The organism is Streptomyces sp. NPDC041135 (assembly GCF_055592085.1).
In genome coordinates this window covers 111,809-167,538 of the sequence record NZ_JBVIYZ010000010.1, presented here as the reverse complement: position 1 = coordinate 167,538, position 55,730 = coordinate 111,809, and the positions used below count along the sequence as shown (strand labels likewise).

The 55,730-nt window shown below is 72.3% G+C and carries 53 protein-coding genes and 1 tRNA gene (2 of these 54 running past the window's edge); 21 read left to right on the top strand and 33 right to left on the bottom strand.

The genetic code is table 11. From position 1 onward, the window contains the following. The 6 genes from ACZ6CZ_RS23485 to ACZ6CZ_RS23460 form a co-directional block, all read right to left on the bottom strand. Nucleotides 1–418, bottom strand: the start of a protein-coding gene (locus tag ACZ6CZ_RS23485; protein WP_469024405.1) for a helix-turn-helix transcriptional regulator. 614 nt of this gene lie to the left of the window's left edge; the window shows 418 of its 1,032 coding nt (coding positions 1–418); it begins with the start codon at nt 416–418; its stop codon lies off the left edge, out of view. Between the two features lie 19 nt (nt 419–437). After that, nucleotides 438–1,439 carry a helix-turn-helix transcriptional regulator gene (locus tag ACZ6CZ_RS23480; RefSeq protein WP_469024403.1) on the bottom strand — a complete coding sequence of 334 codons (1,002 nt, stop codon included), beginning with the start codon at nt 1,437–1,439 and terminating at the stop codon, nt 438–440. A 128-nt stretch (nt 1,440–1,567) separates the two neighbouring features. Continuing rightward, nucleotides 1,568–1,948 (bottom strand): FKBP-type peptidyl-prolyl cis-trans isomerase, encoded by a 381-nt coding sequence (locus tag ACZ6CZ_RS23475; protein WP_469024401.1) that lies wholly within the window; start codon nt 1,946–1,948, stop codon nt 1,568–1,570. Between the two features lie 95 nt (nt 1,949–2,043). After that, a complete protein-coding gene (locus ACZ6CZ_RS23470; RefSeq protein ID WP_469024398.1) occupies nt 2,044–3,048 on the bottom strand; it encodes an FKBP-type peptidyl-prolyl cis-trans isomerase in 1,005 nt (334 codons plus the stop codon). A gap of 145 nt (nt 3,049–3,193) precedes the next feature. Next, a complete protein-coding gene (gene pafA / locus ACZ6CZ_RS23465; protein ID WP_469024396.1) occupies nt 3,194–4,555 on the bottom strand; it encodes a Pup--protein ligase in 1,362 nt (453 codons plus the stop codon). A 9-nt stretch (nt 4,556–4,564) separates the two neighbouring features. Continuing rightward, entirely contained in the window at nt 4,565–5,824 is a 1,260-nt protein-coding gene (locus ACZ6CZ_RS23460) for an MFS transporter (RefSeq protein ID WP_469024394.1), read from the bottom strand. 107 nt (nt 5,825–5,931) lie between these two features. Here ACZ6CZ_RS23460 and ACZ6CZ_RS23455 point away from each other — a divergent pair, with 107 nt between their 5' ends. Continuing rightward, nucleotides 5,932–6,948, top strand: coding sequence for a LacI family DNA-binding transcriptional regulator (locus ACZ6CZ_RS23455; protein ID WP_469024392.1), 1,017 nt, complete (start codon nt 5,932–5,934; stop codon nt 6,946–6,948). Nucleotides 6,949–7,027: 79 nt separating this feature from the next. On the opposite strand, the gene prcA is transcribed toward ACZ6CZ_RS23455, so the two are convergent. The 6 genes from prcA to arc all read right to left on the bottom strand — a co-directional run bounded on the left by prcA (nt 7,028) and on the right by arc (nt 13,208). Further along, nucleotides 7,028–7,789, bottom strand: a complete 762-nt coding sequence (gene prcA / locus ACZ6CZ_RS23450) for a proteasome subunit alpha (protein ID WP_469024389.1) — start codon at nt 7,787–7,789, stop codon at nt 7,028–7,030. Nucleotides 7,790–7,850: 61 nt separating this feature from the next. After that, nucleotides 7,851–8,696 (bottom strand): proteasome subunit beta, encoded by an 846-nt coding sequence (gene prcB, locus ACZ6CZ_RS23445; protein ID WP_469024387.1) that lies wholly within the window; start codon nt 8,694–8,696, stop codon nt 7,851–7,853. Continuing rightward, complete coding sequence (locus tag ACZ6CZ_RS23440) at nt 8,648–9,241, bottom strand: endonuclease VII domain-containing protein (protein ID WP_469024385.1); 594 nt, start codon at nt 9,239–9,241, stop codon at nt 8,648–8,650. Before ACZ6CZ_RS23440 ends, prcB begins: the two co-directional genes overlap by 49 nt. A gap of 39 nt (nt 9,242–9,280) precedes the next feature. Then, nucleotides 9,281–9,499 carry a ubiquitin-like protein Pup gene (locus tag ACZ6CZ_RS23435; protein ID WP_469024383.1) on the bottom strand — a complete coding sequence of 73 codons (219 nt, stop codon included), beginning with the start codon at nt 9,497–9,499 and terminating at the stop codon, nt 9,281–9,283. A 198-nt stretch (nt 9,500–9,697) separates the two neighbouring features. Then, entirely contained in the window at nt 9,698–11,209 is a 1,512-nt protein-coding gene (dop, locus tag ACZ6CZ_RS23430; protein ID WP_469024380.1) for a depupylase/deamidase Dop, read from the bottom strand. A 232-nt stretch (nt 11,210–11,441) separates the two neighbouring features. After that, nucleotides 11,442–13,208 carry a proteasome ATPase gene (arc, locus tag ACZ6CZ_RS23425; protein ID WP_469024377.1) on the bottom strand — a complete coding sequence of 589 codons (1,767 nt, stop codon included), beginning with the start codon at nt 13,206–13,208 and terminating at the stop codon, nt 11,442–11,444. Between the two features lie 508 nt (nt 13,209–13,716). Between arc and ACZ6CZ_RS23420 the strand changes: the two genes are divergently transcribed. Beyond that, complete coding sequence (locus ACZ6CZ_RS23420) at nt 13,717–14,022, top strand: ferredoxin (protein WP_469024375.1); 306 nt, start codon at nt 13,717–13,719, stop codon at nt 14,020–14,022. Between the two features lie 19 nt (nt 14,023–14,041). Here the strand turns inward: ACZ6CZ_RS23420 and ACZ6CZ_RS23415 are convergent, their stop codons facing one another. From ACZ6CZ_RS23415 to ACZ6CZ_RS23405, 3 genes are all read right to left on the bottom strand, one after another. Next, nucleotides 14,042–14,620: a hypothetical protein gene (locus ACZ6CZ_RS23415; RefSeq protein ID WP_469024373.1), complete on the bottom strand. Its 579-nt coding sequence runs from the start codon at nt 14,618–14,620 to the stop codon at nt 14,042–14,044. A gap of 272 nt (nt 14,621–14,892) precedes the next feature. Beyond that, entirely contained in the window at nt 14,893–15,792 is a 900-nt protein-coding gene (locus ACZ6CZ_RS23410) for a tRNA (adenine-N1)-methyltransferase (protein WP_469024370.1), read from the bottom strand. Nucleotides 15,793–15,841: 49 nt separating this feature from the next. Beyond that, nucleotides 15,842–17,257, bottom strand: a complete 1,416-nt coding sequence (locus tag ACZ6CZ_RS23405; protein ID WP_469024368.1) for a site-2 protease family protein — start codon at nt 17,255–17,257, stop codon at nt 15,842–15,844. Between the two features lie 176 nt (nt 17,258–17,433). On the opposite strand from ACZ6CZ_RS23405, the gene ACZ6CZ_RS23400 reads away from it, so the two are divergent. Both ACZ6CZ_RS23400 and ACZ6CZ_RS23395 read left to right on the top strand, forming a co-directional pair. Further along, a complete protein-coding gene (locus ACZ6CZ_RS23400) occupies nt 17,434–18,480 on the top strand; it encodes a RecB family exonuclease (protein ID WP_469024366.1) in 1,047 nt (348 codons plus the stop codon). A gap of 68 nt (nt 18,481–18,548) precedes the next feature. Next, complete coding sequence (locus tag ACZ6CZ_RS23395; RefSeq protein ID WP_469024363.1) at nt 18,549–19,220, top strand: response regulator; 672 nt, start codon at nt 18,549–18,551, stop codon at nt 19,218–19,220. A 94-nt stretch (nt 19,221–19,314) separates the two neighbouring features. Here the strand turns inward: ACZ6CZ_RS23395 and ACZ6CZ_RS23390 are convergent, their stop codons facing one another. The 3 genes from ACZ6CZ_RS23390 to metH all read right to left on the bottom strand — a co-directional run bounded on the left by ACZ6CZ_RS23390 (nt 19,315) and on the right by metH (nt 25,789). Beyond that, nucleotides 19,315–20,919 carry an ABC transporter substrate-binding protein gene (locus ACZ6CZ_RS23390; RefSeq protein WP_469024361.1) on the bottom strand — a complete coding sequence of 535 codons (1,605 nt, stop codon included), beginning with the start codon at nt 20,917–20,919 and terminating at the stop codon, nt 19,315–19,317. 445 nt (nt 20,920–21,364) lie between these two features. Beyond that, nucleotides 21,365–22,108: an HAD family hydrolase gene (locus ACZ6CZ_RS23385; RefSeq protein WP_469024358.1), complete on the bottom strand. Its 744-nt coding sequence runs from the start codon at nt 22,106–22,108 to the stop codon at nt 21,365–21,367. A gap of 165 nt (nt 22,109–22,273) precedes the next feature. Further along, nucleotides 22,274–25,789: a methionine synthase gene (gene metH / locus ACZ6CZ_RS23380; protein ID WP_469024356.1), complete on the bottom strand. Its 3,516-nt coding sequence runs from the start codon at nt 25,787–25,789 to the stop codon at nt 22,274–22,276. 340 nt (nt 25,790–26,129) lie between these two features. Here metH and ACZ6CZ_RS23375 point away from each other — a divergent pair, with 340 nt between their 5' ends. The 5 genes from ACZ6CZ_RS23375 to ACZ6CZ_RS23355 all read left to right on the top strand — a co-directional run bounded on the left by ACZ6CZ_RS23375 (nt 26,130) and on the right by ACZ6CZ_RS23355 (nt 32,664). After that, nucleotides 26,130–26,894 (top strand): IclR family transcriptional regulator, encoded by a 765-nt coding sequence (locus ACZ6CZ_RS23375; RefSeq protein WP_469024354.1) that lies wholly within the window; start codon nt 26,130–26,132, stop codon nt 26,892–26,894. 353 nt (nt 26,895–27,247) lie between these two features. Beyond that, complete coding sequence (locus tag ACZ6CZ_RS23370; RefSeq protein WP_469024351.1) at nt 27,248–28,042, top strand: MIP/aquaporin family protein; 795 nt, start codon at nt 27,248–27,250, stop codon at nt 28,040–28,042. Nucleotides 28,043–28,121: 79 nt separating this feature from the next. Beyond that, nucleotides 28,122–29,660, top strand: a complete 1,539-nt coding sequence (glpK, locus tag ACZ6CZ_RS23365) for a glycerol kinase GlpK (protein WP_469024349.1) — start codon at nt 28,122–28,124, stop codon at nt 29,658–29,660. A 42-nt stretch (nt 29,661–29,702) separates the two neighbouring features. Then, entirely contained in the window at nt 29,703–31,319 is a 1,617-nt protein-coding gene (locus ACZ6CZ_RS23360; protein ID WP_469024347.1) for a glycerol-3-phosphate dehydrogenase/oxidase, read from the top strand. Between the two features lie 274 nt (nt 31,320–31,593). Further along, a complete protein-coding gene (locus tag ACZ6CZ_RS23355) occupies nt 31,594–32,664 on the top strand; it encodes a PAC2 family protein (RefSeq protein WP_469024345.1) in 1,071 nt (356 codons plus the stop codon). 78 nt (nt 32,665–32,742) lie between these two features. Here the strand turns inward: ACZ6CZ_RS23355 and mshC are convergent, their stop codons facing one another. The 4 genes from mshC to ACZ6CZ_RS23335 all read right to left on the bottom strand — a co-directional run bounded on the left by mshC (nt 32,743) and on the right by ACZ6CZ_RS23335 (nt 36,286). Beyond that, on the bottom strand, nt 32,743–33,972 hold the full coding sequence (mshC, locus tag ACZ6CZ_RS23350) for a cysteine--1-D-myo-inosityl 2-amino-2-deoxy-alpha-D-glucopyranoside ligase (RefSeq protein WP_469024342.1): 1,230 nt from the start codon (nt 33,970–33,972) through the stop codon (nt 32,743–32,745). Nucleotides 33,973–34,115: 143 nt separating this feature from the next. Next, nucleotides 34,116–34,946, bottom strand: coding sequence for an SCO1664 family protein (locus tag ACZ6CZ_RS23345; protein WP_469024340.1), 831 nt, complete (start codon nt 34,944–34,946; stop codon nt 34,116–34,118). Continuing rightward, nucleotides 34,910–35,500: a DUF3090 domain-containing protein gene (locus tag ACZ6CZ_RS23340; protein ID WP_469024338.1), complete on the bottom strand. Its 591-nt coding sequence runs from the start codon at nt 35,498–35,500 to the stop codon at nt 34,910–34,912. The genes ACZ6CZ_RS23345 and ACZ6CZ_RS23340 overlap by 37 nt, the downstream gene beginning before the upstream one ends. Before the next feature lie 99 nt (nt 35,501–35,599). Then, the gene (locus ACZ6CZ_RS23335; RefSeq protein ID WP_469024335.1) at nt 35,600–36,286 is read right to left on the bottom strand and encodes a histidine phosphatase family protein; all 687 of its coding nucleotides are present in this window, start codon (nt 36,284–36,286) and stop codon (nt 35,600–35,602) included. 61 nt (nt 36,287–36,347) lie between these two features. Between ACZ6CZ_RS23335 and corA the strand changes: the two genes are divergently transcribed. Next, nucleotides 36,348–37,349 carry a magnesium/cobalt transporter CorA gene (corA, locus tag ACZ6CZ_RS23330; RefSeq protein WP_469024333.1) on the top strand — a complete coding sequence of 334 codons (1,002 nt, stop codon included), beginning with the start codon at nt 36,348–36,350 and terminating at the stop codon, nt 37,347–37,349. An 18-nt stretch (nt 37,350–37,367) separates the two neighbouring features. Here the strand turns inward: corA and ACZ6CZ_RS23325 are convergent, their stop codons facing one another. Continuing rightward, the gene (locus ACZ6CZ_RS23325) at nt 37,368–38,156 is read right to left on the bottom strand and encodes a ferritin-like domain-containing protein (protein ID WP_469024330.1); all 789 of its coding nucleotides are present in this window, start codon (nt 38,154–38,156) and stop codon (nt 37,368–37,370) included. Between the two features lie 235 nt (nt 38,157–38,391). After that, on the bottom strand, nt 38,392–39,447 hold the full coding sequence (locus ACZ6CZ_RS23320) for an LLM class F420-dependent oxidoreductase (RefSeq protein ID WP_469024328.1): 1,056 nt from the start codon (nt 39,445–39,447) through the stop codon (nt 38,392–38,394). A gap of 163 nt (nt 39,448–39,610) precedes the next feature. Between ACZ6CZ_RS23320 and ACZ6CZ_RS23315 the strand changes: the two genes are divergently transcribed. Further along, nucleotides 39,611–40,594: an aldo/keto reductase gene (locus tag ACZ6CZ_RS23315; protein ID WP_469024325.1), complete on the top strand. Its 984-nt coding sequence runs from the start codon at nt 39,611–39,613 to the stop codon at nt 40,592–40,594. Beyond that, nucleotides 40,591–42,921: a helix-hairpin-helix domain-containing protein gene (locus ACZ6CZ_RS23310; protein ID WP_469024322.1), complete on the top strand. Its 2,331-nt coding sequence runs from the start codon at nt 40,591–40,593 to the stop codon at nt 42,919–42,921. The genes ACZ6CZ_RS23315 and ACZ6CZ_RS23310 overlap by 4 nt, the downstream gene beginning before the upstream one ends. Nucleotides 42,922–43,005: 84 nt before the next feature. Here the strand turns inward: ACZ6CZ_RS23310 and ACZ6CZ_RS23305 are convergent, their stop codons facing one another. Then, on the bottom strand, nt 43,006–43,767 hold the full coding sequence (locus ACZ6CZ_RS23305) for a hypothetical protein (protein ID WP_469024319.1): 762 nt from the start codon (nt 43,765–43,767) through the stop codon (nt 43,006–43,008). A 47-nt stretch (nt 43,768–43,814) separates the two neighbouring features. Between ACZ6CZ_RS23305 and ACZ6CZ_RS23300 the strand changes: the two genes are divergently transcribed. Next, entirely contained in the window at nt 43,815–44,003 is a 189-nt protein-coding gene (locus tag ACZ6CZ_RS23300; protein ID WP_005485166.1) for a DUF5703 family protein, read from the top strand. A 68-nt stretch (nt 44,004–44,071) separates the two neighbouring features. Here ACZ6CZ_RS23300 and ACZ6CZ_RS23295 read toward each other — a convergent pair whose 3' ends face one another. From ACZ6CZ_RS23295 to ACZ6CZ_RS23285, 3 genes are all read right to left on the bottom strand, one after another. Further along, nucleotides 44,072–44,848 (bottom strand): chaplin, encoded by a 777-nt coding sequence (locus tag ACZ6CZ_RS23295; protein WP_469024314.1) that lies wholly within the window; start codon nt 44,846–44,848, stop codon nt 44,072–44,074. A gap of 114 nt (nt 44,849–44,962) precedes the next feature. Further along, nucleotides 44,963–45,196 carry a chaplin ChpH gene (chpH, locus tag ACZ6CZ_RS23290; protein ID WP_469024311.1) on the bottom strand — a complete coding sequence of 78 codons (234 nt, stop codon included), beginning with the start codon at nt 45,194–45,196 and terminating at the stop codon, nt 44,963–44,965. A gap of 146 nt (nt 45,197–45,342) precedes the next feature. Further along, nucleotides 45,343–46,668, bottom strand: a complete 1,326-nt coding sequence (locus tag ACZ6CZ_RS23285) for a M20/M25/M40 family metallo-hydrolase (protein ID WP_469024309.1) — start codon at nt 46,666–46,668, stop codon at nt 45,343–45,345. A gap of 261 nt (nt 46,669–46,929) precedes the next feature. Here ACZ6CZ_RS23285 and ACZ6CZ_RS23280 point away from each other — a divergent pair. Then, nucleotides 46,930–47,014 (top strand) — tRNA-Leu (locus ACZ6CZ_RS23280). 115 nt (nt 47,015–47,129) lie between these two features. Further along, nucleotides 47,130–47,504 (top strand): YchJ family protein, encoded by a 375-nt coding sequence (locus ACZ6CZ_RS23275; RefSeq protein WP_469024306.1) that lies wholly within the window; start codon nt 47,130–47,132, stop codon nt 47,502–47,504. A 29-nt stretch (nt 47,505–47,533) separates the two neighbouring features. Here ACZ6CZ_RS23275 and ACZ6CZ_RS23270 read toward each other — a convergent pair whose 3' ends face one another. After that, the gene (locus ACZ6CZ_RS23270) at nt 47,534–48,235 is read right to left on the bottom strand and encodes a FadR/GntR family transcriptional regulator (protein ID WP_469024303.1); all 702 of its coding nucleotides are present in this window, start codon (nt 48,233–48,235) and stop codon (nt 47,534–47,536) included. A 140-nt stretch (nt 48,236–48,375) separates the two neighbouring features. Here ACZ6CZ_RS23270 and ACZ6CZ_RS23265 point away from each other — a divergent pair, with 140 nt between their 5' ends. Both ACZ6CZ_RS23265 and ACZ6CZ_RS23260 read left to right on the top strand, forming a co-directional pair. After that, nucleotides 48,376–48,894, top strand: coding sequence for a gluconokinase (locus ACZ6CZ_RS23265; protein WP_469024301.1), 519 nt, complete (start codon nt 48,376–48,378; stop codon nt 48,892–48,894). Between the two features lie 39 nt (nt 48,895–48,933). After that, on the top strand, nt 48,934–50,331 hold the full coding sequence (locus ACZ6CZ_RS23260; protein WP_469024298.1) for a GntP family permease: 1,398 nt from the start codon (nt 48,934–48,936) through the stop codon (nt 50,329–50,331). Between the two features lie 95 nt (nt 50,332–50,426). Here ACZ6CZ_RS23260 and ACZ6CZ_RS23255 read toward each other — a convergent pair whose 3' ends face one another. The 3 genes from ACZ6CZ_RS23255 to ACZ6CZ_RS23245 form a co-directional block, all read right to left on the bottom strand. Next, the gene (locus tag ACZ6CZ_RS23255; protein WP_469024296.1) at nt 50,427–51,053 is read right to left on the bottom strand and encodes a cytochrome b/b6 domain-containing protein; all 627 of its coding nucleotides are present in this window, start codon (nt 51,051–51,053) and stop codon (nt 50,427–50,429) included. Then, nucleotides 51,037–51,771, bottom strand: a complete 735-nt coding sequence (locus ACZ6CZ_RS23250; protein ID WP_469024294.1) for a molybdopterin-dependent oxidoreductase — start codon at nt 51,769–51,771, stop codon at nt 51,037–51,039. Before ACZ6CZ_RS23250 ends, ACZ6CZ_RS23255 begins: the two co-directional genes overlap by 17 nt. An 83-nt stretch (nt 51,772–51,854) precedes the next feature. Continuing rightward, complete coding sequence (locus ACZ6CZ_RS23245) at nt 51,855–52,964, bottom strand: hypothetical protein (RefSeq protein ID WP_469024291.1); 1,110 nt, start codon at nt 52,962–52,964, stop codon at nt 51,855–51,857. A 404-nt stretch (nt 52,965–53,368) separates the two neighbouring features. Here ACZ6CZ_RS23245 and ACZ6CZ_RS23240 point away from each other — a divergent pair, with 404 nt between their 5' ends. The 4 genes from ACZ6CZ_RS23240 to ACZ6CZ_RS23225 all read left to right on the top strand — a co-directional run bounded on the left by ACZ6CZ_RS23240 (nt 53,369) and on the right by ACZ6CZ_RS23225 (nt 55,629). Next, a complete protein-coding gene (locus ACZ6CZ_RS23240; RefSeq protein ID WP_469024289.1) occupies nt 53,369–54,262 on the top strand; it encodes a DMT family transporter in 894 nt (297 codons plus the stop codon). 50 nt (nt 54,263–54,312) lie between these two features. Further along, nucleotides 54,313–54,828: an NUDIX hydrolase gene (locus ACZ6CZ_RS23235; protein ID WP_469024287.1), complete on the top strand. Its 516-nt coding sequence runs from the start codon at nt 54,313–54,315 to the stop codon at nt 54,826–54,828. Nucleotides 54,829–54,904: 76 nt separating this feature from the next. Beyond that, a complete protein-coding gene (locus ACZ6CZ_RS23230; RefSeq protein ID WP_469024284.1) occupies nt 54,905–55,297 on the top strand; it encodes a YidH family protein in 393 nt (130 codons plus the stop codon). Continuing rightward, on the top strand, nt 55,294–55,629 hold the full coding sequence (locus tag ACZ6CZ_RS23225) for a DUF202 domain-containing protein (RefSeq protein ID WP_469024282.1): 336 nt from the start codon (nt 55,294–55,296) through the stop codon (nt 55,627–55,629). The genes ACZ6CZ_RS23230 and ACZ6CZ_RS23225 overlap by 4 nt, the downstream gene beginning before the upstream one ends. Nucleotides 55,630–55,659: 30 nt before the next feature. Here ACZ6CZ_RS23225 and ACZ6CZ_RS23220 read toward each other — a convergent pair whose 3' ends face one another. Further along, nucleotides 55,660–55,730 carry the 3' end of an NADP-dependent oxidoreductase gene (locus tag ACZ6CZ_RS23220; RefSeq protein WP_469024280.1) on the bottom strand. It continues 856 nt past the right edge of the window, so 71 of the gene's 927 nt are visible here — the last part of the coding sequence; the start codon falls outside the window, past its right edge; the stop codon is at nt 55,660–55,662.

Sequence of the window (55,730 nt, the reverse complement as noted above, 5' to 3'; positions counted from 1 at the left end):
CGCCCGCCGCCTCCCCGGCCGCCGCCTCCACCTTGGCCGTCGCCCGCAGCAGCGCCTGCCGGTCGCCCTCCCGCAGCCCCGGCAGGGTGGACACCGCGCGGGCCGCCACCAGCAGCGCCGTCGCCTCGTCCGCGGCCAGCCGCAGCGGCTCGGCCGCCTCCTCGCCGAGCGCGGCCGGGTTGTGCCACCAGATGCGCTCGCCGTCGGTGTCGATGTCCAGCAGATCGCCGCCGCGGAAGCTGGTGCCGCACATGGGCAGCACGTCGAGGTCGGAGACCAGCTCGTCCTCGGTGATGCCGAAGGCGCGCGCGACGTCCGCGACCCGGGCACCCGGGCGCTCCCTGAGATACGTCACCAGGGAGAGCATCCGCCGGGTCTGGTCGATGGCGTTCACGGGCCTGACCGGTTTGCCTGCCACTGTCCTGCTCCGCTCCCCCTCAGCCCTTGGCCACGGCACGCAGCCGGTCCACCACGTCGGCGCGCAGCTCCGCCGGCTCCAGCACCACCACGTCCGGCCCGAACTCCACCAGCCAGGCGTCCAGCCCGTGCCCGTACGGAATCTCCAACTCGTCCCACCCGTCGCCGAGTTCCCGGACCTTCGCGGCCTTCGCCCGAAGGGGGTAGCCGGCGCCGGAGCGCAGCCGGATCAGCGCCGTACGGTCGGCGATCTCACCGGCCCAGCCCGCGACCGTCTCCCGCACCGTGACCACGTCCGGGACCGCCGCGGTGAAGCCGCTGCCGCGCGAGCGCACCTTGCCGGTGATCCGCGACAGCCGGAACACCCGCTCGGCACCCCGGTCGCGGTCGTAGCCCGCCAGGTACCAGTGCCCGCGCCAGCACTCCAGCGCCCACGGCTCGACGTGCCGGGGCTCGGGGCGGGCGGCGCTGGCCTTGCGGTAGTCGAAGAGCACCGGGCGGCGGTCGCGGCAGGCCAGCATCAGCGGCTCGAAGGCGGCCTCGTGCACCGGGATGCGCGGCTCCAGGGCGCCATGGGCCTCGTACGGGTCGACGTCCTCGGGCAGCCCGGCCGCGCGCAGCTTCTGCAGGGCGCCGCTGGCCGCGCCGGCCAGCCGGGCCTGCTGCCAGACCTTCGCGGCCAGACCCAGCGCGGCCGCCTCCTCCGCGTCGAGGGTGATGGGCGGCAGGCGGTTGCTGTCCCGCCGGGCGAGATAGCCGACCTCGCCGTCCAGGTTCTCCACCGTCTCGATGACCAGGCCCAGCTCGCGCAGGTCGTCCTTGTCCCGCTCGAACATCCGGTTGAAGGAGTCGTCGCTGCCCGCCGCGCCGCTCCCCGGCCTGGAGGCGGCACCGCTCCCCGGCCTCGAGGCCTCGACGTAGGCCTCGATGGAGTCGCGCAGCTCGCGCTTGCTGAGCGGCCGCCGCGTCCCCAGCAGGCACAGCGCCAGGTTCATCAGCCGCTCGGCCTTGGCAATGGCCATCGACGCCCTTCGCCTTTCCTATGGTGCTTCCGACCGATGACCGTACCGCTCCGCGGTGTCAGGACAAAGCCGGAACGACAACCGGGGGCCCATGCGAACAGCACGGGCCCCCGGTCGACCAGGAACGGTCAGCGCTTGGCAACGCCCACCAGGTCACAGACAAAGATCAGCGTCTCGCCCGGCGCGATCGCACGGCCGGCGCCGCGGTCGCCGTACGCCAGGCGCGCGGGGATGATCAGCTGGCGGCGGCCGCCGACCTTCATGCCCTGCACGCCCTTGTCCCAGCCCTGGATGACCTGGCCGACACCGAGCTGGAAGTCCAGCGGGGCGCCGCGGTTCCAGGAGGCGTCGAACTCCTCGCCCGTGGAGAACGCGACGCCCACGTAGTGGACCTTGACGAAGTCGCCGGCGCCGGCGATCTCGCCGTCGCCCTCCCAGATGTCCTTGATCTCGAGGTCCGCCGGGGGCTCGCCGCCCGGGAAGTCGATCTCGGGCTTGTCGATGCTCACGTCTTTGACTCCTGCTTCGTGTACGTCACGGAACCCGCACAGTCTTTCATCCCCCCGCCCCGCCGCCCGCCACGGCGGGCCGCACGCGGGCGCCGCTACATCGCCGCCAGGATGTCCACCGAGAACACCAGCGTGGAGCCCTTCTTGATGACACCGCCGCTCGGCGGGGTGTCGCCGTAACCCAGGTCCGGCGGTACGACGACCAGGACCCGGCTGCCCACCTTCTTGCCCGTGATGCCCTGCGCCAGGCCCTTGACGACGTCCTGCATCTGCTGGACCGCGAACTGGCTCAGCCGCCCCGAGCCGTAGGTCTGCTCGAACGTCTTGCCGCCGTCCCAGACCACGCCCTTGAACTGGCACAGGACGGTCTGGTCGGCCTTCAGCTCGGCGCCGTCGCCCTCCAGCACGTAGGCCGACACAAGCTTCTTCGGCGGGTCCGTCTTCGGCACGTCGATCGAAGGCGCGTTGCCGTCGGTGTTGGTGCCCACCTTCGGCAGCGCCGCGTCGCTCTGCGCGACCTCGGTGCCCTTGGCGGAACTCTTGGAGTTGAAGGAGTCCAGCAGATCCACCACGAACACCAGTGTGTCGGTGCCCCCGATGCCCGCCTGCGCATTGCCCGACGCGCCGTAACCCCAGGTCGGCGGCACCGCCATCTCGATCCGGCTGCCGACCTTCTTGCCCGCCAGGGCGTAGCGCCAGCCGTCGATGATGCTGCTCTTGGCGAGCTGCATCAGCAGCGGCCGGTGGCGGTCGTAGGAGTTGTCGAAGACCTTGGCCGTCGCCCAGATCTGGCCCAGGTAGTTCGCCTGGATGAAGTCGTTCTCCGCGATCGTCCGGCCACTGCCCGCGATCACCGTCTTGACCGCCAGGTTCTTCGACGGCTCCCCCGGCCCCTTGGCCACCGTCGGCTTCTCGTCGAACTTCGTGCCGGCCGTGATCGCCGGCAGCGGCCCGTCCACGATCTTCGGCGGCGGCGCGGACGACGCCGAGGCCGACGGCGACGGGCTGGCCTTGCTGGAGGAGGACGAGTCGTCGCCGCACGCGGCGAGCGTGACCAGTCCCGCGGGAACGGCGGCGAGGAGGAGGGAGCGTCGGCGCACGGGAGAAGCCTCGTAATCGGTCGATCTTGTGGTTGGCGTGCGCGCAACTCTACGACGTGCCACGGGCGCCGTACGGAAAACGTACGGCGCCCGTGTGGCGTTCCGGCATTTCAGCGCCGAGCCGCTTGACTTCCCCGCATTCCGGTCACATTCCGGCGATCAGCTTCTCCACCCGGTCGTCCACCGAACGGAACGGGTCCTTGCACAACACCGTGCGCTGCGCCTGGTCGTTCAGCTTCAGGTGCACCCAGTCGACCGTGAAGTCCCGGCGCTGTTCCTGCGCGCGGCGGATGAAGTCACCGCGCAGCCGGGCACGCGTGGTCTGCGGCGGAACCGACTTGCCCTCGAAGATCTTCAAATCGTTGCAGATCCGGGTGGCTTGCCCCTTCTTCTCCAGCAGGTAGTACAGCCCCCGGCGGCGGTGGATGTCGTGGTAGGCGAGGTCTATCTGAGCGACCCGCGGATGCGACATGGTCATGTTGTGCTTGGCCCGGTACCGCTCGATGAGCTGGTACTTCATCACCCAGTCGATCTCGGTGCCGATGCGGTCGAGTTCCTCGCTCTCGATCGCCTCCAGCGTGCGGCCCCACAGCTCCAGCACCTGCGCGACCGTACCCGTGCGGATGCCGCGGCGGTCGCAGAAGTCCACCGCCTTGTCGAAGTACTCACGCTGCACCTCCAGCGCGGACGCCTCCCGGCCGCTGGCCAGCCGCACCTTGCGCCGACCGGTGATGTCGTGGCTGACCTCACGGATCGCCCGGATCGGGTTCTCCAGGGTCAGGTCCCGCATCACCGTCCCCGCCTCGATCATCCGCAGCACCAGGTCGGTGGCACCCACCTTGAGCAGCATCGTCGTCTCGGACATGTTCGAGTCACCCACGATGACATGCAGCCGCCGGTAGCGCTCGGCGTCCGCGTGCGGCTCGTCGCGGGTGTTGATGATCGGCCGGGACCGGGTCGTCGCCGAGGAGACGCCCTCCCAGATGTGCTCCGCGCGCTGGCTGACGCAGTAGACCGCACCGCGCGGCGTCTGCAGCACCTTGCCCGCGCCGCACAGCAGCTGCCGGGTCACCAGGAACGGGATCAGGATGTCCGCGAGCCGGGAAAACTCCCCGTGCCGCGCCACCAGGTAGTTCTCGTGGCAACCGTAGGAGTTGCCCGCCGAGTCGGTGTTGTTCTTGAAGAGGTAGACGTCGCCCGCGATTCCCTCCTCGTGCAGGCGTCGTTCCGCGTCCACCAGGAGTCCCTCGAGAATGCGCTCGCCGGCCTTGTCGTGGGTGACCAGTTCGGTCACGTTGTCACATTCGGGTGTCGCGTATTCCGGATGTGATCCCACGTCGAGATAGAGCCGGGCGCCGTTTCGCAGAAACACATTGCTGCTGCGGCCCCATGACACGACACGGCGGAAGAGGTACCGCGCCACCTCGTCAGGCGACAGGCGGCGCTGTCCCCTGAACGTGCACGTGACGCCGTACTCGTTCTCCAGCCCGAAAATGCGGCGGTCCATGACTGAACATTACGCCCGATCCCCCGAGCTGAAACGGGGTTCGGCAGCACGATTTGGATCAGTTTCCGATGAAGCCGCAACCACCCCGCCCCCGGCGGGAGCTGCGAGGACCCCGCCGGTGGCCAGCAGGACCAGCAGCGACACGGCCCCCGCCACACCCGGCAGCGCGAATCCCCACGACGCGCCGCCCGCCTCTACCACCGGCCCCGCCAGGCCCGTTCCCACCGACGCGCCCACCGTGAACGTCGTCACCAGCCAGGAGAACGCCTCCGTCACCGTCCCGCCCGGCGCGTGCCGGTCCACGATGACGAAGGCACACGCGATGCACGGCGCCAGGAACACCCCGGAGACTACGCTGAGCAACACCATGGCCACTGCTCCCGGCATCAGCAGCAACGGCAGATAACACACCGCCAGAAGCGCCACCAGCACCCGCAGTCGCCGCTCCGGCGTCCCACCCCACTCCCGCGCCCCGTACACGGTGCCGCCCACCAGCGCCCCGAGCCCCAGCCCCGCCATCAGCCAGCCGTACACCGCGTCACCCCCGTGCGCGTCCGCGTACGGCACCGACGCCACCGTGATCGACCCCAGCGCGATCCCCACGAACAGGAACGCCCCCAGCAGCGCCAGCAGCCCCGGCGAGCGCAACGCCCCCAGCCAGTGCGCCGCACGCGGCGCCGAACGCCACGCGCGCGAGGGCGGCGACACCACCACCGACAGCGCCCCCAGCACCCCCAGCCCGTTCAGCACCAGCAGCGCCACCCGCTCCGACCACAGCGACACGCACACGGTCACCAGCAACGGCCCCACCGTGAACATGACTTCCTGCGCCACCGCGTCCATGGCGTACGCCGTGTGCAACTGCCCCGGACGGCGCAGCACCGACGGCCACAGCGCCCGCAGACCGCCCTCCAGCGGCGGGGTGAACAGCCCGGCGGCCGCCACCGCCGTGTACGCCCACCCCAGCGGACCGGTCCCGCGGAACGCGAACACCGCCATCGCGGCCGCCGACAGCACCGCGGCCGGCAGCTGCACCCGCGGCTGCCCGTACAGATCCACCAGACGGCCCAGCACCGGCTGGCCCACCGCGTTCGCCACCCCGTACACCGCCGCCAGGGCGCCCGCCAGGCTGTACGTGCCGCCCTCCGCACGGACGAACAGCACCAGCGCGATCGCCGCCGTCGCGTTCGGCAACCGCCCCACCAGCGTGCCGGTCAGCAACCGGGCCGCGTGCCTCGCCCTGAGGATCTCCAGGTACCCCGCGGCCATCTCCGGCCCTCCAGCCTGACGTTTTACGTATAACCTCGCCCGACATACGTACCATGTGCGCTGTTCACGCGTCCAGACGACGGACCACACGAAGGAGCACACCCCCGGTGGCACGCAGCAGCACGCGCCCCACGAGCCGCGACGTCGCCCAGGCCGCCGGGGTCTCCCAGGCCGCCGTCTCCCTCGTCCTCGGCGACAAATGGCGCGGCCGCGTCTCCGAGACCACCGCAGCCCGCGTCCGCCAAGCCGCCCACGACCTCGGCTACCGGCCCAACCTCGCCGCCCGCAACCTCCGCCTCGGCCACACCCGCACCGTCCTCCTCGTCGTCCCCGCCCTCACCACCGAATTCTTCGCCGGCGTCTACACCGGCGCCGCACGCGTCGCCGCCCAGCACGGCTTCGGCGTCGTCCTCTACCCCTCCCCCGAAGGCATCGGCCCCGCCCGCGACCCCTTCGCCTCCGCCCAGGCCGCCCTCGACGGCGTCATCGCCTCCTCCATGGCCGCCGACGCCCTCACCGCCATCCGCGGCGACCAGCTCCCCCTCGTCATGCTCGACAGCGACCCCACCGGCAGCCTCGGCGCCGCCACCGTCAACCTCGACATCACCGACGGCGTGCACCAGGTCGCCGACCACCTGCTCACCCTCGGCCACCGGCACTACCTCCACCTCGCCGCCGACGTCCCCTCCTGGACCTTCGACATCCGCGCCCGCGCCCTCGCCGACCGCCTCGCCACCACACCCGGCACCACGCTGCGCACCACCCGCGCCGCCATCACCATCGACGACGCCCGCACCGCCACCGAGATCGCCCTGCGCGAGCCCGGCCCCCGCCCGACCGCCCTCGTCTGCGACGACGACAAACTCGCCGCCGGCGCCTACAAAGCCCTGCGCCGCCTCGGACTCGACATCCCCGGCGACATCTCCGTCACCGGACTCGACGACCTCGCCCTCGCCACCGCCATCGACCCCGAACTCACCACCGTCCGGCTCGACGCCGAACTCTTCGGCGAACACGGCATGCACGCCCTCCTCGCCGTCCTGGACGGCCGCACACCCCCACCGGGCGACATCCCCGTCACCCTCGTCGTCCGCGGCTCCACGGCGCCCCCCAGACCCGCCTGAACGACACCCCCCCACGAACGCCGAGATGCCCCGGCCGTCACCACGACCGGGGCACCCCGACACCATCACGAGCGGACCCTCACTCCTCGCCGGACTCCGCCCCGTCCGCATCCGCCTCCGCGTCCGAAGCGACGTCCTCCTGGCCGCCCTCCAGCAGACGCACCAGCTGCCGGCCCACGATCCGCCGGAACTTGCGCTTCTGCGGACGCGTCCGGTCCAGCACCGCCACCTCCAGCCGCTCCGCCGGAATCTCCCGCTCAGTGCCGTTGGTGTCACGCGACAACGCCTGCACCGCCAGCTTCAGCGCCTCCGCCAGCGTCATCCCGTCACGATGACGCTGATCCAGATACCCGCTGATCTGCTCCGCGTTGCCACCCACCGCCACCGAACCGTGCTCGTCCACGATCGACCCGTCGTGCGGCAACCGGTAGATCTGATCACCCTCCGGCGTCTCACCGACCTCCGCGACGACCAGCTCCACCTCGTACGGCTTCTCCGCCGCACTCGAGAAGATCGTGCCCAGCGTCTGCGCGTAGACGTTGGCCAGACCACGAGCGGTCACATCGTCCCGGTCATAGGTGTAACCCCGCAGATCGGCGTAGCGCACACCACCGATCCGCAGATTCTCGTACTCGTTGTACTTGCCGGCGGCCGCGAAACCGATCCGGTCGTAGATCTCGCTGAACTTGTGCAGCGCACGGGACGGGTTCTCACCGACGAACACGATGCCGTCGGCGTACTGCAGCACGACCAGGCTGCGGCCGCGGGCGATGCCCTTGCGGGCGTACTCCGCCCGGTCGGCCATGGCCTGCTGGGGTGAGACATAGAACGGCGTCGACACCGGTTACCCGTCCCTTTCTGTCATGGTCACTGGATCACCTCGAAAACAACCCCGCCCGCCCTCAGAGCAGAGCGGCCTTCGGACCGTCCGGCTCCTCCAGCCGACGCTGGAGCACCGCACGCGACAACTCCGAGGCCTCGCCCTCGGTGAGCCGGCGGAAACCGTCCTCGGTGATCACCGTGATGATCGGATAGATCCGGCGGGCGACATCGGGACCACCGGTCGCCGAGTCGTCGTCGGCCGCGTCGTACAGGGCCTGCACCACCAGCGTCGTGGCCTGCTCCTCCGACAGCTCCTCACGGAACAGCTTCTTCATCGCACCCCGCGCGAACACCGAACCCGAACCCGTCGCCGCGAAGTGGTGCTCCTCGGAACGGCCGCCCGTCACGTCGTACGAGAAGATCCGCCCCCGGCCCCGGTCCACGTCGAAACCGGCGAACAGGGGCACCACGGCCAGACCCTGCATGGCCATGCCCAGATTGGAACGGATCATCGTCGACAACCGGTTGGCCTTGCCCTCCAGCGACAGCTGCGCACCCTCGACCTTCTCGAAGTGCTCCAGCTCCAGCTGGAAGAGCTTCACCATCTCCACGGCCAGGCCCGCCGTGCCGGCGATGCCGACCGCCGAGTACTCGTCCGCCGGGAACACCTTCTCGATGTCCCGCTGCGCGATGACGTTGCCCATGGTGGCCCGCCGGTCACCGGCCAGCACCACGCCACCGGGGAACGTGACGGCCACGATCGTCGTACCGTGCGGCGCCTCGATCACCCCCTGCGTGGGCGGCAGCTGCCGCTTGCCGGGCAGCAGCTCCGGCTGGTGCTCCGACAGGAAGTCCATGAACGAAGAAGATCCTGGCGTCAGGAAGGCAGCCGGTAGACGCCCGGTGCTACGAGTGTTGGCTTCCACGCGTTTCCTTCCACGTAAGCGGCAGCCCGCCTCATGACCTCGGGCTGATCCTTGAACTGCCCCAGCGCGGCGTTGCAGCTGAAGCACAGTACGCCTCGGACCCTACCCGTCTCGTGGCAGTGATCCACATGTGCGGGCGGAGCCACGAGACAGATGCAGCAGACGCCGCCTTGCGAGGCCATCAGCTCGTTCAACTCCGCCGAGGTGAGGCCGTACCTGCGCTTGCGGTAGCTGACCTTGTTGCGCTCCGCACGGCACTCACGGCAGTAGCTCGCCCAGCCGTCGACCGAGCTCTTGTTCCGTTCCCATGCGGAATGAGGCTTCACCTCGGCGCACTGCGGACATCGCTTGTGTCCCGGTGGGACGGCGACCCGCTCCCGCACCTTCTTGCCCTTGGCCTCCTGGCGCCGCCGGTAGTACTGGGCAGAGCACTCACGGCAGTACGCCTGGAGGCCGTCGGGAACCGACTTGTTGCTCGCGAACGCCGTTCTCGGCAGGTTCTGCTTGCACCGTGAACAGCGCTTCGACTGCGACTCTTCGACCACTGGGCTCTTCCTGATCTCACCTTAGATTCAAAGGCGAAATCATTCCCCACCCTTCTGAACGAAGGACCTCACGAAATCCTCGGCGTTCTCCTCGAGTACGTCGTCGATCTCGTCCAGGACCGAGTCCACGTCGTCGCTCAGTTTTTCGTGGCGCTCCTTGAGGTCCTCGGAGCCCTGTGCTTCCTGCGTCTGCTCCTCGGCCTCTTCCGTGGAGCGTGTGGCCTTCTGCTGGCCGCCGCCGGTGTCCTTGGTCGCCATAACCTCACCCCGCTCAGTTCGCCCGACATGGTCGTCAGGTCGGCATCGCTGCCGATCGGTGATGATCAGACCCTACAAGCCGGGTCCGACATCGGCCCCGCAGTTTGGACAACGTACGGGAGCCACCTCCTTGATTCCCGGGCGGCGGGGTTTCCACCCTGCCCGCCCGGGGGCGGTACGAGTACCCACCGGGCCCGCTCAGCCGCCTGACAGGACCCTGACCAGGTCTTCTGCCGTGCGGCAGCGGTCCAGCAGCTCCTTGACGTGATTTCGCGTTCCGCGTAGCGGTTCCAGGGTTGGGACGCGCTGGAGGGAGTCGCGGCCCGGCAGGTCGAAGATCACGGAGTCCCAGGAGGCCGCGGCGACGTCGTCGGCGTACTGCTCCAGGCAGCGGCCGCGGAAGTAGGCGCGGGTGTCCTCGGGGGGCTTGGTGCGGGCCCGCTCGATCTCGTCGTCGTCCAGCAGCCGCTTGATGCGCCCGCGGGCCACGAGGCGGTTGTAGAGGCCCTTGTCGGGCCGTACGTCGGCGTACTGGAGGTCGACGAGGTGGAGCCGGGCGGCGTCCCAGTCGAGGTCGTCGCGGCGGCGGTAGCCCTCCATGAGTTCGCGTTTGGCGACCCAGTCGAGTTCGCCGGCGAGGCTCATGGGGTCGTTCTCGAGCCGGTTGAGGGTGTCCTCCCAGCGGCTGAGGATGTCCTTGGTCTGGTCGTCGGCGTCGGCGCCGTAGCGCTCCTCGACGTACTTGCGGGACAGCTCGAAGTACTCCATCTGCAGTTGTACGGCGGTGAGGGTGCGGCCGCTGCGGAGGGTGACCAGGCGCTTGAGGGTGGGGTCGTGGGAGACCTGGTGGAGGGTCCGGACGGGCTGGTCGACGGCCAGGTCGACGGCGATGAAGCCGTCCTCGATCATGGCCAGGACCAGGGAGGTGGTGCCGAGCTTGAGGTAGGTGGAGATCTCGGAGAGGTTGGCGTCGCCGATGATCACGTGGAGGCGGCGGTATTTCTCGGCGTCGGCGTGGGGTTCGTCGCGGGTGTTGATGATGGGGCGTTTGAGGGTGGTCTCGAGGCCGACCTCGACCTCGAAGTAGTCGGCGCGCTGGCTGAGCTGGAAGCCGTGTTCGCGGCCGTCCTGGCCGATGCCGACGCGGCCGGCGCCGGCGAAGACCTGGCGGGAGACGAAGAAGGGCGTGAGGTGGCGCACGATGTCCGAGAAGGCGGTTTCGCGCTTCATCAGGTAGTTCTCGTGCGTGCCGTAGGAGGCGCCCTTGTTGTCGGTGTTGTTCTTGTAGAGGTGGATGGGCTGGGCGCCGGGCAGCTGGGCCGCGCGTTCGGCGGCCTCGGCCATGACGCGTTCGCCGGCCTTGTCCCAGAGGACGGCGTCGCGGGGGTTGGTGACCTCGGGTGCGCTGTATTCGGGGTGTGCGTGGTCGACGTAGAGGCGGGCGCCGTTGGTGAGGATGACGTTGGCGAGGCCGATGTCCTCGTCGGTGAGCTGGCTGGTGTCGGCGGTCTCGCGGGCGAGGTCGAAGCCTCGCGCGTCGCGCAGCGGGTTCTCCTCCTCGAAGTCCCAGCGGGCTCGGCGGGCCCGGTGCATCGCCGCGGCGTAGGCGTTGACGATCTGGGACGAGGTGAGCATGGCATTGGCGTTGGGGTGGCCGGGGACGGAGATGCCGTACTCCGTCTCGATGCCCATTACTCGCCGTACGGTCATGCGGCCCTCCTTGCCCGGCGGCGGCCTCGGTCGTGGACGCCGCTCAAGTACCGATGGCGCTCCGGTGCGGGTGCGGTGCCCGTCCCCGCACTGCGCGACTGGGCGGTAGGAAAGAGCCTAGAACGCCTTTGCGCTGGTGGGGAGATCATTTGCGTCATTGCCTGCTCCAGCCGTGCCGGAAAAACAGTCGGCTGCGGGTACCCCGGTGAGGGCACCCGCAGCCGCCCTGTTCTTACAGGTACTGACCGGTGTTCGCCACCGTGTCGATGGAGCGTCCGGTGTCCGCGCCCTGCTTTCCGGTGATGAGGGTGCGGATGTAGACGATCCGCTCGCCCTTCTTTCCGGAGATGCGGGCCCAGTCGTCGGGGTTGGTGGTGTTGGGCAGGTCCTCGTTCTCCTTGAACTCGTCCACGCAGGCCTGGAGGAGGTGGGAGACGCGGAGGCCCTTCTGGGTCTTTTCGAGGAAGTCCTTGATCGCCATTTTCTTGGCGCGGCCCACGATGTTCTCGATCATGGCGCCGGAGTTGAAGTCCTTGAAGTAGAGGACTTCCTTGTCGCCGTTGGCGTAGGTGACTTCCAGGAAGCGGTTCTCCTCGGATTCGGCGTACATGTGCTCGACCGCGGTCTGGATCATGCTCTGGACCGTGGTGGTCCGGTCGCCGCCGTGCTCGCCGAGGTCGTCGGAGTGCAGGGGGAGGCGTTCGGTGAGGTACTTGCCGAAGATGTCCTTGGCGGCCTCGGCGTCGGGTCGCTCGATCTTGATCTTCACGTCGAGGCGGCCGGGGCGCAGGATGGCGGGGTCGATCATGTCCTCGCGGTTGGAGGCGCCGATGACGACCACGTTCTGCAGGCCTTCGACGCCGTCGATCTCGGCGAGCAGCTGCGGGACGATGGTGTTCTCCACGTCGGAGCTGACGCCGGAGCCGCGGGTGCGGAAGAGGGATTCCATCTCGTCGAAGAAGACGATGACGGGGGTTCCCTCGCTGGCTTTCTCACGGGCGCGCTGGAAGACGAGGCGGATCTGCCGCTCGGTCTCGCCGACGTACTTGTTGAGCAGCTCGGGGCCCTTGATGTTGAGGAAGAAGCTCTTGCCGGCGGCCTGGCCGGTCACTTCGGCGACCTTTTTGGCCAGTGAGTTGGCCACGGCCTTGGCGATGAGTGTCTTGCCGCATCCGGGGGGGCCGTAGAGCAGGACGCCCTTGGGCGGGCGCAGCTCGTGCTCCTTGAACAGGTCGGGGTAGAGGTACGGCAGCTCGACCGCGTCGCGGATGGCTTCGATCTGGCCGCCGAGGCCGCCGATCTGTTCGTAGCCGATGTCGGGGACTTCTTCGAGGACGAGTTCCTCGACCTCGCTCTTGGGCACGACCTCGTAGACGTAGCCGGAGCGGGGTTCGAGGAGGAGGGCGTCGCCGGGGCGGATGGTGACGTCCAGCAGCGGCTCGGCGAGCCGTACCACCCGTTCCTCGTCGGTGTGCCCGAGCACCAGGGCGCGCTCGCCGTCCTCGAGGATCTCCTTGAGGGTGACGATGTCGCCGACGCGCTCGTACTCCATGGCCTCGACCACGTTGAGCGCTTCGTTGAGCATGACTTCCTGGCCGCGCCGCAGCTCGTCCAGGTCGACGCCGGGGCTGACGTTCACCCGCAGCTTACGGCCGCCGGTGAAGATGTCTGCGGTGCCGTCCTCGTTGGCCTGCAGGAAGACACCGAAGCCGGCCGGCGGCTGGGCGAGCCGGTCGACTTCCTCCTTGAGGGCCACGATCTGGTCGCGGGCCTCGCGGAGGGTGTTCGCCAGTCGCTCGTTCTGGGCGGACACGCCGGCCAGGTTGGTCTGCAGCTCGACGATCCGCTCTTCGAGAATCCTCGTGTGTCGCGGAGAGTCGGCGAGCTTGCGTCGCAGGACGGCGATCTCCTGCTCAAGGTAGGCAATCTGCCCGGACGGGTCGTCGGACCCTCGTCCCGGGCGGATGCCGCGGTTCATGTCGTCGTCGTGGGCTGCCACGGTCCTCACCTCCTCCAAGGGGAGCTGGACGCTTCCAGACCCTACCTGGGTGGGTGTCGATTGAAACCCCTAGATCACAAAGACTGTCAAGGTGTGTCGTCGGTCACCCGGTGCGCTCTCCCTCACGCCGAGGGGATACCCACTCAACGCGATTCAGAAGCGGCCTGTTCCACGACTGGAGTGGTCAAAACCCGTCGCGTCGGGGCGGAGTTGCCCGGTCGTGGCCGGGAAGCGGCGGGTGGGCCGGGGTGTCGGGGGCGGTTTTCGGGGCAGGAACGGCGGGTGGGGTCATCACGGAGAGCTACGGGGCGGGTGGCGGGCGTCACGGGGAGCGGGGCCGGGGAGGTGGGGGCGGGGTGTCCGGTTGTCGCCCTTGTGTCCGGCGGGGGCGGGGCTTGCCGGTGGCTGCCGGGGGGTGCCGGGGCGGAGGTAGGGTCGGATTGTTCAACGTCCGTCAGGGCTGGCCGGATTCCTTCGGTGCGGCCCGGCGCACCGACCGGCAGGAGAGATGACCGTGCAGCAGGAGGCCCTGGGCGACGGCGAGGCGCTGGAGGTCTGGATCGACCAGGACCTGTGTACGGGCGACGGGATCTGTGCCCAGTACGCCCCGGAGGTGTTCGAACTGGACATCGACGGGCTGGCCTATGTGAAGGGCGCGGGCGAGGAGCTGCTGCAGACGCAGGGGGCGACGACGCCGGTTCCGCTGCCGCTGCTGGCGGACGTGGTGGATTCGGCGAAGGAATGCCCGGGCGAGTGCATCCATGTGCGCCGGGTTTCGGACAGGGTCGAGGTGTACGGGCCGGACGCCGGGTGAGACCCGGTGCCGGCCGGGTTCACACCCGGTGGGCGCCCGCGGGGGTGGTGCGGACGAACGCGGTGCCGTTCCAGTGCCATCGGGCGTGGGTGGTGACGTCGGGGCAGCAACTGGGTACGTCGGGCGTGGAGTAGCCGAGCAGGGTGGCGGTGACGGCTCCGGCGGCGACGGTGAAGTCGGTGACGGTGTGCCGGTCCTTGGGGTCGACGAGGGTGGCCACGACGCGGGCGGGGCCGCCGGCGGTGCGGGTGAGGACGTAGACGCCGTCGGGCGGGGTGCCCATGGGGGCGTCGCAGTGCACGACGGCGACTGTTTCCGGCCTGCCGTCGCCGTCGAGGTCTCCGGTGGCCTTCTTGACCACGAGTGCCTTGACGGGTCCGCAGGCGAGGGGGAAGCGCACGCCGGTGGTGGCGGGGGGTGCCGCGGCGGCGGGGGCGGTGCTCGCCGCCGGGCCGGCGGCGGGCTGGGCGGCCTTGGCGTGGTCGGGCTGGAGCACGGAGGAGAGGGCCACCAGTGCGGTGACGGCGGTGGCGGTGGCGACCCAGTGGATGGGGCGGGTGTGGGTGTGGGCCAGCTCCGGGACAACGGATTGCTGCACTAGGAGTGTCTCCTGCGAGGGCTGTACCGGCGGGGGTGGCCAGAATGGTGCCACACGTCACAGTGTGGGGGAACGGCGGGGTGGCGGGCTGGTGCGGGGCGGGGGCCGCGCGCGGGGGTGCGGGTCCGGGCGCGGGGTGCGCTGTGGGGTCAACGCGCGGACGCCGTGGTGGAGTTCCGGTGTGGTCCGGGAACTTCACCACGGCGTCGGTGCGTTGCGGCGTCAAGGGTGACGGTGGCCGTGCGGCCGGGCCGGGCGGTGGCGCCGGCCGGTCAGCGGCCGCCGCCGTCGGCGTTGGGGCCGGCGTAGTCCTCGCCGTAGGCGCCCTTGGCGGGGCGGCGGCGGCGCATGGGCGGCTCGACGCCGTCGGCGAGGCGGCGGGCGGTGAGGAGGAAGCCGGTGTGGCCGATCATCCGGTGATCGGGGCGGACGGCGAGGCCCTCGATGTGCCAGTTGCGGATCATCGACTCCCAGGCGCTCGGCTCGTTGAAGCAGCCGATCTCGCGGATGGACTCCACGGTGCGGGCGAGCTGGGTGGTGGTCGCCACGTAGCAGCACAGGATGCCGCCGGGGACGAGGGCCTTGGAGACGGCCTCCAGGCACTCCCAGGGGGCGAGCATGTCGAGGATCACGCGGTCGACGTCCGGGTCGGACAGGTTGTCCTGGAGGTCGCCGACGGTGAGCTGCCAGGCGGGGTGGGGGCCGCCGAAGTAGCGTTCCACGTTCTGCCGGGCGATGTCGGCGAAGTCCTCGCGGCGCTCGTAGGAGTGCAGCATGCCCTGGTCGCCGATGGCGCGCAGCAGGAAGCTGCTGAGCGATCCGGAGCCGACGCCGGCTTCGACGACGCGGGCGCCGGGGAAGATGTCGGCGAAGGCGAGGATCTGTCCCGCGTCCTTGGGGTAGACGACGGCCGCCCCGCGGGGCATGGACAGGACGTAGTCGGGGAGCAGGGGGCGCAGCGCGAGGTAGGCGACGTTTCCGGTGGTGCGGACAACGCTGCCCTCGGGAGCGCCGATCAGTTCGTCGTGCGGGAAGGAACCCTTGTGGGTGTGGAAGTTCTTCCCGGCTTCGAGCGTGAACGTGTAGTGGCGGCCCTTGGGGTCGGTCAGCTGTACCTGGTCCCCGACCTTGAAGGGCCCGCGACGGCGGGCGGCACCGGTCGGTTCGGACATGTGACCAGCCTACCGGCGTTTGCGGGGGGTGCCGACCACGGGTGCGGGGTCAGGGGGCGGGGCGGGCCATGGCCTTGACGAAGGCGCGCTCGACGTCGGCGGCGGACAGGACGCCGTAGATCTCGCCGGTGTCCTCGACGACCAGGTACTCGGTGGCGGGGGTGGCGCGCAGGACGTCGAGGAGTTCTTCGCCGGCCAGCTCGGCGGAGACGCGCATGCCGTCGGTGAGGTCCTGGGCGAGGCCGCTGACGGCGACCCAGGGGCGGCGGTGTTCGGGTACGCCGACGATGGCGGCCTCGCGGACCAGGGAGAGGGGGTTGCCGTCGGCGTCGACGACGACGAGGGCGCGGGCGCCGGCGGCGTTGGCGCGGCGCAGTGCCTCGGACAGGGGGGTGTCGGTCTCGACGGGGACGGCTCGCCGGGTGAGGGTGCGGGCGCGCAGCTCGGGGAGGTGTTCGCGCAGCCGGGCCATGCGCAGGCTGTTGCCGGCGCCGGTCCAGATGATGGCGGCGAGGATGGCGGCGAGCAGGGCGTCGGTGACGGTGTCCATGCCGCTGATGTGCTGGTTGTCGCCGCCGAGGGCGCCGGACTGGTTGAGCAGGGGCAGTCCGACGAGGACGCTGAGGGCGAGGGCGCGGCCGACCCAGGCGGCGGCGACGGTGCCGCTCATGGGGCGGCCGGTGAGCTTCCAGACGACGGCGCGGAGCATGCGGCCGCCGTCCAGGGGGAGGCCGGGCAGCAGGTTGAAGGCGGCGACGAGGAGGTTGGAGACCATCAGGCCGGCCAGCAGGACGCCGGGGACGGTGCCGGCCTCGACGGGTTTCATGGCGAGGTAGAACAACCCGGCCAGGACGAGGGAGAACAGCGGGCCGACGAAGGCCAGGACGAATTCGCGGCCCGGGGTCTCGGCCTCCTTCTCGATCTCGGAGACGCCGCCGAAGAACTGGAGCTGGATGCGGCGGACGGGGAGCTTGAAGCGGAGGGCGGCGACGGTGTGGGCGAGTTCGTGGACGAGGACGGAGGCGTAGAAGGCGACGGCGAAGAAGAGGGACACGAGGTAGCGGGCGGCGCCGAGTTCGGGCAGGACGCGGTCGAGCTGGCCGCCGAAGACCCAGGTGATCAGGGCGGCGACGAGGAACCAGCTGGGCGCCACGTACACGGGTACGCCGAAGGGGCGGCCCATGAGCAGGCCGCCGCCGGGGCCCTTGGGGCGGCGCGGGGGGCGGCCCGGGGCGGGGGCGGCGGCGGTGTGGGGGTCCGGCCGGGCGGGGGTGTCCTGTGGGGGGCCGTCGTCGGTGGCGGGGCGGTCGCCGGCGGCGGGGGTGGCCGGGCTGTCATCGGGTGCGGGGGTGTCGTGGGGGTGCGGCCCGGGGTGGTCGGTGGCCGGGGCCGTAGGACTCGCGGGGTGCTCGGCCGGCTCGTCGTTGCCGGATCGCGGCTGCCCGCTCCCGCCGCTCACGTCCACGGTGTCCCCTCGCTCGAAGCGTCTTCCGCACCTGCCGGGCGGAAGGGTCTGGGGTCGATGGTATGCGTCCGGGGCGGCGCGTTCCGCCCCGGCACCCTGTGTCCGCCCCGTCGCCGGGTGCCCGGCGCCGTGCGCGGTTGGGTCACTGTCAGTGGTGGGCCGTATGGTCTGTGGTCATGGACAGCAGTGACGAGGACGCCCGCGCGGCCGTGGCCGGACCGGACGCGGAGGCGAGCGCCGAGGCGGTCGCCACGACCGTGACCGAGGCGGTGGCCGTGCCGGTCGCGGCCGGGACGGTGACGGCCGGGGACGCGGCGGTGGCGGTGGAGCCGGCCGATGCGGCGGTGGCGGCCGCCGCGCGCGTCGCCACGCCCGCCGCGCCCGCCTCGCTGTCTCCCTCGCGGGCCAACGACTTCATGCAGTGCCCGCTGCTGTACCGGTTCCGGGTGATCGACCGGCTGCCGGAGAAGCCGAGCGAGGCGGCGACCCGGGGCACGCTGGTGCACGCGGTGCTCGAGCGGCTGTTCGACGCGCCGGCCGGTGAGCGGACCGTGCCCCGGGCCGCGTCGCTGATCCCGGGGCAGTGGGACCGGCTGCGGGAGAGCCGGCCGGAGGTGGTGGAGCTGTTCGCCGACGACCCCGGTGGTGAGCGGCTGGCCCGCTGGCTGGGCGAGGCGGAGCGGCTGGTGGAGCGCTGGTTCACGCTGGAGGACCCGACGCGGCTGGAGCCGGCCGAGCGGGAGCTGTTCGTGGAGACCGAGCTGGAGTCGGGGCTGCGGCTGCGCGGGATCATCGACCGGGTGGACGTGGCGCCGACCGGCGAGGTGCGGATCGTCGACTACAAGACGGGCAAGGCGCCGCGGCCGGAGTACGCCGAGGGCGCCCTGTTCCAGATGAAGTTCTACGCCCTGGTGGTGTGGCGGCTGAAGAACGTGATCCCGCGCCGTCTGCAGCTGGTGTACCTCGGCAGCGGTGACGTGCTGACCTACGACCCGGTGCCGGCCGATCTGGAGCGGGTCGAGCGCAAGCTGCTCGCGCTGTGGGAGGCGATCCGGGAGGCGACGCTGAGCGGTGACTGGCGGCCGCGTCCGACGAAGCTGTGCGGGTGGTGCGACCATCAGGCGCACTGCCCGGAGTTCGGCGGCACTCCCCCGCCGTACCCGCTGCCGGTGAGGGCGGCCGGGTCCGGCCCGGTGCCGCAGGGCAGAATGGCTGCCGACTAGGGGGTGGCGTCGGTTTCGCCGCGGGGTCGCGATGCCTGGCACGGCACCCCCCGACGAAGGAGACTCATGTGGCCATCCGCGTCCTACTGGTCGACGACCAGCCGCTGCTGCGTACCGGCTTCCGGATGATCCTGGAGGCGGAGCAGGACATCGCTGTCGTGGGTGAGGCCGGCGACGGCCTGCAGGCGCTCGACCAGGTGCGCGCCCTGCAACCGGACGTGGTGCTGATGGACATCCGCATGCCGCGGATGGACGGCGTCGAGGCGACCCGGCAGATCACCGGGCCGGAGCGGGACGGCCCGGCGAAGGTGCTGGTGCTGACGACGTTCGACCTCGACGAGTACGTGGTGGAGGCGTTGCGCGCCGGGGCCAGCGGCTTCCTGCTGAAGGACGCGCCCGCCGACGAACTGGTGCAGGCGATCCGGGTCGTCGCCGGTGGTGAGGCCATGCTGGCGCCGAGCATCACCCGCAGGCTGCTGGACAAGTACGCCACGCATCTGCCGTCCGGGGAGGAGCCGGTCCCGGACACGCTGCACACGCTCACCGACCGTGAGGTGGAGGTGCTGAAGCTGGTGGCGCGAGGGCTGTCCAACGCGGAGATCGCCGCCGACCTGTTCGTCAGCGAGACCACCGTCAAGACGCATGTCGGTCACGTGCTGACCAAGCTGGGCCTGCGGGACCGGGTGCAGGCGGCGGTGTACGCGTACGAGAGCGGGCTGGTGCGTCCCGGCGCGCAGTGAGCGGACCCCGCTCGGGCCGGCCCGAGCGGGGTGCAGACCGATGGCCGGCCCCGCCTGGATGGGCGGGACCGGCCATGGGGTGCGACGGGCGGGGTCAGCCGCTGACTCCGCGGCCCAGCTCCCACAGCTGCAGCGTGGAGGAGGAGTTGAGGGCGTAGGAGACGCCGGTGATGTCGTCCTGGGCGGCGACGTACTGCTTGCCCTGCCACAGCGGCAGCACGGGCACGTCCTCGGCGACGATGTCCTGGATCTCCGTCAGGCTGCTGGAGGCGGTGAGCCGGTCGGCCTCGCGGCGGGACTGCGGGATCAGCGTGCGCTGGATGGTGCTGTTGGCGTAGGGCGAGCCGAGGAAGTTGTCCTTGTCGAGGAAGGGCGCGAGGAAGTTGTCGGCGTCGGCGAAGTCGGGGAACCAGCCCATGCCGTAGACGTCGTACTGGCCCTTCTGCTCGGCGGGCCGGAACTGGGCCCAGGGCGTGCCCTTGATGCTGACGTCGAACAGGCCGCTGGCGTTGAGCTGCTTCTGCAGGACCTGGAACTCCTGCTTCGTGGCCGCGCCGTAGTGGTCGGTGGTGTAGTGCAGGGTCAGCTTCACCGGGGTGGTGATGCCGGCCTTGGTGAGCAGGCCGCGGGCCTTGGTGGGGCTGGGGTCGCCGTACTTGTTGAAGAACGAGTTGGAGTGGCCGGTGACGGTGGCCGGGACCAGGGAGTACAGCGGTTCGGCCTGCGAGCCGTAGACCTTGGCGACGAGTTCGCCGCGGTTGACGATCTGGGCGATCGCCTGGCGGACGGCCTTGGACTTGACGGTGGTGGCCTCGGTGTTGAAGGCGAGGTAGCGGATCTCCAGGCCGGGCATCTCGACGAGGTCGACGTTGCCGTCGGAGCCGGCGTCGAGCTTGGCGATCTGGGCCGGGGTCATGGTCCGGGTCATGACGTCGATGTCACCCTTGTCGACGGCGGTGCCCATGGCGGCCGCGTCGTCGAAGGAGCGCATCACGACCTGGTCGTTGTTCACCGTCACGCTGCCCTTGTAACCGGGGTTCTTGGTGAAGGTGGCGCTGACGATCTCGTCGTCGCGGACGTCGGCCTTGAAGGTGTAGGGGCCGGAGCCGTCGACCTCGAAGCCGTCGCGCAGCTTGTCCTTGGCGTAGTCGGCGGGGTTGACGATGCCCGCGACCGGGGTGGACAGCTTGAACGGGAAGGTGGCGTCGGCGGTCTTGAGGTGGAAGACGACCTCGCGGTCGCCCTGCGTCTCGATGGTGTCGATGGTGGACAGCAGGGCGAAGACACCGCTGTCGGCCTTGATGCGCAGGGCGCGTTCGATGGAGTACTTGACGTCCTGGGCGGTGACGGCGTCGCCGTTCGCGAACTTCAGGCCGTCGCGGAGCTTGCAGACGTAGCGTTCGTTGCCGCTGTCGGTGAAGGCGCAGCTCTCGGCGGCCTCGGGTACGGGGTCACCCTCGCCCTTGGGCTGGGTCATCAGGGTCTGCACGGTCTGGCGCAGGATGTTCCAGGTGCCGACGTCGTAGGCGTAGGCCGGGTCGAGGGGGGCCGGGGCGTCGTGGGTGGCGGTGAACCGGTCGGTGGTTCCCACGACGATGGCGTCGCCGCTCTGGCTCCCGCTGTCGGATGTGCCGCACGCGGCGAGAACCGGCGTGAGCAGGCCGGCTACCGCCGGCAGCACGAGAGTCTTGCGGTTCATGCGGGAGTTTCTCCAGAGCTGTTCGGTTCCGTGTACCCGGCATACAGGGGTGGCGCGGCCGGTCACGGGGTTTACGACGATGTTCTCGCGACGAGATTAGTCCGCGCTCCGAGGAGGCTTCGCAGCCGCGTGAGTTGAGTTCCCCTCACACAGTGAAACCGGTTGCGGACGCACCGAAAACCCGACAGCGGCAGGATTAGTGCAGCGTTTGCGATAACGGGACACAAGGGCGCACCGGCCGCCCGCTCAGGAGCCTGACCAGCACAATTCACCGATGTTGTCGAGCCCTGGAGGCGTGGGGAACGTCACACGTTCAACTGGGTTGGTGAGGACCGGAATTCGGCGGCGTGCGGGCCCTGGAATTCGCTTGGTGTACGGCGGCGGCTTTTCTGTACACGGTGTCCGCAGGTGGTGCGGCGCGCTCATTCGCACGCTGGGTGAACGTCTAGATCCTAGCCGTCATCAGGCCGCGCAGGAATGCGAGGTCGACCTCTTCGAGGGAGGTGACGACGGTGCGGCGCTCGGCCGGGGCGATGGGGGCGACGGAGGGCACGGCGACCACCTGGCAGCCGGCCGCCTCGGCGGCCGCGACGCCGGTGGCGGTGTCCTCGACGACGGCGCAGCGGGCGGGGTCCGCGCCGAGTCCGGCGGCGGCGAGGAGATAGGGGTCGGGGTAGGGCTTGGTGCGGGAGACCTCGTCGCCGGCGATGGACAGGGCGAAGTGGTGGGGGCCCAGGGAGGTCAGCACGCGGTCGATGATGCGCCGGTGCGAGGCGGAGACGAGGGCGGTGGGGACGCGGTGGGCGTGCAGTTCGGCCAGCAGCCGGGCGGCGCCGGGCATCAGCGGCAGGGAGTGCCCGATGCGCTTCTCGAAGCCGTCGTTGAGCAGCACGGACAGGTCGGCGAGGGTGATGTCGGCGCCGGTGGCCTCGATGAGGAAGCCGGCGCTGCGGGTCATGGGGCCGCCGACGACGACGTGCCGCCAGGAGTCGTCGAGGGTGTGGCCGAGGGCGGCGAAGACCTCGACCTCGACGTCCCACCAGAAGCCCTCGGTGTCGACGAGGGTGCCGTCCATGTCGAGGAGGACCGCCTGGAGGGCGGCGGGGCCTTCGGGGGCCGCGGCCCGGCCCGTCCGGGCGGAGCCGGGTTCCTGGGGCAGGGGTCCGAGCGCGGGGACCGTGCTGGTCATCCGGTGGCACCTCCTTGAGGGACGACCAGGCCGGTTCCCGTACGGGGAACCGGCCTGCGGTGGATCGACCAGTCTACGTCGGTCACTGGTGAAACGCCTGGTCTGTCGCTGGGGCAGGAGGATACCCCCGGTGTCCCGGGGGGAAACCCGGGCCGGGGGCCGGTGTCAGCGGGCGTTGAAGTACTTGGCCTCGGGGTGGTGGATGACGATGGCGTCGGTGGACTGCTCGGGGTGCAGCTGGAACTCCTCGGAGAGGTGGACGCCGATCCGCTCGGGCCGCAGCAGCTCGGCGATCTTGGCGCGGTCCTCGAGGTCGGGGCAGGCGCCGTAGCCGAGGGAGAAGCGGGCGCCCCGGTACTTCAGGGCGAACATGTCCTCCATGGCGTTGGGGTCCTCGCCGGCGAAGCCGAGTTCGGAGCGGACGCGGGCGTGCCAGTACTCGGCGAGTGCCTCGGCCAGCTGCACGGACAGGCCGTGCAGTTCGAGGTACTCGCGGTAGGCGTCGGCGGCGAAGAGCTTGGCGGTCTCCTCGCCGATGCGGGAGCCGACGGTGACGACCTGGAGGCCGACGACGTCCGTCTCGCCCGACTCCTCGGGGCGGAAGAAGTCCGCCAGGCACAGGCGGCGGCCGCGGCGCTGGCGCGGGAAGGTGAAGCGGGTGCGCTCGTTGCCCTGCTCGTCGAGGATGATCAGGTCGTCGTCCTTGGACACGCAGGGGAAGTAGCCGTAGACGACGGCGGCTTCGAGGAGGTTGTCGGTCTGGAGGCGGTCCAGCAGGCCGCGCAGGCGGGGGCGGCCCTCGCTCTCGACGAGTTCCTCGTAGGTCGGTCCGTCGCCGGTGCGGGCCTGCTTCAGGCCCCACTGGCCCTTGAACAGGGCGCCCTCGTCCAGCCAGGTCGCGTACTCCTTGAGCTGGATGCCCTTGACGACGCGGCTGTCCCAGAAGGGCGGGGCGGGGACGGGGTTGTCGGTGGCGACGTCGGAGCGGACGTGGCCCTCCTCGGGGCGTTCCTCGACCTCGACGGCGGCCGCGGCGCGCACCCGGCGCTGCTTCAGCTCGGGCAGCTTGGCGCCGGGCACGCCGCGCTTGACGCCGATGAGGGCGTCCATCAGGCGCAGTCCCTCGAAGGCGTCGCGGGCGTAGCGGACCTCGCCCTCGTACAGCTCGTGCAGGTCCTGCTCGACGTAGGCGCGGGTGAGGGCGGCGCCGCCGAGGATGACGGGGTAGTCGGCGGCGAGGCCGCGCTGGTTCAGCTCCTCCAGGTTCTCCTTCATGATCACCGTGGATTTGACCAGCAGGCCGGACATGCCGATGACGTCGGCGCGGTGTTCGTCGGCGGCCTCGAGGATCGCGGAGACGGGCTGCTTGATGCCGAGGTTGACGACGTTGTAGCCGTTGTTGGACAGGATGATGTCGACGAGGTTCTTGCCGATGTCGTGGACGTCGCCGCGCACGGTGGCGAGCACGATGGTGCCCTTGCCGTCGGCGTCGGACTTCTCCATGTGGGGTTCGAGGTGGGCCACGGCGGCCTTCATGACCTCGGCGGACTGCAGGACGAACGGCAGCTGCATCTGGCCGGAGCCGAAGAGTTCGCCGACGACCTTCATGCCGTCCAGCAGGGTGTCGTTGACGATGTCGAGGGCGGGGCGGGTGCGCAGGGCTTCGTCGAGGTCGGCTTCGAGGCCGTTGCGCTCGCCGTCGATGATGCGGCGCTTGAGGCGCTCGTCCAGGGGCAGTGCGGCCAGTTCCTCGGCCCGGCCGGCCTTGAGGGACTTGGTGGTGGCGCCCTCGAAGAGCTGCATGAGCTTCTGGAGGGGGTCGTAGCCCTCGCTGCGGCGGTCGTGGATGAGGTCGAGGGCGGTGCGCACCTCCTCCTCACTGAACCGGGCGATCGGCAGGATCTTGGAGGCGTGCACGATCGCGGAGTCCAGGCCCGCCTTGACGCACTCGTCGAGGAAGACGGAGTTGAGCAGGACGCGGGCGGCCGGGTTGAGGCCGAAGGAGATGTTGGACAGGCCGAGGGTGGTCTGCACGTCCGGGTGGCGGCGCTTGAGTTCGCGGATGGCCTCGATGGTGGCGACGCCGTCCTTGCGGGACTCCTCCTGACCGGTGCAGATGGTGAAGGTCAGGGTGTCGATGAGGATGTCCGACTCGTGGATGCCCCAGGTGCCGGTGAGGTCGTCGATGAGCCGTTCGGCGATCTCGACCTTCTTCTCGGGGGTGCGGGCCTGGCCCTCCTCGTCGATGGTGAGGGCGATCAGCGCGGCGCCGTGCTCCTTGGCCAGCGCGGTGACCTTCGCGAACCGTGATGCGGGGCCGTCGCCGTCCTCGTAGTTGACGGAGTTGATGACGGCGCGGCCGCCGAGCTTCTCCAGGCCCGCGCGGATGACCTCGACCTCGGTGGAGTCCAGCACGATGGGCAGGGTGGAGGCGGTGGCGAAGCGGCCGGCGAGTTCCTCCATGTCGGCGACGCCGTCGCGGCCGACGTAGTCCACGCACAGGTCGAGCATGTGGGCGCCCTCGCGGATCTGCTCGCGGGCGATCTCCACGCAGTCGTCCCAGCGGCCCTCCAGCATGGCCTCGCGGAACTTCTTGGAGCCGTTGGCGTTGGTGCGCTCGCCGATGGCCAGGTAGGCGGTGTCCTGGCGGAAGGGCACCGACTGGTAGAGGGAGGCGGCGCCGGGTTCGGGCCGGGGCCGGCGCTCGGGCGGGGTGACGTCCCGGACGCGTTCGACGACCTGGCGCAGGTGCTCGGGGGTGGTGCCGCAGCAGCCGCCGATGAGGGACAGGCCGTAGTCGCGGACGAAGTTCTCCTGGGCGTCGGCCAGGCCCTCGGGGCCGAGGGGGAAGTGCGCGCCGTCCTTGGTCAGGACGGGCAGGCCGGCGTTGGGCATGCACAGCAGCGGGATGCGGGAGTGCCGGGTGAGGTAGCGCAGGTGCTCGCTCATCTCGGCGGGGCCGGTCGAGCAGTTCAGGCCGATCATGTCGATGCCGAGGGGCTCGAGCGCGGTGAGCGCGGCGCCGATCTCGGAGCCCAGCAGCATGGTGCCGGTGGTCTCGAACGCCATGGAGCACAGCAGGGGGACCTCGGTGCCGAGGCGTTCCATGGCGCGGCGGGCGCCGAGGACGGAGGCCTTGGTCTGGAGGAGGTCCTGGGTGGTCTCGACGATGAGGGCGTCGGCGCCGCCGGCGAGGAGGCCTTCGGCGTTGGCCTGGAAGCCGTCGCGGAGGGTGAGGTAGGGGATGTGGCCGAGGGTGGGGAGCTTGGTGCCGGGGCCGATGGAGCCGAGGACCCAGCGCTGCCGGCCGTCGCGGGCGGTGAAGTCGTCGGCGCTCTCGCGGGCGATGCGCGCGCCGGCCTCGGACAGCTCGTGGACGCGGTCGGCGATGTCGTACTCGGCCATGGCCGAGTGGTTGGCCCCGAAGGTGTTGGTCTCGACGCAGTCGACGCCCACGGCGAAGTACGCCTCGTGGACGGAGCGGACGATGTCGGGGCGGGTGATGTTGAGGATCTCGTTGCAGCCCTCGAGGTTCTCGAAGTCCTCGAGGGTGGGATCCTGCGCCTGGAGCATGGTGCCCATCGCTCCGTCGGCGACGACCACACGGGTGGCGAGTGCTTCGCGGAGCGCGGACACACGGGCCCGGCTGTCGGCGGAAGGGGACGGTGGCGACGAGGCCATGAAGGGGCTCCCTGGGCTGCGACGGCTGTCGGCTTTGCGGCTGCCCGGTCGGTCCCGGGCCTGCCGCACGGCGCCAGAGTAACCGGCGGTGGGCTTGGATGGGCAGTGGCGTCCACGGGCCGGACGTGCGTGGCGGGGGTGGCGCGCCCGGGGCCGTGCGGTGCGACACTCGGCGACCGACCATTAGCGGGAGGTCGGCATGGACCGGTAGTGTTCGACATTGCCGAACGGCGATTGCGGTAGCGGACGGTGGCGCCCAGCGGGGCGCCGGCGGACACCGGCGGGCGCCGGGTGCACGTCGGCGATCGCCGGCGGCGAGGGAGACGGAGGCAGGACGGCGATGGCACGGAACATCCAGTCGCTCGAACGGGCGGCCGCGATGCTGCGGCTGCTCGCGGGCGGCGAGCGACGGCTCGGCCTGTCGGACATCGCCTCGTCGCTGGGCCTCGCCAAGGGCACCGCCCACGGCATCCTGCGCACCCTCCAGCAGGAGGGGTTCGTGGAGCAGGACGAGGCCTCCGGGCGCTATCAGCTGGGCGCCGAGCTGCTGCGCCTGGGCACCACCTACCTGGACGTGCACGAGCTGCGGGCGCGGGCCCTGGTGTGGACCGACGACCTGGCGCGCTCCAGCGGGGAGAGCGTCTACCTGGGGGTGCTGCACCAGCAGGGGGTGCTGATCGTGCACCACGTCTTCCGGCCCGACGACAGCCGCCAGGTGCTGGAGATCGGCGCGATGCAGCCGCTGCACTCCACCGCGCTGGGCAAGGTGCTGGCCGCCTACGACCCGGTGGCGCACAGCGAGGCCCTGGAGGCCGAGCGCAAGCCGTTCACCGACCGGACCGTGTACGAGGCGGAGGGCTTCGAGCACCTCCTCGACCTCACGCGCGCGCGTGGGTACGCGGCGGACGTGGAGGAGACCTGGGAGGGCGTGGCCTCGGTGGCCGCGCCGGTCCACAACCGGCGGCGGATGCCCGTGGGCGCCGTCGGCATCACCGGGGCCGTCGAGCGGCTGTGCAAGGACGGCGAGCTGCGTCCCGAGCTGATCGCGGCGGTACGCGACTGTGCCCGCGCGGTGTCGCGGGACCTGGGCGCCGGGCGGTTCTGACCGCCGTCGGCGCGGCATCTCAGCAGGCGATGACCGGGACGCAGGGCGGCGTCCCGGCTCTCGCCATACCCTGAAGAGGACATAAGGCACCAAACCCGCATTTCATACCGCCCGGAACCCATAGCCCGTAGCGATCAATAACGATCGCGCTTTCGATAAAAGACCTCTTGACGAGCCCGTAACGCCGGGGCGAGACTCCCGTCCATCGGTCGGCATTGTCGAACACCTACCGGCAATACGCGCTAGAGTGTGACAACGCCAAGGGCCGGCATCGCCCTCACCCCCGAGGGCAGCTCGAACTCCCGGAGGGACCCGGGGTTCGGTCCCCTGGACGAAGGACAAAGGAGTCGCGGGTGTCCAGCTCCGACATCTTCATCGGCGAGACCATCGGTACCGCCATACTCATCCTGCTCGGTGGCGGTGTGTGCGCCGCCGTGACGCTGAAGGCCTCCAAGGCCCGCAACGCCGGCTGGCTCGCCATCACCTTCGGGTGGGGTTTCGCCGTTCTGACGGCCGTCTACACCTCGGCGCCGCTCTCCGGTGCCCATCTCAACCCGGCCGTCACCCTCGCACTCGCGATCAAGGACAACGACTTCGGCGACCTCCCCTTCTACTGGGGCGGTCAGCTGCTCGGCGCCATGATCGGCGCCACCCTGGTCTGGGTGGCCTACTACGGCCAGTTCCACGCCCACCTCACCGACAAGGAGATCGTCGGCGGCCCCGGTGCGCAGACCACGGCGACCAAGGCCGTCGAGGCCCAGGAGAAGGGCGCCGGCCCGGTCCTGGGCGTCTTCGCCACCGGCCCGGAGATCCGCAACGCGGTGCAGAACCTGCTCACGGAGATCATCGGCACCGTGGTGCTGGTGCTCGCCGTCCTCACCCAGGGCCTGAACGACAAGGGCAACGGCCTGGGCACCCTGGGCGCCTTGATCACCGCGCTGGTGGTCGTCTCGATCGGCCTCTCGCTCGGCGGCCCCACGGGCTACGCGATCAACCCCGCCCGTGACCTGGGCCCGCGCATCGTGCACGCCCTGCTGCCGCTGCCCAACAAGGGCGGCTCCGACTGGCGCTACGCCTGGGTGCCGGTGGCCGGTCCGCTGATCGGCGGCGCCGTCGCCGCGGGTATCTACAACCTCGCCTTCGCCTGAGCCCCGGGGCCGGGACCTCACCGGCCCAGCACGCGCCGTACGCCCGAAGCCCCCACCACGGACCTTCCAGGAGCACACAGTGACCGACGCCCACACCGCAGGCCCGTTCATCGCCGCGATCGACCAGGGCACCACCTCCAGCCGCTGCATCGTCTTCGACCGCGACGGCCGTATCGTCTCCGTCGACCAGAAGGAGCACGAGCAGATCTTCCCCAAGCCGGGGTGGGTCGAGCACAACGCCGTCGAGATCTGGACCAACGTCCAGGAGGTCGTCGCCGGGGCCGTGCGCAAGGCCGGCATCACCCGCGACGACATCAAGGCCATCGGCATCACCAACCAGCGCGAGACGACCGTGCTGTGGGACCGGACCACCGGTGAGCCCGTCCACAACGCCATCGTCTGGCAGGACACCCGCACCGACACCCTCTGCCGGGAACTGGGCCGCAACGTCGGCCAGGACCGCTTCCGCCGGGAGACGGGCCTGCCGCTGGCGTCCTACTTCGCCGGACCCAAGGCCCGCTGGCTGCTCGACAACGTCGACGGCCTCCAGGAGCGCGCCGAAGCGGGCGACATCCTCTTCGGCACCATGGACAGCTGGGTCATCTGGAACCTGACCGGCGGGGTCGACGGCGGGCGACACGTCACCGACGTCACAAACGCCTCCCGCACCCTGCTGATGAACCTGCACACGATGCAGTGGGACGACAAGATCTGCGAGTCGATCGGCGTGCCGAAGCAGATCCTGCCCGAGATCCGCTCCTCCGCCGAGGTCTACGGCGAGGTCACCGGCGGCGAGCTGGGCGACCTGCTCGGCGGCATCCCGGTCGCCTCGGCGCTCGGTGACCAGCAGGCGGCCCTGTTCGGCCAGACCTGTTTCTCCGAGGGCGAGACGAAGTCGACCTACGGCACCGGCACCTTCATGGTGATGAACACCGGCGAGAAGATCATCAACTCCTACTCCGGTCTGCTCACCACGGTCGGCTACAAGATCGGCGACCAGCCGACGGTCTACGCCCTGGAGGGCTCGATCGCCGTCACCGGGTCGCTGGTGCAGTGGATGCGCGACCAGATGGGCCTGATCTCCACCGCCGCCGAGATCGAGACGCTCGCGATGTCGGTCGAGGACAACGGCGGCGCCTACTTCGTGCCGGCCTTCTCCGGCCTGTTCGCCCCGCACTGGCGCTCCGACGCCCGCGGTGTGATCGCCGGCCTGACCCGGTACGTCACCAAGGCGCACCTGGCCCGCGCCGTGCTGGAGGCCACCGCCTGGCAGACCCGCGAGGTCGCCGACGCGATGACCAAGGACTCCGGCGTCGAGCTGGCCACCCTCAAGGTGGACGGCGGCATGACCGCCAACAACCTGCTCATGCAGAACCTCTCCGACGTCCTGGACGCGCCCGTGGTGCGCCCGATGGTCGCCGAGACCACCTGCCTGGGCGCCGCCTACGCCGCCGGCCTCGCCGTCGGCTTCTGGAACAGCACCGACGACCTGCGCGCCAACTGGCGCCGGGCCGCCGAGTGGACCCCCCGCATGGACGCGGAGACCCGCGCCCGTGAGTACAAGAACTGGCTCAAGGCCGTCGAGCGGACCATGGGCTGGCTCGAAGACGAGAGCTGACCGCAAGCCCTCACGACCTCCGACGAGGAGTAAGTACCCGAAATGACCAGTCAGTCCACCCTGCAGTCCGTGCCTGCCCTGGGGACGCACCCGGCCTCCGGCTCCCTCCCGAGCCGCGCCGAGACCAGGGAGCAGCTCTCCAAGGCGTCGTACGACCTTCTCGTGATCGGCGGCGGCATCCTGGGCATCTCCACCGCCTGGCACGCCGCGCAGTCCGGACTCAGGGTGGCTCTGGTCGACGCCGGCGACTTCGCCGGCGCCACCTCCTCCGCCTCCTCCAAGCTCCTCCACGGCGGTCTGCGCTACCTGCAGACCGGCGCGGTGAAGCTGGTGGCGGAGAACCACTTCGAGCGCCGTGCGGTCTCCCGTCAGGTGGCCCCCCACTTGGCGAACCCGCTGACCTTCTACCTCCCCGTGTACAAGGGCGGGCCGCACGGCGCGGCGAAGCTCGGCGCGGGCGTCTTCGCCTACTCCGCGCTCTCCGCCTTCGGCGACGGCGTCGGCCACCTGCTCAGCCCGGCCAAGGCCGCGCAGGACGTGCCCGAGCTGCGCACCGAGAACCTCAAGGCCGTGGCCGTCTACGGCGACGACCAGATGAACGACGCCCGCATGGCGCTGATGACGGTCCGCGCGGCCGTCGAGGCGGGCGCGGTGGTCCTCAACCACGCCGAGGTGACGGGCCTGCGCTTCACCCAGGGCCGGGTGACGGGCGCGGACCTGCGCGACCGCACCAGCGGCGACGAGTTCGGCGTGAACGCCCGGCTGGTGCTGAACGCGACCGGGCCGTGGGTGGACCACCTGCGCCGGATGGAGGACCCGAACGCCGCGCCGTCGATCCGCCTGTCGAAGGGCGCGCACCTGGTGCTGAAGCGGACCTCGCCGTGGCGGGCCGCGCTGGCGACCCCCATCGACAAGTACCGCATCACCTTCGCCCTGCCCTGGGAGGACATGCTGCTGCTGGGCACCACCGACGAGGAGTACGAGGGCGACCCGGCCGACGTCGCGGTCACCGAGAAGGACACCGCCCAGATACTCGACGAGGCCGCGTTCTCCGTGCGCGACCAGCAGCTCGACCGGGATCTGATCACGTACGCCTTCGCGGGGCTGCGCGTGCTGCCGGGCGGGCCCGGCGACACCGCCAAGGCCAAGCGGGAGACGGTGGTGACCGAGGGCAGGGCCGGGATGCTGTCCGTCGCCGGCGGCAAGTGGACCACCTTCCGGCACATCGGCCGCACGGTGATGAAGAAGCTGGAGGAGCTGCCGGGCCACCCGCTGGGCGACGACTTCGAGCCGATCTCCTCGCTGCCGAAGAAGCTGCCGCTGCCCGGCGTCGCCAACCCGCGCGCGGTCGCCCACCGCCTGCTCGTCGACCGCCCGGCGCCCGGCCCCCGGATGGCCGCCGACACCGCCAGGCACCTGGCCACCCACTACGGCTCGCTCGCCTTCGACATCGCACGGCTGGCCAACGAGCACCCGGAGCTGGGCGAGCGCGTCCACCCGGACGCCCCGGAGATCTGGGCGCAGGTGGTCTACGCCCGTGACCACGAGTGGGCCGAGACGCCGGACGACGTGCTGCGCCGGCGGACGACGCTGACGATCCGCGGCCTGGCCACGGACGAGGTCCGCGCCAAGGTGCAGGACCTGCTCGACAAGAAGTGACCGGCAGGCCCGGCCGCGGCAGACGGGAGGGGCGGTCCCACCGGTGTGGTGGGACCGCCCCTCCCGTCTGCCCGCTCCCCCGCACTCCGCCCGCCAGGTGGCCTGTGCGGCGCCTGTGCGCGGGCCGGCCGGACCGGGCCGGTGCGCGGGGTGTTCCGAGGTGGGGAACGGGGCAGTGATCCGTTCACCGCCCCTGCGAGGGGGCTGCGGACACCCCCGCCGGACGCCGTAAGGTTGGGACGTCAAGCGAGGGCACGTCGGAAGGAGGCACTGGGTGATCGAGCTGGAGGGGGTTCCCGAGCTGATCGACCCAGTCATGGTGGCCGCGTTCGAGGGCTGGAACGATGCCGGCGACGCCGCCTCCACCGCGGTCGCGCATCTGGACCGGGAGTGGAAGGGCGAGGTGTTCGCGGCGCTGGACGCCGAGGACTACTACGACTTCCAGGTGAACCGGCCCACGGTGTGGATGGACGCGGGCGTCCGCAAGATCACCTGGCCGACGACACGGCTGTCGGTGGTCCGCGTCGGCGGTGACAAACCGCGCGACCTGGTGCTGGTGCGGGGCATCGAACCGTCCATGCGCTGGCGCTCGTTCTGCAACGAGCTGCTGGGCTTCGCGCACGAACTGGGCGTGGAGCTGGTGGTGGTCCTGGGCGCGCTGCTCGGCGACACCCCGCACACGCGTCCGGTCCCGGTCAGCGGGGTCACCTCCGACCCGGACCTGGCCCGGCGGATGGACCTGGAGGAGACCAAGTACGAGGGTCCGACGGGCATCGTGGGCGTGTTGCAGGAGGCGTGCACGCACGCGGGCGTCCCGGCGGTGTCGCTGTGGGCCGCGGTGCCGCACTACGTCTCGCAGCCGCCCAATCCCAAGGCCACGCTGGCCCTGCTGAACCGTCTCGAGGACCTGCTGGACCTGCGCATCCCGCTGGGCGAGCTGCCCGAGGACGCGCGTGCCTGGCAGGTCGGCGTGGACCAGCTGGCCGCCGAGGACACCGAGGTCGCCGAGTACGTGCAGACGCTGGAGGAGGCCCGGGACACCGCCGAGCTGCCGGAGGCGTCGGGCGAGGCCATCGCCCGCGAGTTCGAGCGGTACCTGCGGCGCCGGGACGGCGGGGCGCCGGGCGGTCACGCCACGGCGGAGGGCGGCGAGGGCGGCTCCTACCTGCGGGACAGTCCCGGCCGCAGCAGGCCCCCGATGCCGCCGCGGGCCGGGAGCACCGGAGCCGCGGAGCCGTCCCCCGGTGCCGAGGGCGACGCCGGGGACGCGGGCGAGGCGGGCGAGGGCCGCGGCGACCGTGACGGCGGCGACGGCGGCCAGGCCCCGGATCCTTCCGAGGACTGAGCCGGCGGAGCGGGCCGGACGGCACCGAGCCGGAAAGGGGCGGCTCCCGGGGTCACGGGAGCCGCCCCTTTCGTGCTGTTACAGCGCCACGCCCAGCAGCGCGTCCACCGCGCGCGAGACGACACCGGGCGCGCCGGCGTCCGTGCCGCCATGGGCCTGCTGCGCGGACACCCAGCGGTCCACGGCCGCCAGCGCGGCGGGGGCGTCGAGGTCGTCGGCGAGCGCCGCGCGCATCTCCTCCACCAGCTCCTCCGCGGGCGGCCCGTCGGGGCGGGAGACGGCCGCGCGCCAGCGGGCCAGCCGCTCCTGGGCGTCGCGCAGCACCTGGTCGGTCCACTCCCAGTCGGAGCGGTAGTGGTGGGCGAGGAGGGTGAGCCGGATCGCGGCGGGGTCGACGCCGTCCTGGCGCAGCCGCGAGACGAACACCAGGTTGCCCCGGGACTTCGACATCTTCTCGCCGTCCAGACCGACCATGCCGGCGTGCACGTAGGCCTTCGCCATCGGGAACCGGCCGGTGAGGACCTGGGCGTGCGAGGCGCCCATCTCGTGGTGCGGGAAGGCGAGGTCGGAGCCGCCGCCCTGGACGTCGAAGCCCATGCCCAGGTGGTCGAGGGCGATGGCGACGCACTCGATGTGCCAGCCGGGGCGGCCCCGGCCGAGGCTGCCGCCGTCCCAGCTGGGCTCGCCCTCGCGGGCGGCCAGCCACAGGATCGGGTCGAGCGGGTTCTTCTTGCCCGGGCGGTCCGGGTCGCCGCCGCGCTCGGCGGACAACAGCCGCATCGCGGCCGCGTCGAGGCCGGAGACGGCGCCGAAGTGCGGGTCGGAGCCGACGGAGAAGTAGATGTCGCCCTCGAGTTCGTAGGCGGCGCCCAGCTCCCGCAGCCGCTCGACGAGCGGCACGATGCCAGGTATCGCCTCCACGGCGCCTATGTAGTGCCGGGGCGGCAGCATCCGCAGGGCCGTCATGTCCTCGCGGAAGAGGGCGGTCTCCTTCTCGGCGAGGGCGGTCCAGTCGACGCCGTCGCGCTGCGCGCGCTCCAGCAGCGGGTCGTCGACGTCGGTGACGTTCTGGACGTAGTGCACCTGCCGCTTGGTGTCCAGCCACACGCGCTGGACGAGGTCGAACGCGTTGTAGGTCGCCGCGTGACCCATGTGGGTCGCGTCGTACGGCGTGATGCCGCAGACGTAGATGCGGGCGACGGGACCGGGGTCGAGGGTCACCGGGGCACCGGTCGCGGTGTCGTGGATCCTCAGGTCGCGGCCCTGACCAGGCAGGGCGGGGACCTCGGAAGCGGGCCAGGCATGCATGTACATGAGCCTAACCCGGCGGCATGCCCGGTATACGAACCGGACCTGACCGGGCGGCCCGGAGGCGGTCTTGTAAAGGGCCCGCCGATGTGCTCGGCGGGCGCCCGCCGCGGGGTCCCTCGCTCGGACCGGCGGAAGGTCGCTCAGACCGGTGGCCAGGGGATCGCCGGCCACTCCCCGCCCGGTTCCGGGTGCCGTCCGCCGGACAGCAGCGCCTCGACCCGCGCGCGGGTCGCCGCCGTCTCCGCCGGGGTGATGAGCCCGGCCAGCCGCCCGTGCAGCCCGGCGCCGTCGGCGAGGGCGGCCGCGAGCCCCTCGAGGACGGTCACGGCCTCCGGGGCGAGCGGTTCCCCGGCCCAGCCCCACAGCAGGGTGCGCAGCTTGTCCTCGACGTTGAAGCACACCCCGTGGTCGATGCCGTAGAGCCGGCCCTCGGCGGTCGGCAGCAGGTGGCCGCCCTTGCGGTCGGCGTTGTTGATCACCGCGTCGAGGACGGCGAGCCGGCGCAGCCGTGCGTCGTCGGCGTGCACCAGCAGGGCGGTGCGTTCCTCGCCGACGTCGGCGAGCCCGATGGCCTTCCAGCCGGGTTCCGGCTCCTCGCCGTCCACCAGCGCGAGCAGCTCGGCGCCTGGATCCGCCTCGATCCACAGCTGGACCATGCCCTCGCCGTACGGCCCGTCCCGCAGCACGGTCGGGGGGACGAGCCCCCAGCCGGTGGCCTCGGAGACCTCGTAGGCGGCCACCTCACGGCCTGCGAGGGTGCCGTCGGGGAAATCCCACAGCGGACGCTCGCCGGCCACGGGCTTGTACACACAGGAGGCTTCCTGGCCGTCGTGGGCGACGGTGCAGAACAGCGCGGCGTTGGACGCCTCGCGGATGCGGCCGCGCACGGTCAGCTCCCCCCGGGCGAGCAGCTCGGCGGTGCCGGGGTCGCCGGTCACGCTCCGCGGCGGTATCCGTTCTGGCGCGGACATACGTGTCCTTCCGGGTCGAGCGGGAGGCTGCACAGCGGGCACGGCGGCCGCCCGGCGTTGACGACGTCGAGGGCGCGCTTGGCGAAGGCCCGGGCCTGCGCACCGGTCAGCCGGACCCGCAGCATCGGGGGCCCGTTCTCCTCGTCCTGAAGCAGCCGCTCCTCGGCCTCGGCGAGGTCCTCCTCGGTGTCGGCGTCCAGCTCCACCAGGGCCTGCGCCTCGACGATCATGCGCTGTTCGTCACCGTCCCAGGCGAGCGCCATGGTGCCGACGCGGAACTCCTCCTCGACGGGCGTCTCCAGCGGCGCGGTGTCGGCGACCTCCGTGGGGGCCACGGCGGGGACGGCCGCGTTGCCGCCGCTGCGCCGGACGACCTCGTCCAGCAGTTCGTCCATGCGTTCGGCGAGCGCGGCGACCTGGGTCTTCTCCAGGGCCACGCTGGTCACCCGGGAACCCGCGACGGCCTGGAGGAAGAACGTACGGCGTCCGGGCAGCCCGACCGTGCCGGCCACGAAGCGGTCCGGCGGATCGTAGAGGAACACCTGACGGGACACGTCCTGTCTCCATGGGTTTCGAGAGTTACGGCAGAGCGGGGAGTGCGGGATTGCGGTGGAGCGACGGCAGCGACCGCTTCACCCTACTGCGGCGGACGATCACGGTGCGCCCGCGCCGCCTCCGACCGGTGCGTCCTCCCCGGGCGGCTGCGCGCGCGGGGCGAGCGAGGCGAAGTCCCCGGTGTCGCCGAGACGCAGCAGGTACGGCCTGAGGCGGGTGTACCGGATCGCGGTGACGGAACACGGTTCCACGGAGATGCGCTGGAAGAGGTCGAGGTGGAGGCCGAGGGCGTCGGCGACCAGGGACTTGATGATGTCGCCGTGGGCGCACATCAGGTACACGGCGTCCGGTCCGTGGTCGCGCTCCACGCGCGCGTTCCACTCGCGGACCGCCTCGGCGGCGCGGGTCTGCATGGCCCGCATGGACTCCCCGCCGGGGAAGGCGGCCGCGGACGGGTGGGCCTGGACGACCTCCATCAGCGGCTCGTCCTTCAGCTCGGCGAGTTTGCGGCCGGACCAGTCGCCGTAGTGGCACTCCCCGATCCGCTCGTCGGTGTGCGCGGTCAGGCCGGGGCGGGCGTCGAGCAGCGGGCGGACGGTCTCCTGGCAGCGCTGCAGCGGGCTGGTGACCAGTTCCGCGATCGCCAGCCCCTCCAGCCGCCCGGGCAGCGCGGCGGCCTGGGCGGCGCCGCGTTCGTCCAGGGCGACGCCCGGGGTCCAGCCGGCGAGCACTCCGGAGGTGTTGGCGGTGGAACGTCCGTGCCTGAGGAGGATCAGCGTGGGCATGCGGCCAGAGTAGGCGCACCGCCGGGTGCGCCGGCGTGCGGGTGACGGGAGAATACGCGCTGTGATCGTCGACTGCGCCCTGTACCGGGACGGGCACCGCGAGGAGGGCCCCCAGGACTTCTCCGACGCGCTGGAGGACGCGCGCGGCCGGGACGACAGCTTCCTGTGGATCGGTCTGCACGAGCCCACGGAGAAGGAGTTCGAGCTGGTCAGCGAGGAGTTCGGGCTGCATCCGCTGGCCGTCGAGGACGCCTTGAAGGCGCATCAGCGGCCCAAGCTGGAGGTGTACGACGACTCGCTGTTCATCGTCCTGAAGCCGGTGACGTACGAGCCGCGCAGCGACACGGTCGCCTCGGGGGAACTCATGCTGTTCGTCGGTGACTCCTTCGTGGTGACCGTGCGGCACGGCGAGGGCGCTCCGCTGGCGCAGGTCCGCAGCCGGCTGGAGCAGGAGGAGGACGTGCTGCGGCAGGGTCCGACGGGGGTGCTGTACGCGATCACCGACGCCGTCGTCGACCACTACCTGGAGGTGGCGACCGAGCTGGGCACGGACCTGGAGGAGCTGGAGGCGGAGGTGTTCTCGCCGAGCAGCGGGGGTTCGCGGCACACGGCGTCGCGGATCTACACCTTCAAGCGGCAGGTCCTGGAGTTCCGGCGGGCGACGGGGCCGCTGGCGGTCGCCACGACCCGGCTCGCGGGCCTGGGGCCCGCCGGCGGCGCCTCGGTGCCGTTCGTGCACGAGGAGGCGCGTCCGTTCTTCCGGGACGTCAACGACCACCTCACGCGCGTGAACGAGTCGGTGGAGGGCCTGGACCGGCTGGTGTCGGACGTGCTGTCGGCGCATCTGGCGCAGATGAGCGTGCGGCAGAACGACGACATGCGGAAGATCTCCGCGTGGGCGGCGATGGCCGCGATCCCCACCATGATCGCGGGGATCTACGGCATGAACTTCGAGCACATGCCCGAGCTGCGCTGGGTGTGGTCGTACCCGGCGGTGCTGGCGCTGATGGCCGCTCTGGAAGTGGCGCTGTACCGGATGTTCAAGCGGCGCGGCTGGATGTGAGCCGGCCCCCGGCAGGGTTCAGGCGAAGTCGGGGGCGGGGTCGGCGGGGCCGCCCAGGGCGTCGCGGCGCCGGGGCATGCGCAGGGTCACCATGCGGCGCCGGCCGCCGAGGCGCTCGTAGGCGTACACGGCGTGGATGCCGGCCGCGAGCAGCGCGTACCTGGCCCGCGGCCAGCCCAGGAGGCGGCTCATGCGCGCCATGACGGCGAGGCTGACGTCCCGGTGGACCCGGATCTCGGCGAGGGCGTACGCGCGCAGGGTGCGCCGGATCAGCGTGCCGTGGCCGGCGGCGGTGAGGCGCAGCAGTTCCTCGTGGGTGTAGGCGAGGTGGGCGGCCTCGTCGTCGGAGATCATGCGGACGGCCCTGCCGATGTCCGGGTGGTCGGCGAAGTGCCGGCAGAGCAGGGCCATCTGCTCGGCGGCGCGCTGTTCGGTGACGCGGCTGTGCGCGAGGTAGACGACGAGGTCGGCCACGGTGAGCGGGTCGTCCCGCTCCAGGCGGGCGTGGGCGAGTCCGACGCCGCGGCGCTCCAGCAGCATCGTGTAGTCGGTCTCCGGCGGCACCGGTACGGGCTCCAGGCCGCGCTTTCTCAGCAGGGCGCGGAAGATGCGGCCGTGCTTGTCCTCGTCGGCGCCGTGGCGGGTGATGCGGGGGGCCAGGTCGCGCTCGCCCGGCGGCACCAGAGCGGCGATCCGCGCGTTCTCCCAGCCGCCCTGCGCCTCCCCGCGGGCCGCGATGGAGCAGAACAGGCGGAAGGAGTCGTCGTGGTCGAGGATCTCCTGGAACAGGCTCTTGGCCGACGGCATGGCACGCACCTCTCTGCGGGACTGCGCAGAGAGTGAGTCAAATGCCGAGGTGAGGACGGCGCAACAGCTCACGGCGGCCGGTGGGCCGAAAGAAGGACGTGCCGGGGTGCCGCGGGGGCGTAACCGCCGGGCCCCCGGCGCGTTGTTCCGCGTGACGGCCGTGGCGGGGAAGACCCCCGAGCCCCCACCACGGCCGCTGGAACGTCCCGGGCCGGTCCGGCCCGCCGGACCTGGCCTAGGCCAGGCAGGCCCGCTCGAAGGCCTCGCTGCCGGCCCGCAGGGCCGCGAGCCGCTCGTCGAGCGTGAAGCCGGCCGGGGAGAGGCTGAGGGTGGTGACGCCGGCGGCGGCGTAGGCCTTCATCCGGTCGGCGATGCGGTCGACGGAGCCGAGCAGGGCGGTCCGGTCGATCAGCTCCTGCGGGACGGCGGCCGCGGCGCCCTGCTTGTCGCCGGCCAGGTACTTGTCCTGGATCTCGGCGGCCTCCTTCTCGTAGCCCATGCGCTGGGCGAGCTGGTTGTAGAAGTTCTGCTTGCGGCTGCCCATGCCGCCGACGTACAGGGCGGTGTAGGGGCGGAAGGTGTCGGCGAGGCGGGCGATGTCCTTGTCGTCACCGAGGGCCAGCGGCAGCGTGGGGCAGACGTCGAACCCGTCGAGGGTCAGGCCGGCCTTCTCACGCCCGGCGCGCAGATGGCGGACGGCCGTGTCCTCGAGGTGGTCGGCGGAGGGGAAGATCAGCAGCGCGCCGTCGGCGATCTCGCCGGTCTGCTCCAGGTTCTTCGGGCCGATCGCGGCGATGTACAGCGGGATGTGCTCGCGCTGCGGGTGCACGGTCAGCTTGATGGGCTTGCCGGGGCCGCCGGGCAGCGGCAGCGTCCAGTGCTCGCCCTCGTAGGACAGCCGCTCGCGGGTCATGGCCCTGCGGACGATCTCCACGTACTCGCGGGTGCGGGCCAGCGGCTTGTCGAACTTGACGCCGTACCAGCCCTCGGAGACCTGGGGCCCGGAGACGCCCAGGCCGAGGCGGAACCGGCCGCCCGACAGCGAGTCCAGCGTCGCGGCGGTCATCGCGGTCATCGCGGGCTGCCGGGCCGGGATCTGGAAGATGGCCGAGCCGACGTCGATGCGCTCGGTCTTGGCGGCGACCCAGCTGAGCACGGTGGCCGCGTCGGAGCCGTACGCCTCGGCGGCCCAGCACACGGCGTAGCCCAGCCGGTCGGCCTCCTGGGCCACGGCCAGGTTGTCCCCGTCCATCCCGGCGCCCCAGTAGCCGAGGTTGATCCCGAGCTGCATGGCCGATCCCCTTACCCATGAGTAACGTCCTTGTCGCCCCGACCTTAGCGCGCGAGCGCTCGCGTCGGGATGGTGCGACCGGGCCGCCCGCTGGGGAAACGTCGCTGTCCGTCGTTATCCACAGGCAACCCACTGCACGAGCCGCGGCCAGTAATCTCGCGGCATGGAGCAGAGGCATCTCGGCCGTACCGGCCTGCGCGTGTCCCGGATCGGGCTCGGCACCCTGACCTGGGGCCGGGACACCGATGAGCACGCCGCGGCGGAGCTGCTGAAGGCCTTCTGGGAGGCCGGCGGCACCCTCGTCGACACCGCCGACGTGTACGGCGACGGGGAGGCCGAGTACCTGCTCGGGCAGCTGATGGAGGGCCTGGTGCCGCGCCGGGACCTGGTGATCTCCACGAAGGCGGGGAGCGTGGCGGACCCCGACCGCCGCTTCGACGGTTCGCGGGGCCATCTGCTCGCCGCCCTCGACGCCTCCCTCGCCCGCCTGGGCACGGACCACGTCGACGTGTGGCACGTGCACGCCTTCGACCCCGACACCCCGCTGGAGGAGACGCTCCAGGCCCTCGACCTGGCGGTGAGCAGCGGCCGGGCCCGGTACGCCGGGGTCTCCAACTTCTGCGGCTGGCAGCTGGCGAAGGCCGCGACCTGGCAGCTGGCGGCGCCGGGCACGCGTACCCGGCTGGCCAGCACGCAGATGGAGTACTCGCTGCTCCAGCGCGGCGTCGAGCGCGAGGTGCTGCCGGCCGCGCTGGACCTCGGAGTCGGTCTGCTGCCCTCCTCGCCGCTGGGCCGGGGCGTGCTGACGGGCAAGTACCGCCACGCCACCCCGCAGGACTCGCGCGGCGCCTCGGAGCACCTGGCCCCGTTCGTCGCGCCCTACCTCGACGACACCGCGACCCGGATCGTGGACGCGGTGACCACGGCCGCGGACGGGCTGGCGGTCACCCCGCTCCAGGTGGCCCTGGCCTGGGTGCGCGACCGGCCCGGCGTGGCCGCCCCGATCGTCGGCGCGCGCACCGCGCGGCAGCTCACGGCGGCTCTGTCAGTGGAGGCCCTTAGTCTTCCTGACGAGATCTGCAGGGCGCTGGACGATGTGTCGGCGCCGGTGCACCGCTATCCCGATCACGACTGGAGCACGCTGTGAGCACGGAGCCGGACACCCCGGAGGAACCCCGCCCGGAGACGCCGGACACACCGGACACGCCTGCCGAGGGGGCCGCCGGCCCGGAGGCGGAGGCGGTCCCGGAAGTGGTCTCGGAGGCGGACGCGGGCAGGGAGGCGGCTGCCGGCACCGGGGGCGGTGAGGCCGGTGCGGGCGGCGGGGACGACGCCGGTGACGGTGCGGCCGAGGGCGGTGAGGCCGGTGCGGGGGCCGAGGGCGGCGGTGCGGCCGCGCTGTCCGAGGCCGAGGCGGAGATCGCCGCCCAGCGGATCGAGCGGGAGCGGATCGAGCGGCGCAAGGCGGAGAAGGCCGCGCCGATCGCCAGCGGGACCAAGCTGAGCGGCCGGGCGGCCGACCTGCTCGCGGCGGTACGGGCGGTGGAGAGCGGCGAGAAGCCGGTGACCCGGGTGTTCGACGAGGCCGCCCCGGCCCCGCGCCGCCCGGCACCCGAGCCCGCCCGGCGCCCGCAGCCCGCCCCCGTCGTCGCGCCCGCGGCCGCCCCGGAGGCCGTCGACGCCGTACGGCGCGTGCTGATCGAGGGCGGCGCCCCCGACACCCTGGCACCCCAGGTCGCCGCGGCCCTCGGCGAGGGCGCCGACGCGGTGCTGCGCGCGGACCCCTGGCAGCTGCTGCGCGTCGGCGGCGTACGGCCCGAGCAGGCCGACGGGTTCGCGCGGGCCCTGCTCGGCGCGGAGTGCGGCCCCGACGACGAGCGCCGCGGCCGCGCGCTGACCTGCTGGCTGCTGGAGCAGGCGGCCCTCGTCGGGCACACCGCGCTGGAGCTGCCGGCGCTGGTCGCCGCCCTGGCCCAGCGGGGCGTCCCGGACGCGGAGGCGGCCGTGCAGGGCGCCCTCGCGGAGGGCGACGCCCTGGTGTTCCAGGACGCCCTGGACACACCCGGCGGCGCCCCGGCCCACGCACCGCGGGCGGCGGCCCCCGAGGCGGCCGCGGCGGAGGACGGGACGGACGAGGAGGACGGCGACGAGGACGAGCCGGAACAGCCGGTGCGGGTCCTCGTCGGCCTGGAGCGGTACGCGCTGGCCGAGGAGAGCCTCGCCGACGGCCTGGCCCGCCTGGTCAACTCCCTGCCCAAGGAGGCCGCGCCGGCCTGGGAGACGGCCGCCGGCGCGGTGTCCGGGGGTGCGGCCGAGCTGGCCCGCGCGGCCGCCGGACACGGCCTGGTGCTGCACACCGGCGGCGAGGCGGCCCGCGCCGAACCGGCCGCCCTGCTGACCGCGGCGCACACGGCGGGCCTGCGCTGCTTCGCCCTGTGCCACACCCCCGACGGACGCCGGCGGTTCGCCGCGCTGCTCGGCGCGGACGCAGGTGCGGGTGCCGGTCCGGCCGGCGAGGCCCCCGTCGGTACGGTCGCCGGGCTGCTGTCCGGCCACGAGGGACCCGGCCGCGACGCGGACGGCGCCCTGGCGCTGGATCTGCTGGTCGTGCTGGACGCGCCGCAGCTCGACGTGGAGAGCGCGGCGATGCTCGTGGAGTCGCTGCCCGACGGGGCGCGGCTGGTGCTCAGCGGCGACCCGGCGGTGCTGTGGTCGGCCGGGCCCGGCCGGGTCTTCGCCGATCTGCTGGCCTCCCGGACCGCCCCGCAGATCGCCTCCCGCACCCCGGACCCCGGCCCGCTCGGCGAGCTGGTCTCCGGTATCGGGGTGGGCGAGCTGAACCAGGTGGAGGCGCCCGGCAAGGAGGTCGTCATCGTGCCGGTGCGGGACGCCGGCGAGGCCGTGCACCGCACCGTGCAGCTGGTCGCGGACTCGGTGCCCCGGGCGATCGGCGTCCCGCCGGAGCAGACCGTGGTGATCACCCCCGGGCACGGCGGCGCCGCGGGGACCCGGGCGCTGAACGCCGCCCTGAAGGAGCGGCTCAACCCGGGGCCGGGGCGCTTCGGCGGCTTCGACCCCGGCGACCGGATCGCCTACTCCCCCGCTCCGGGACGCACGGTGCCGGGCCGGGTGGTGAAGGCCGACGCGGAGGGGCTGCACCTGTCGTGCGCGGGCGCCGCCGTCGTCGTACCGAAGGAGCGGGTGGAGCGGTCCGTGCGGCTCGGCTGGGCGCTGACCGCGCACCAGGCGGTGGGCGGGCAGTGGCCGGCCGTGGTCGCGGTGCTGCCCGGGGACGCCGCGCAGGTCCTCAGCCGGCCCTGGGTCTACACGGCCTTCGGCCGGGCCGAGCGGCACCTGTCCGTGGTGCACGGCGTGGACCAGGCGCTGGCCAAGGCGGTCGCCGAGGTTCCGGCCAAGCCGCGCACCACGCGTCTGCCGGCGCTGCTGCGCACCCAGATGCCGGTCACCGGCTGAGGGCGGTCCGGCCGTCCCGGCCGGTACGGATCACCGCCGCCGTGCCCGGGGCGGCGGTCCGTCGGCCGGACGGGGCGGCGCGCGTCAGTGATCGGCGTCCAGCGGCTCCAGGTCCTCGTCCTCGTCGAGGTGCAGGACGCGCGGCCCGCGAGCCGCAACCGCTCCCCCGGCGCGCGCCTCGATCCCGTCGTCGCCCTCGAGGGGGTCGTCCCCGTCGATGAGGTCGTCGTCCTCGTCGATGTCGTCGTCGAAGACCGCGCTGACGTCGAAGCGGCACACCACGCGCTGCGCGTCGGCCTGCTCGAAGGGTGCCTCCAGCCACTCGCCGGGCTCGGCGGGTTCGTCGGCCGCGGTGACCCAGAGCGTCGAGTCGCCCTCCTCCAGGCCGAACTCCTTGTGCCGGGAGGCGATCTCGTCGGGCTCGAACTCGCTGAACAGCAGCCCCAGCGCCCCGTGGACCGTCCCGGCGGCGCCACCCGTGCCGCCGCTCCCGTACTCCGCCGCCTCGATCCGCTGGGCCTGCGCCAGCAGCCGCGGGGGCTCCGCCACGGCGTAGTCCCGGCGGATCAGCACGCTGACCGCGCTCGGCTCCTCGGGGCCCGCGTACGGGGGCAGTGAGTCCTCGGCGCCGGGGATCTCGAAGGGGGTGACCTCGTCGTAGCGGTCGTAGAGCAGTTCGTCGTACACCTCGGCGGCCGCGGCCAGCTCGTTGAACGCCTCGTAGACGGCCGGGTCGTCCTCCCCCGACCTGCGTTCGACCGCCGCCAGGTGACGGTCGAGCGCGGTCTTGACCGCCTCGGCGGCGGCGCGTACCTCGGCAACGGTGGGCTGCGCAGCATCAGACATAGTGCAGACGCTATCCGTACCGGGCACCAGCCCGCACAATAGATGCGATGCCGGAATACGAATTTGTCGACGTGTACGTGCCTCGCGGGGTCTCCCGCAAGGACGCGACGCGGCTGCTGACCGACCATGCCGAGTACGGACACTGGGAGTTGGACCGACTGAGCCTGCTCCGCGACGGCAGCCGCAGAGTGCGGTTGCGCCGGCGGATCATCCGCCAGGTGCGTGCCACGTGGTGAGCCGGGGCCGATGAACCGAGCGGGCCCCGCGACGGCGGGGCCCGCTCCGTTTTCGGCGCCTGCCGGCGTCAGGCCGAGGCCCGCGCCCGGCGGTACAGCACCGTGCCCGCGAGCAGCGCGCCGGCGCCCACCGGCAGGACGACGCCCGGCGGCAGGTCCGCGCCGGTGTGCGCGAGCCGGCCGCCGGCCAGGGACCCGGCGGAGCGGCCGCCCCGCCCGGCGACGGCGGCGGACGCGTGCGGCGTGTGCCCGCTCGCCGCGGCCGGGACCGCGGACGTACCACCGGAGTGACCCGGCGTGCCGGGGTGCCGTGGAGTACCGGGGTGACCTGGCCGTCCCGGGTGGCCGGGGTGGCCTGGCCGGCCGGGCGGGTTCGGGCCGTGGCCGTCGCCGGGAGGCGTGCCGGGGCCGTTTCCGGGCGGCCGGGAGTGGTGGTGGCCGGCGCAGTCGTCGCCGAGGGCCGCGTTGCCGGCGCCGATCACGTCGACGCTGTTGCCGCACACGGTGACCGGCACGTCGACCGGGACCTGCACGGTGTTGCCCGAACCGACGCCGGGCGAGCCCCCGGTGCGGCCGCCGGCGTGTGAGCCGCCGTGGCCGCCGCCGTGCCCGGCGCAGGCGGTGCCCACCGCCGGGTCGAGGACGCCGACGACGTTCACGGTGTTGCCGCAGACCGTGACCGGCGCGTGCACCGGCACCTGCACCGTGTTGCCGGACAGCACGCCGGGTGAGCCGGAAGCGGAGCCGTGCGCGCCCGAGTCGGCGTGCGCGTGGCCGCCCGCGGCGGCGATGACACCGGTCGCGGCCGCCACGGTCAACAAGCCCTTGCGGGTGCCCTGTCGCATGGTTGTGTTCCCCCCTGCCTCGCTTGACAAGACCTGTGTGAAAGAACCGGCCGGCCCCGGAACGCATGGCGCGCGTTCCGGGGCCGACGGGAGGACGCCCTCAGAGAGTCGGCGTCACTGGTTGAAGCAGGCGTTGCCGAAGGCGGGGTTCAGCAGACCGATCACCGAGATCGTGTTGCCGCACACGTTCACCGGGACGTGCACCGGAACCTGGACGACGTTGCCGGACACCACACCCGGGGAGTGCACGGCGGCACCCTGGGCGCCGGAGTCGGCGACGGCGAGGCCCGCACCCGCGAGAACCAGGCCACCCGTGGCAGCCGCAGCGGCGACGACCTTCTTGATCATTATTCCTCCTTGTTGGCACAAGCGATCCATGTCGCTGATCGCATTACCTGTAACGAGGAGGAAGTAATGGAGCTACGAGCTTATGGTCGCATTCACCCGGCCAGGCCCGGGTTCGCACGGGCGCCCGAATAGCCCGGTTCCACGCCTCACGACGCGTCGAGGAACCGGTCGAGCACCCGCACGCCGAACCGCAGCCCGTCCACCGGCACCCGCTCGTCCACGCCGTGGAACATGCCCGCGAAGTCCAGCTCCGGCGGCAGCTTCAGGGGCGCGAAGCCGAAGCCCCGGATGCCGAGGTCGTCGAAGGACTTGGCGTCGGTGCCGCCGGACAGCATGTAGGGGACCGCCTTCGCGGCCGGGTCCTCGGCCAGCAGCGCCGACTGCATGGCCGCCACCAGGGCGCCGTCGAAGGTGGTCTCCACGGCCTTGTCCGCGTGCACGTCCTCGCGCCGCACGTGCGGGCCCAGCAGCCGGTCGAGGTCGGCGAGGAACTCCTCCTCGTGGCCCGGCAGGAACCGCCCGTCGATGTGGGCGGTGGCCTCGCCCGGGATGACGTTGACCTTGTAGCCGGCGTTCAGCTGGGTGGGGTTGGCCGTGTTGCTCAGGGTGGCGCCGATCAGCTTGGCGATCCCGCCGAGCCTGGCCAGGGTGGACTCCATGTCCTCCGGGTCCAGTTCCAGGCCGAGGGCGTCGCCGAGTTCGTCGAGGAAGGCCCGCGTGGTCTTGGTCACCCGGACCGGGAAGCGGTGCCGGCCGACCCGGGCGACGGCCTCGGACAGCTCCGTGATGGCGTTGTCCCGGTGGATCATCGAGCCGTGCCCCGCGGTGCCGGCCACGGTCAGCTTCATCCAGTGCATGCCCTTCTCGGCCGTCTGGATCAGGTACAGCCGCCGCTCCTCGCTCACCGTGAAGGAGAACCCGCCGACCTCGCTGATGGCCTCGGTGACCCCTTCGAACAGCTCGGGGTGGTGGTCGACCAGCCAGCGCGCCCCGTAGGTGCCGCCCGCCTCCTCGTCGGCGAGGAAGGCGACCACCACGTCCCGCGGGGGCCGCCGACCGCTGCGCATCCGGTCCCGGACCAGGGCCAGCGTCATGGCGTCCATGTCCTTCATGTCCACGGCGCCGCGCCCCCACACGCACCCGTCCGCGACCTCGCCGGAGAACGGGTGGTGGGTCCAGTCACCGGCGTTGGCCGGTACGACGTCGAGGTGGCCGTGGATGAGCAGCGCGGGCCGCGAGGGGTCCTCCCCCTCGATCCGGGCCACGGTGGAGGCGCGGCCCGGGTGCGACTCGAAGATCTTCGGTTCCAGACCCACCTCGGCGAGCTTGCCGGCGACGTACTCGGCGGCCTGGCGTTCGCCCGGGCCGGAGTGGTCGCCGTAGTTGCTGGTGTCGAACCGGATCAGCTCGCGGCAGAGGTCGACGACCTCGTCCTCGCCGGTGACGCCCTTGGCCGTGCCCGTCTCGCTCACGCTGGTTCCTCCCGCTGTCCCTGCCGGCTGTTCCCGCCGGCCCTTGCCGTGGCCGTTGACCTCGCCGTGCCCGCCGGTGGCCGCCCGCCGGTGGTCGTCTCATCCTCTCTCTCCGGCCGCCCGGCCCCAAGGGCGGTCCCGGTCCGTCACACGCCGTTCACGCGAACCCGGCACCGGGGACGGGGGGTGATCGGCCACCCCGGAAAGCCTGGTAATGTTTCCTTCGTCGCGACGGGGGAAACCTCGCGCGGCAGACACCTGGTCCGGGTGGCGGAATGGCAGACGCGCTAGCTTGAGGTGCTAGTGCCCTTTATCGGGCGTGGGGGTTCAAGTCCCCCCTCGGACACATGACACGGCGAGGGCCGCGACCGACAGGTCGCGGCCCTCGCTCGTGGTGGTGGCCGGAAGGCGGACGACCGCCCGGCCGCCGGCGCCGGGGCGCGCGCGGCACAATGGCGGTCATGACCTCGCGTTCCTCCTGCCCCTGCGGACTGCCCTCCGCCTACGACGCCTGCTGCGGGCGGTACCACGCGGGAGGTTCCGCGCCGACCGCCGAGGCGCTGATGCGGTCGCGGTACAGCGCGTTCGTGCGGGGGGACGTGCCGTACCTGCTGCGGACGTGGCATCCGCGGACGCGGCCGGCGCGGCTGGAGCCGGACCCGGGGACGCGGTGGACCGGGCTGGAGATCCTGGACACGGATGCGGGGTCGGCGTTCCACACCGCGGGGACGGTGACGTTCCGGGCGTCCTACCGGGGTGGTGCGCTGCACGAGCGCAGCCGCTTCGAGCGGGTGGACGGGGAGTGGGTCTACGTCGACGGGGAGTTCCTCGACTAGGGGCTCGCTCCGCCCTCCTGTCCGGCGGGTCAGGGGGCGAGGATGTCCAGTTCCTGGAGGGCGCCCGTGGTGATCTGCCGGGTCAGCTCCTCGGCGCGGGCGGCGTCGCCCGCGCGGACCGCCTCGGCGACCTGGACGTGCAGGGTGACGGCGGCGGGGTCGGGGTCCTCGAACATGACCTCGTGATGGGTGCGGCCGGCCAGGACCTCGGCCACGACGTCACCGAGGCGGGCGAACATCTCGTTGCCGCACGCGCCGAGGATGACGCGGTGGAAGGCGACGTCGTGCACCAGGTACTCCTCGAGCCGGTGGCCGCGAGAGGTGGCCACCATGCCCAGGGCGCACTCGGTGAGTTCGGCGCACTGCCGGGGCGTGGCGTTCCTGGCCGCCAGGCCCGCCGCGACCGGTTCGACGGCCGAGCGGAGCACGGTCAGCGAGCGCAGCTGGTGCGGGCGGTCGGCGCCGGCCAGGCGCCAGCGGATGACCTGCGGGTCGTAGACGTTCCACTCCGCCTTGGGGCGGACCGTGACGCCGACGCGGCGGCGGGACTCCACCAGGTGCATCGACTCCAGGACCCGGACCGCCTCGCGCATCACCGAGCGTGACACGGCGTAGTGCTGGGCGAGTTCGTCGGTGCGCAGAACACTGCCCGGCGGGTACTCGCCCGCGGTGATCGCGGGGCCGAGGGAGTCCAGTACACGGCCGTGCAGCCCCCGGCCCGGTGTGGTCATGAACTCAGCGTACGGCCTGGATCACGGAGCCGAATAGTCAGACTTATACGTCACACACTCTTGAATTCGTCGTACCTAATGGGTTTCAGTGTGGCGACGCCGCTGTGGCGTCGGATGTCGAGGAAGACAGCGAGGCAGCCATGCGCACCCCTCAGGTCGTCGTCGTGATGGGCGTCGCCGGGACGGGCAAGACCACGATCGGTCCGATGCTCGCCGCCCGGCTGGGCGTCCCGTACGCCGAGGGCGACGACTTCCACCCCCGGGCCAACGTCGACAAGATGGCGGCCGGGGTCCCGCTCGAGGACGCCGACCGGTGGCCGTGGCTGGACGCCATCGGCCACTGGGCGCACGGGCGGGCGGGGCGCGGCGGGGTGGTCAGCAGCTCGGCGCTGAAGCGGTCCTACCGCGACCGGCTGCGGGCGGCGGCCCCCGGGATCGTCTTCGTCCACCTCACGGGCGACCGCGAGCTGATCGAGGGCCGCATGTCCCGGCGGCAGGGCCACTTCATGCCGGCCGCGCTGCTGGACTCCCAGTTCGCCACGCTCCAGCCGCTCCAGCCCGACGAGGCCGGGGTGTGCGTGGACGTCGGCGGCAGCCCGCAGGAGATCACCGAGCGTGCCGTGACGGCGCTCGGCGCGCTTGCGGACGCATCCGCGTAGCACTTCACCCCCGTCCCCCGTACCTGCAAGGGAAACCCCGTGACCAGACTCAGTGTCGAGATGCTGGCAGCGGACGCGCCTCCGCCGATCACCTCCGCCGGCCACGCCCAGCTCGGCATCGCCGTCCTGGTGGGCATCGCCGTGATCGTCCTGCTCATCACCAGGTTCCGGCTGCACGCCTTCCTGGCGCTCACCATCGGCTCGCTCGTGCTCGGCGCGGCCGCCGGGGCGCCGCTGGACAAGGCGATCACCAGCTTCACCACCGGGCTCGGCGCCACCGTGGCCGGCGTGGGCGTCCTGATCGCGCTCGGGGCGATCCTGGGCAAGCTCCTCGCCGACTCCGGCGGCGCCGACGAGATCGTCGACACCATCCTCGCCCGGGCGGGCGGCCGGGCGATGCCCTGGGCGATGGTGCTGATCGCCTCGGTGGTCGGCCTGCCGCTGTTCTTCGAGGTCGGCATCGTGCTGCTGATCCCGGTGGTGCTGATGGTCGCCAAGCGCGGCAACTACTCCCTGATGCGCATCGGCATCCCGGCGCTGGCCGGTCTGTCCGTGATGCACGGCCTGATCCCGCCGCACCCCGGCCCGCTGGTCGCGATCGACGCCCTGCACGCCAACCTGGGCGTGACCCTCGCCTTCGGCATCCTCGTCGCGATACCGACCGTGATCGTCGCCGGTCCGCTGTTCTCCAAGGTCGCGGCCCGCTGGGTGGACGTGCCGGCCCCCGACCGCATGCTGCCGCAGCGCGCCTCGGACGACCTCAGGCGCCGCCCGGGCTTCGCCGCCACGCTCGCCACCGTGCTGCTGCCGGTGGTGCTGATGCTGGCCAAGGCGCTGGTGGACATCGTCGTGGACGATCCCGCGAACACCACCCAGCGCGTCTTCGACGTCGTCGGCTCCCCGCTGATGGCCCTGCTCGCCGCCGTGCTCGTCGGCTTCTTCACGCTCGGCATGCCCGCCGGCTTCAGCAAGGAGCGGTTGCAGCAGACCGTCGAGAAGGGCCTGATGCCGATCGCCGGCATCCTGCTGATCGTCGGCGCGGGCGGCGGCTTCAAGCAGACGCTGATCGACTGCGGGGTGGGCCAGATGATCCTGGACGTCTCCCGGGACTGGTCGATCCCGGCGCTGCTGCTGGGCTGGCTGATCGCGGTCGTGATCCGGCTGGCGACCGGTTCGGCGACGGTGGCGACGGTCTCGGCGGCCGGTCTGGTCGCGCCGCTCGCCGCGGACATGTCGACGGCGCACACCGCCCTGCTCGTCCTCGCCGTCGGCGCCGGCTCGCTGTTCTTCAGCTTCGTCAACGACGCCGGGTTCTGGCTGGTGAAGGAGTACTTCGGGCTGAGCGTGGGCCAGACCGTGAAGACCTGGTCGCTCATGGAGACGATCATCTCGGTGTTCGCGGGCGGCCTGGTCATGCTGCTGTCCCTCGTGGTCTAGCAACGCGAGAACTGCGGCGGCGGCGAGGAGCGCTCCCCCGCTCCCCGCCGTCGCCGCGACCGGTCGTACGGGGCGGTCAGGGCCGTACGAGGGGGTCAGGGCCGCCAGAGTGGGTGTTCGCGCTCGGCCCACTCCCGGCTGACCGTGCCGGTGCGCAGGCCCCGCCGGGCCTCCGGGTCCTTGAGCGCCATGCCGATGTGGCCCGCCAGGACCAGGCCGATCGTGAGCGCCAGCCAGTCGTGGACGAAGGTCGCCGCGGTGCGCCACACCAGCGGGGCGAACCCGGTGAACCACATCAGCAGGCCCGTGCCGAGCATGACCAGCGCGGCACCGGCGATCCAGGCGGCGTAGACCTTCTGGCCGGCGTTGAACTTGCCCGCCGGGCGCGCGGAGCGGCGCTTGTCCCGGCGCAGCGCGGCCCGCAGCCACCGACTGTCGTGCGGGCCGAAGCGGTTGAGGACGCGCAGGTCGGCGCGGAAGGCGCGGGAGACGAGGCCCAGCAGGACGGGGACGGGCAGGGCGAGGCCGGCCCACTCGTGGACCCGTACGACCAGTTCCCGGCGGCCGACCAGCACCGCCAGCTCCGGCACGTAGAGGCAGGCGGCGGTCGCCACGCACACGCCCATCAGCGCGGCGGTCGCGCGGTGCACCCACCGCTGGGCCGGGCCGAAGCGGCGTACCCGGGTGTCCGGCGCGGCCGGCAGGTCAGCTCGTAGGGTCATCGGTCCGCCCGTTCGACCGGCCCACCCAGGCGTCGACGTCGTAGCCGAGCCGCTCCCAGTAACCGGGGCGGACCTCGTCGGTGACGGTGATGCCGGAGAGCCACTTGGCGGACTTGTAGAAGTACATGGGGGCGACGTAGAGGCGGACCGGGCCGCCGTGGTCGTGGCCGATGTCCTTGTCCTGCATGCGCAGGGCGACCAGGACGTCGGCGCGGCGGGCCTGGTCGAGGGTGAGGCTCTCGCTGTAGGTGCCGTCGAAGCAGGTGAAGCGGACGGCCCGGGCGGAGGGGCGGACGCCCGCCGCGTCCAGCAGCCGGGAGAGCCGGACGCCCTCGAAGGGGGTGCCCGGAACCCGCCAGCCGGTGACGCACTGGACGTCCCTGACCAGCCGGGTGCGGGGCAGGGCGCGCAGGTCGGCGAGGGTGTAGGTGTGCGGGTGGTCGACCAGGCCGCCGACGGTGAGCCGGTAGTCGGCGGGGCCGCGGTGCGGGACGGAGGCGGCGACCGAGTAGTAGCGGAAGCCGCCGCCGTTGGGCAGCAGACCGGTCAGGCCGGTCGGGTCGCTGCCGGAGACGCGGCCGAGGAAGCCCTCCAGGCCGCGTTGCAGCACGGGCGCGGCGGCGACGCCGAGGGCGCCGAGGCCCAGGGTGCCGAGGAGGACCCGGCGGCCGACCGGCCGGCCCTGCGCGTCGGCGTCCTCGGGGGGTTCGGGGTTCACGGGTTCATTCGAGCACCGCAGACCCCTCCGGGGCCAGGGCTCACGGGGTACGTCAGGGTTTCGTAAGCAGTTCGCGGGGCCGCTCAGGCGCCGAGCACCTGGGCCCGCGTCGCCTCGAAGGCGAGCCGGGGGTCGCGGGCGGGGTAGGACCAGGGGGCCGGGGTGGCGTGCCGGCCGATGCGCTGGAAGAGGGCGGCGGCCTCGCCGGGCAGACCGTGGCAGGCGGTGGCGTGGGCGAGGAAGTTGAGGTCGACGTGGCGGCGCGGGTGCTCGCCGTGTTCCCACTCCAGCCACCAGTCGAACGCGGCCCGCACCAGGCGCCGGGCCCGGCGTCCGGACCAGTGCCCGCAGCCGGCGGGGTCGGCGGGCGCCCGGCCGGTGGCGGCGAGCACCCGGTAGCGCTCGGCGTGGGCGACGACCGGCAGGACGGCCAGCGGGGAGTCGGCGGGGGCGGAGGCGGCGGCGCGTTCGGCGAAGCCGTACACGTCGTGGTCGTCACCGTCGTCGTCGGCGTGACCGGCGTGGTCGGCGTGATTCTCGCGGGCCGGGCCGGTGTCCCGGGCGGTGGCCGGGGTGTGCCGGGGGCGCTCGGCCAGGTGGGCGGCCATCAGGTGGTGACCGTGGTGGTGCTCGGGATGGCGGCGGCGGACCTCGGCGAAGGCCCGGTCCACCGCGGCGTCGTCGCCCAGCACACGCTCCAGCAGGAGCAGACCCAGCCAGGGCGTCGGGTCGTCCGGGCGGAGTGCGGCCGAGCCGTGGCAGGCCTCGCGGGCCCGGCCGGGTGTCTCCCTGCCCTGGAGCGCGCGGCGCACCCGGCCGAGCGCGAACAGGGCGTGGGCGTCGGCGGAGCCGGGTTCGGCCTGGAGCCAGTCCCCGGCCCAGGCGACGGCGTACGGCTCGCACGCGAGGACGGTGACCCGGTGGCCGCGGCGGTCCCAGTCGTCACCGGTGCGCAGCAGCAGGGCGCGGGCGGCCTGCCAGCGGCCCTGCGCGAGGGCGGCCCGCGCGGCGAGGAGCTCGACGTCGCCGAGGGCGTCGTCGAAGGGGTCGGGGACGGGGCCGTGGACGCGGATCGCCGCGAGACCCGGCACGGTCCCGCCCGGCGGGCCGGCCGGGAGCGGGCCGGGAGCGGTGTCGCCGGGCCGGGGCGGGCGCGCGCGGCCGGTGCCGAGCAGAGGCGGGGATGGGGACACCGCGGGGCTTCCTGATTCTCGGGATCTCGGGATCTCGGGCTGCCGTCGACCGATCACGCACAGCAAACCCTCAGCCCGCAGTTTGCGTCAAGCCGGAGGAACCCTCGCGTCGTTCAACTACCCCGTCCCAGAGGGTACTTGAGACCCGGAGCGGCCCCGTTGACCTGCCCCGACGGCGCCTCCCCGGCTCCGGGTGTGGCGTGCGCCATGGCGCGGCCGGTCCGGGCGGCGCACGATGACCGTACGGTCCCGCCGCCGCCCGCGACCCGGCCACCGCGTCGCCAGGGCATCGTGACCGCGTCAACCGCCCGGCCCCGGGTACTCCCCGGGGCAGTGCCGGCCCGGGAGCGCTACAGTCGGCCCCTACGCACCCGTCGCCCGACCGGATGATCGAGGTACGCAGCGTGTCCGTCCTGGTATTCGTTCTCGCCGTGAGCGCGGCCTGCTGTCTGGGCTTCGGCTTCGTGCTCCAGCAGAACGCCGCCCAGAACGCCCCGCTGAGCGACTTCCTCTCCCTCCGCCTGCTGCTGGACCTGATCCGGGTGCCGCGCTGGCTGGGCGGCATCGGCCTGATGGTGGCCGGCATGATCCTCGGCGCGGTCGCCCTGAGCGAGGGCGAGATCTCCCTGATCGAGCCGCTGCTGGCGACGAACCTGCTGTTCGCCCTCGCCCTCTCCCGCCACCAGACCAAGCAGTCCCTGGGCCGGCAGGGCTGGGCGGGACTGCTGCTGCTGGCGGGCGGGGTCAGCGCGTTCATCGTGGCCGGGCAGCCGCGCGGCGGCACCGCCGTCACCGATCCGGCCCGGCACTGGCTGATCATCGGCGCCGTGCTGGGCCTGGCCCTGCTGCTCACCACCTACGCCAAACGCTCCCGGCTGAGCTGGGGGCCGGTGCTGCTGGCCCTGGCCGCCGGTCTGCTGTACGGCGTGCAGGACGCGCTGACCCGGGTGAGCGGCACCCGCTTCGCCGAGGGCGGGATCACCGAGCTGCTCACCGGCTGGCAGCCGTACGGCGTGCTGGTGCTCGGCGTCACCGGGCTGCTGCTGGTGCAGAGCGCCTTCGAGACGGCGCCGCTGCGGATGTCGCTGCCCGCCCTCACCGCCGCCCAGCCGCTGGCCGGCATCCTGTGCGGGGTGGGCTTCCTCGGGGACCAGCTGCGGACCGACACCGGGGCGCTGGCCTGGCAGGCGGCGGGGCTCGCCGCGATCGTGCTGGGCATCGTGCTGCTGGGGCTGCACCCGGCGATGCCCTGCGGGGCGTCCGAGGCGGAGCCGGCCCGCGATCTCCAGCGCCGCTGACGCGCCGGCCACCGCGCCCCGCGCCCGGCGGTCCTGCTTGGATGGGCGGCATGACCTCCGCTGACGAGATCCTCGACATCGTCGACGAGCACGACCGGGTCGTCGGGCAGTCCCCGCGCGGGGAGGCGTACGCGCGCGGGCTGCGGCACCGGTGCGTGTTCGTCCAGGCCCGGGACGCGCGGGGACGGCTGTTCGTGCACCGCCGCACCCCGACGAAGCTGGTCTTCCCCTCGCTGTACGACATGTTCGTCGGCGGGGTGGTGGGCGCGGGCGAGTCCTACGACGACGCTGCGCTGCGGGAGGCCGAGGAGGAGCTGGGGGTGACCGGGCTGCCCCGGCCCGAGTTCCTCTTCCGGTTCCTCTACGACGACGGCGCGGGCCGTACCTGGTGGTCGGCGGTGTACGAGGTGCGCTGCCCGTCGGCGGTGCGGCCGCAGGCCGAGGAGGTCGCCTGGTGGGACTTCCTGACCGGGGACGAGCTGGCGCGGCGCCTCGGGGAGTGGGAGTGGGTGCCGGACGGGCTGGCGGCGTGGGAGCGGCTGAGCGCCCTGCGCCGTTCCGGCTGAGCCCGCGGGCCGCGGGTGCCCGCGACCGCGCTGACCTGCGCGGCCGGGGTCCCGGCGGGCCGATAGGGTCCTCCTCGTGAGCGACTTCGTGCGGAACGTCCGGCTGTGGTTCGCGCCCGAGCGGGTGCGGGACGAGGGCGGTACGCCCGACTACCGGTTCTCGCTGGCGAACGAGCGCACCTTCCTGGCCTGGCTGCGTACCGCGCTGGCGCTCATCGGCGGGGGCTTCGCGGTGGACCAGTTCCTGCCGGACCTGCGCTGGGGCTGGCGGGTGGGGCTGGCGCTCGCGCTGCTCGCGGCGGGCGTGCTGTGCTCGCTACGCGCGGTGAACCACTGGGTGCGCTGCGAGCGGGCCATGCGCCGGGGCGAGGACCTGCCCGCCTCCCGGTTCCCGGCGGTGCTCAGCCTGGTCGTCGCCGTGGTCGCGGTGGCCATGGTGGTCGTGGTGTTCGCCGGGTGGGCGGGGTGAGCGCACGGCGGCCGGCCGGTGGCCCGGACGGGCGCGACCCCGGGCTCCAGCCGGAGCGGACCCGGCTGGCCTGGCGGCGTACGACCCTGTCGGGGACCGTGGCCGCCGTGCTGGCGGTGCGGGCCGCCCTGCACGGCGGCGCGAGCGCGGCCGGGATCGTCGTGTGCGCCGCGTGCTGTGCGCTGTGGCTGGGCTTCCTGTTCGCGGCCCACCGGCGCATCCGCGTCCTGGCGGCGCCCGGCCGGCCCCGGGCGCTGGCGCCCCGGCACGCGACGGCGGCCGCGCTGTGCACCGTGTCGCTGGCGGTGTGCGCGGCCGCGCTGGTCGTGTAGGGGGGATTCAGCCCCGGCGGGTACCGGCGCCTACTCCACCGTGACAACGATCTTGCCCCGGGTGCGGCCCTCCTGGCTCAGCCGGTGGGCCTCGGCCGCCC

What these genes read in the sequence shown, in the direction of transcription:
- ACZ6CZ_RS23420 (WP_469024375.1), top strand. Translation starts at nt 13,717, where the DNA reads ATGACCGTGCAGCAGGAGGCCCTGGGCGACGGCGAGGCGCTGGAGGTC.
- ACZ6CZ_RS23390 (WP_469024361.1), bottom strand. Translation starts at nt 20,919, where the DNA reads ATGAACCGCAAGACTCTCGTGCTGCCGGCGGTAGCCGGCCTGCTCACG.
- ACZ6CZ_RS23400 (WP_469024366.1), top strand. Translation starts at nt 17,434, where the DNA reads ATGGACAGCAGTGACGAGGACGCCCGCGCGGCCGTGGCCGGACCGGAC.
- ACZ6CZ_RS23270 (WP_469024303.1), bottom strand. Translation starts at nt 48,235, where the DNA reads ATGACCACACCGGGCCGGGGGCTGCACGGCCGTGTACTGGACTCCCTC.
- ACZ6CZ_RS23300 (WP_005485166.1), top strand. Translation starts at nt 43,815, where the DNA reads ATGCCGGAATACGAATTTGTCGACGTGTACGTGCCTCGCGGGGTCTCC.
- ACZ6CZ_RS23375 (WP_469024354.1), top strand. Translation starts at nt 26,130, where the DNA reads ATGGCACGGAACATCCAGTCGCTCGAACGGGCGGCCGCGATGCTGCGG.
- metH (WP_469024356.1), bottom strand. Translation starts at nt 25,789, where the DNA reads ATGGCCTCGTCGCCACCGTCCCCTTCCGCCGACAGCCGGGCCCGTGTG.
- ACZ6CZ_RS23235 (WP_469024287.1), top strand. Translation starts at nt 54,313, where the DNA reads ATGACCTCCGCTGACGAGATCCTCGACATCGTCGACGAGCACGACCGG.
- dop (WP_469024380.1), bottom strand. Translation starts at nt 11,209, where the DNA reads ATGACCGTACGGCGAGTAATGGGCATCGAGACGGAGTACGGCATCTCC.
- ACZ6CZ_RS23265 (WP_469024301.1), top strand. Translation starts at nt 48,376, where the DNA reads ATGCGCACCCCTCAGGTCGTCGTCGTGATGGGCGTCGCCGGGACGGGC.
- mshC (WP_469024342.1), bottom strand. Translation starts at nt 33,972, where the DNA reads ATGCATGCCTGGCCCGCTTCCGAGGTCCCCGCCCTGCCTGGTCAGGGC.
- ACZ6CZ_RS23435 (WP_469024383.1), bottom strand. Translation starts at nt 9,499, where the DNA reads ATGGCGACCAAGGACACCGGCGGCGGCCAGCAGAAGGCCACACGCTCC.
- ACZ6CZ_RS23315 (WP_469024325.1), top strand. Translation starts at nt 39,611, where the DNA reads ATGGAGCAGAGGCATCTCGGCCGTACCGGCCTGCGCGTGTCCCGGATC.
- pafA (WP_469024396.1), bottom strand. Translation starts at nt 4,555, where the DNA reads ATGGACCGCCGCATTTTCGGGCTGGAGAACGAGTACGGCGTCACGTGC.
- ACZ6CZ_RS23385 (WP_469024358.1), bottom strand. Translation starts at nt 22,108, where the DNA reads ATGACCAGCACGGTCCCCGCGCTCGGACCCCTGCCCCAGGAACCCGGC.
- ACZ6CZ_RS23335 (WP_469024335.1), bottom strand. Translation starts at nt 36,286, where the DNA reads ATGCCCACGCTGATCCTCCTCAGGCACGGACGTTCCACCGCCAACACC.
- ACZ6CZ_RS23275 (WP_469024306.1), top strand. Translation starts at nt 47,130, where the DNA reads ATGACCTCGCGTTCCTCCTGCCCCTGCGGACTGCCCTCCGCCTACGAC.
- ACZ6CZ_RS23255 (WP_469024296.1), bottom strand. Translation starts at nt 51,053, where the DNA reads ATGACCCTACGAGCTGACCTGCCGGCCGCGCCGGACACCCGGGTACGC.
- ACZ6CZ_RS23345 (WP_469024340.1), bottom strand. Translation starts at nt 34,946, where the DNA reads ATGTCCGCGCCAGAACGGATACCGCCGCGGAGCGTGACCGGCGACCCC.
- ACZ6CZ_RS23460 (WP_469024394.1), bottom strand. Translation starts at nt 5,824, where the DNA reads ATGGCCGCGGGGTACCTGGAGATCCTCAGGGCGAGGCACGCGGCCCGG.
- ACZ6CZ_RS23305 (WP_469024319.1), bottom strand. Translation starts at nt 43,767, where the DNA reads ATGTCTGATGCTGCGCAGCCCACCGTTGCCGAGGTACGCGCCGCCGCC.
- ACZ6CZ_RS23295 (WP_469024314.1), bottom strand. Translation starts at nt 44,848, where the DNA reads ATGCGACAGGGCACCCGCAAGGGCTTGTTGACCGTGGCGGCCGCGACC.
- ACZ6CZ_RS23360 (WP_469024347.1), top strand. Translation starts at nt 29,703, where the DNA reads ATGACCAGTCAGTCCACCCTGCAGTCCGTGCCTGCCCTGGGGACGCAC.
- ACZ6CZ_RS23410 (WP_469024370.1), bottom strand. Translation starts at nt 15,792, where the DNA reads ATGTCCGAACCGACCGGTGCCGCCCGCCGTCGCGGGCCCTTCAAGGTC.
- ACZ6CZ_RS23325 (WP_469024330.1), bottom strand. Translation starts at nt 38,156, where the DNA reads ATGCCGTCGGCCAAGAGCCTGTTCCAGGAGATCCTCGACCACGACGAC.
- ACZ6CZ_RS23480 (WP_469024403.1), bottom strand. Translation starts at nt 1,439, where the DNA reads ATGGCCATTGCCAAGGCCGAGCGGCTGATGAACCTGGCGCTGTGCCTG.
- chpH (WP_469024311.1), bottom strand. Translation starts at nt 45,196, where the DNA reads ATGATCAAGAAGGTCGTCGCCGCTGCGGCTGCCACGGGTGGCCTGGTT.
- ACZ6CZ_RS23320 (WP_469024328.1), bottom strand. Translation starts at nt 39,447, where the DNA reads ATGCAGCTCGGGATCAACCTCGGCTACTGGGGCGCCGGGATGGACGGG.